The organism is Priestia sp. SB1 (genome assembly GCF_038898415.1).
In genome coordinates this window covers 1-56,562 of sequence record NZ_JBBJSS010000009.1, presented here as the reverse complement: position 1 = coordinate 56,562, position 56,562 = coordinate 1, and the positions used below count along the sequence as shown (strand labels likewise).

General features: G+C 34.4%; 66 protein-coding genes and 4 pseudogenes (1 of these 70 only partly in view). 26 read left to right on the top strand and 44 right to left on the bottom strand.

The window, feature by feature from the left end; genetic code table 11:
- Window positions 1-25 carry the end of an aspartyl-phosphate phosphatase Spo0E family protein gene (locus WKH56_RS28095; protein ID WP_016763750.1) on the top strand. Its footprint begins 131 nt before the window's first position, so 25 of the gene's 156 nt are visible here — the last part of the coding sequence; its start codon lies off the left edge, out of view; it ends in the stop codon at window positions 23-25.
- A gap of 136 nt (window positions 26-161) precedes the next feature.
- Here the strand turns inward: WKH56_RS28095 and WKH56_RS28090 are convergent, their stop codons facing one another.
- The 11 genes from WKH56_RS28090 to WKH56_RS28040 form a co-directional block, all read right to left on the bottom strand.
- The gene (locus WKH56_RS28090; RefSeq protein WP_260505847.1) at window positions 162-1,106 is read right to left on the bottom strand and encodes an extracellular catalytic domain type 1 short-chain-length polyhydroxyalkanoate depolymerase; all 945 of its coding nucleotides are present in this window, start codon (window positions 1,104-1,106) and stop codon (window positions 162-164) included.
- A 436-nt stretch (window positions 1,107-1,542) separates the two neighbouring features.
- Window positions 1,543-2,889, bottom strand: a complete 1,347-nt coding sequence (locus WKH56_RS28085; protein ID WP_275211206.1) for an MFS transporter — start codon at window positions 2,887-2,889, stop codon at window positions 1,543-1,545.
- A gap of 576 nt (window positions 2,890-3,465) precedes the next feature.
- A complete protein-coding gene (locus tag WKH56_RS28080) occupies window positions 3,466-3,876 on the bottom strand; it encodes a GNAT family N-acetyltransferase (protein ID WP_275211207.1) in 411 nt (136 codons plus the stop codon).
- 87 nt (window positions 3,877-3,963) lie between these two features.
- Entirely contained in the window at window positions 3,964-4,248 is a 285-nt protein-coding gene (locus tag WKH56_RS28075; protein WP_028413748.1) for a DUF5316 family protein, read from the bottom strand.
- A gap of 165 nt (window positions 4,249-4,413) precedes the next feature.
- A complete protein-coding gene (ybaK, locus tag WKH56_RS28070; protein WP_048021514.1) occupies window positions 4,414-4,896 on the bottom strand; it encodes a Cys-tRNA(Pro) deacylase in 483 nt (160 codons plus the stop codon).
- 96 nt (window positions 4,897-4,992) lie between these two features.
- Window positions 4,993-6,018, bottom strand: coding sequence for a hypothetical protein (locus WKH56_RS28065; protein WP_275211209.1), 1,026 nt, complete (start codon window positions 6,016-6,018; stop codon window positions 4,993-4,995).
- A 229-nt stretch (window positions 6,019-6,247) separates the two neighbouring features.
- On the bottom strand, window positions 6,248-7,237 hold the full coding sequence (locus WKH56_RS28060; protein WP_063247213.1) for an ABC transporter ATP-binding protein: 990 nt from the start codon (window positions 7,235-7,237) through the stop codon (window positions 6,248-6,250).
- A complete protein-coding gene (locus WKH56_RS28055; protein ID WP_048021416.1) occupies window positions 7,230-8,228 on the bottom strand; it encodes an ABC transporter ATP-binding protein in 999 nt (332 codons plus the stop codon). The genes WKH56_RS28060 and WKH56_RS28055 overlap by 8 nt, the downstream gene beginning before the upstream one ends.
- Window positions 8,225-9,133, bottom strand: coding sequence for an ABC transporter permease (locus tag WKH56_RS28050; RefSeq protein WP_034264721.1), 909 nt, complete (start codon window positions 9,131-9,133; stop codon window positions 8,225-8,227). The genes WKH56_RS28055 and WKH56_RS28050 overlap by 4 nt, the downstream gene beginning before the upstream one ends.
- A 9-nt stretch (window positions 9,134-9,142) precedes the next feature.
- Window positions 9,143-10,096, bottom strand: coding sequence for an ABC transporter permease (locus WKH56_RS28045; RefSeq protein WP_028413754.1), 954 nt, complete (start codon window positions 10,094-10,096; stop codon window positions 9,143-9,145).
- Window positions 10,097-10,155: 59 nt separating this feature from the next.
- Entirely contained in the window at window positions 10,156-11,694 is a 1,539-nt protein-coding gene (locus WKH56_RS28040; RefSeq protein WP_098112789.1) for an ABC transporter substrate-binding protein, read from the bottom strand.
- Window positions 11,695-11,985: 291 nt separating this feature from the next.
- Here WKH56_RS28040 and WKH56_RS28035 point away from each other — a divergent pair, with 291 nt between their 5' ends.
- Window positions 11,986-12,732 carry a gamma-glutamyl-gamma-aminobutyrate hydrolase family protein gene (locus WKH56_RS28035; RefSeq protein WP_048021418.1) on the top strand — a complete coding sequence of 249 codons (747 nt, stop codon included), beginning with the start codon at window positions 11,986-11,988 and terminating at the stop codon, window positions 12,730-12,732.
- 140 nt (window positions 12,733-12,872) lie between these two features.
- Here the strand turns inward: WKH56_RS28035 and ppsA are convergent, their stop codons facing one another.
- The 3 genes from ppsA to WKH56_RS28020 form a co-directional block, all read right to left on the bottom strand.
- A complete protein-coding gene (gene ppsA / locus WKH56_RS28030; RefSeq protein ID WP_048021420.1) occupies window positions 12,873-15,479 on the bottom strand; it encodes a phosphoenolpyruvate synthase in 2,607 nt (868 codons plus the stop codon).
- Window positions 15,480-15,848: 369 nt separating this feature from the next.
- Window positions 15,849-16,232 (bottom strand): hypothetical protein, encoded by a 384-nt coding sequence (locus WKH56_RS28025; protein WP_033578688.1) that lies wholly within the window; start codon window positions 16,230-16,232, stop codon window positions 15,849-15,851.
- Window positions 16,233-16,522: 290 nt separating this feature from the next.
- On the bottom strand, window positions 16,523-19,525 hold the full coding sequence (locus WKH56_RS28020; protein ID WP_034264730.1) for a DEAD/DEAH box helicase: 3,003 nt from the start codon (window positions 19,523-19,525) through the stop codon (window positions 16,523-16,525).
- A gap of 386 nt (window positions 19,526-19,911) precedes the next feature.
- Here WKH56_RS28020 and WKH56_RS28015 point away from each other — a divergent pair, with 386 nt between their 5' ends.
- The 3 genes from WKH56_RS28015 to WKH56_RS28005 are packed head-to-tail and all read left to right on the top strand — an operon-like array spanning window position 19,912 to window position 20,525.
- The gene (locus WKH56_RS28015; RefSeq protein WP_196299115.1) at window positions 19,912-20,088 is read left to right on the top strand and encodes a hypothetical protein; all 177 of its coding nucleotides are present in this window, start codon (window positions 19,912-19,914) and stop codon (window positions 20,086-20,088) included.
- Between the two features lie 52 nt (window positions 20,089-20,140).
- The gene (locus WKH56_RS28010) at window positions 20,141-20,341 is read left to right on the top strand and encodes a hypothetical protein (protein ID WP_034264733.1); all 201 of its coding nucleotides are present in this window, start codon (window positions 20,141-20,143) and stop codon (window positions 20,339-20,341) included.
- Window positions 20,334-20,525, top strand: a complete 192-nt coding sequence (locus tag WKH56_RS28005; protein ID WP_342837117.1) for a hypothetical protein — start codon at window positions 20,334-20,336, stop codon at window positions 20,523-20,525. The genes WKH56_RS28010 and WKH56_RS28005 overlap by 8 nt, the downstream gene beginning before the upstream one ends.
- Window positions 20,526-20,564: 39 nt before the next feature.
- Here WKH56_RS28005 and WKH56_RS28000 read toward each other — a convergent pair whose 3' ends face one another.
- The 8 genes from WKH56_RS28000 to WKH56_RS27965 form a co-directional block, all read right to left on the bottom strand.
- Complete coding sequence (locus WKH56_RS28000) at window positions 20,565-21,008, bottom strand: hypothetical protein (RefSeq protein WP_221833557.1); 444 nt, start codon at window positions 21,006-21,008, stop codon at window positions 20,565-20,567.
- 90 nt (window positions 21,009-21,098) lie between these two features.
- On the bottom strand, window positions 21,099-21,533 hold the full coding sequence (locus WKH56_RS27995; RefSeq protein WP_063247206.1) for a hypothetical protein: 435 nt from the start codon (window positions 21,531-21,533) through the stop codon (window positions 21,099-21,101).
- A complete protein-coding gene (locus WKH56_RS27990; RefSeq protein ID WP_063247205.1) occupies window positions 21,520-22,029 on the bottom strand; it encodes a hypothetical protein in 510 nt (169 codons plus the stop codon). Before WKH56_RS27990 ends, WKH56_RS27995 begins: the two co-directional genes overlap by 14 nt.
- A 77-nt stretch (window positions 22,030-22,106) precedes the next feature.
- Window positions 22,107-22,439 (bottom strand): hypothetical protein, encoded by a 333-nt coding sequence (locus tag WKH56_RS27985; protein ID WP_063247204.1) that lies wholly within the window; start codon window positions 22,437-22,439, stop codon window positions 22,107-22,109.
- Window positions 22,440-22,572: 133 nt separating this feature from the next.
- Window positions 22,573-22,950, bottom strand: coding sequence for a hypothetical protein (locus WKH56_RS27980; protein ID WP_063247203.1), 378 nt, complete (start codon window positions 22,948-22,950; stop codon window positions 22,573-22,575).
- Between the two features lie 13 nt (window positions 22,951-22,963).
- Window positions 22,964-23,170 (bottom strand): SMI1/KNR4 family protein, encoded by a 207-nt coding sequence (locus tag WKH56_RS27975; protein ID WP_231099194.1) that lies wholly within the window; start codon window positions 23,168-23,170, stop codon window positions 22,964-22,966.
- A 252-nt stretch (window positions 23,171-23,422) separates the two neighbouring features.
- A complete protein-coding gene (locus WKH56_RS27970; protein ID WP_028413760.1) occupies window positions 23,423-23,755 on the bottom strand; it encodes a YolD-like family protein in 333 nt (110 codons plus the stop codon).
- 14 nt (window positions 23,756-23,769) lie between these two features.
- A complete protein-coding gene (locus tag WKH56_RS27965; RefSeq protein WP_275211221.1) occupies window positions 23,770-25,035 on the bottom strand; it encodes a Y-family DNA polymerase in 1,266 nt (421 codons plus the stop codon).
- Window positions 25,036-25,231: 196 nt separating this feature from the next.
- On the opposite strand from WKH56_RS27965, the gene WKH56_RS27960 reads away from it, so the two are divergent.
- The 4 genes from WKH56_RS27960 (at window position 25,232) to WKH56_RS27945 (ending at window position 27,493) form a co-directional block, all read left to right on the top strand.
- Window positions 25,232-25,792 (top strand): hypothetical protein, encoded by a 561-nt coding sequence (locus tag WKH56_RS27960; RefSeq protein WP_028413762.1) that lies wholly within the window; start codon window positions 25,232-25,234, stop codon window positions 25,790-25,792.
- 35 nt (window positions 25,793-25,827) lie between these two features.
- Entirely contained in the window at window positions 25,828-26,397 is a 570-nt protein-coding gene (locus tag WKH56_RS27955; protein ID WP_310884362.1) for a hypothetical protein, read from the top strand.
- Between the two features lie 266 nt (window positions 26,398-26,663).
- The gene (locus tag WKH56_RS27950) at window positions 26,664-27,221 is read left to right on the top strand and encodes a DUF3916 domain-containing protein (protein ID WP_310884361.1); all 558 of its coding nucleotides are present in this window, start codon (window positions 26,664-26,666) and stop codon (window positions 27,219-27,221) included.
- Between the two features lie 47 nt (window positions 27,222-27,268).
- A complete protein-coding gene (locus tag WKH56_RS27945) occupies window positions 27,269-27,493 on the top strand; it encodes a hypothetical protein (protein WP_028413765.1) in 225 nt (74 codons plus the stop codon).
- 434 nt (window positions 27,494-27,927) lie between these two features.
- On the opposite strand, the gene WKH56_RS27940 is transcribed toward WKH56_RS27945, so the two are convergent.
- The 5 genes and pseudogenes from WKH56_RS27940 to WKH56_RS27920 all read right to left on the bottom strand — a co-directional run bounded on the left by WKH56_RS27940 (window position 27,928) and on the right by WKH56_RS27920 (window position 30,468).
- Window positions 27,928-28,359, bottom strand: a complete 432-nt coding sequence (locus WKH56_RS27940; protein ID WP_208732450.1) for a WapI family immunity protein — start codon at window positions 28,357-28,359, stop codon at window positions 27,928-27,930.
- Window positions 28,360-28,743: 384 nt separating this feature from the next.
- Window positions 28,744-29,268 (bottom strand): DUF2695 domain-containing protein, encoded by a 525-nt coding sequence (locus WKH56_RS27935; protein WP_310884360.1) that lies wholly within the window; start codon window positions 29,266-29,268, stop codon window positions 28,744-28,746.
- A gap of 16 nt (window positions 29,269-29,284) precedes the next feature.
- Complete coding sequence (locus WKH56_RS27930) at window positions 29,285-29,560, bottom strand: cytoplasmic protein (RefSeq protein WP_244303208.1); 276 nt, start codon at window positions 29,558-29,560, stop codon at window positions 29,285-29,287.
- 135 nt (window positions 29,561-29,695) lie between these two features.
- A pseudogene (locus WKH56_RS27925) lies at window positions 29,696-30,052 on the bottom strand (barstar family protein); the annotation flags it as partial.
- 77 nt (window positions 30,053-30,129) lie between these two features.
- On the bottom strand, window positions 30,130-30,468 hold the full coding sequence (locus WKH56_RS27920) for an Imm8 family immunity protein (protein ID WP_034264762.1): 339 nt from the start codon (window positions 30,466-30,468) through the stop codon (window positions 30,130-30,132).
- A 353-nt stretch (window positions 30,469-30,821) separates the two neighbouring features.
- Here WKH56_RS27920 and WKH56_RS27915 point away from each other — a divergent pair, with 353 nt between their 5' ends.
- Window positions 30,822-31,502, top strand: coding sequence for a hypothetical protein (locus WKH56_RS27915; protein WP_310884359.1), 681 nt, complete (start codon window positions 30,822-30,824; stop codon window positions 31,500-31,502).
- A gap of 91 nt (window positions 31,503-31,593) precedes the next feature.
- Here the strand turns inward: WKH56_RS27915 and WKH56_RS27910 are convergent, their stop codons facing one another.
- The 4 genes from WKH56_RS27910 to WKH56_RS27895 form a co-directional block, all read right to left on the bottom strand.
- Window positions 31,594-32,010 (bottom strand): hypothetical protein, encoded by a 417-nt coding sequence (locus tag WKH56_RS27910; protein WP_310884358.1) that lies wholly within the window; start codon window positions 32,008-32,010, stop codon window positions 31,594-31,596.
- A gap of 86 nt (window positions 32,011-32,096) precedes the next feature.
- A complete protein-coding gene (locus WKH56_RS27905) occupies window positions 32,097-32,630 on the bottom strand; it encodes a hypothetical protein (RefSeq protein WP_310884357.1) in 534 nt (177 codons plus the stop codon).
- A gap of 56 nt (window positions 32,631-32,686) precedes the next feature.
- Window positions 32,687-33,268: a hypothetical protein gene (locus WKH56_RS27900; protein WP_310884356.1), complete on the bottom strand. Its 582-nt coding sequence runs from the start codon at window positions 33,266-33,268 to the stop codon at window positions 32,687-32,689.
- Between the two features lie 72 nt (window positions 33,269-33,340).
- Window positions 33,341-33,817: a hypothetical protein gene (locus WKH56_RS27895; RefSeq protein WP_310884355.1), complete on the bottom strand. Its 477-nt coding sequence runs from the start codon at window positions 33,815-33,817 to the stop codon at window positions 33,341-33,343.
- A 210-nt stretch (window positions 33,818-34,027) separates the two neighbouring features.
- Between WKH56_RS27895 and WKH56_RS27890 the strand changes: the two genes are divergently transcribed.
- On the top strand, window positions 34,028-34,699 hold the full coding sequence (locus tag WKH56_RS27890; protein ID WP_310884354.1) for a hypothetical protein: 672 nt from the start codon (window positions 34,028-34,030) through the stop codon (window positions 34,697-34,699).
- A 105-nt stretch (window positions 34,700-34,804) separates the two neighbouring features.
- Here WKH56_RS27890 and WKH56_RS27885 read toward each other — a convergent pair whose 3' ends face one another.
- A complete protein-coding gene (locus tag WKH56_RS27885) occupies window positions 34,805-35,230 on the bottom strand; it encodes a hypothetical protein (protein ID WP_310884353.1) in 426 nt (141 codons plus the stop codon).
- Between the two features lie 280 nt (window positions 35,231-35,510).
- On the opposite strand from WKH56_RS27885, the gene WKH56_RS27880 reads away from it, so the two are divergent.
- From WKH56_RS27880 to WKH56_RS27860, 5 genes are all read left to right on the top strand, one after another.
- Window positions 35,511-36,182 (top strand): DUF3885 domain-containing protein, encoded by a 672-nt coding sequence (locus tag WKH56_RS27880; protein ID WP_310884352.1) that lies wholly within the window; start codon window positions 35,511-35,513, stop codon window positions 36,180-36,182.
- A gap of 96 nt (window positions 36,183-36,278) precedes the next feature.
- Window positions 36,279-36,584, top strand: a complete 306-nt coding sequence (locus WKH56_RS27875; protein WP_310884351.1) for a hypothetical protein — start codon at window positions 36,279-36,281, stop codon at window positions 36,582-36,584.
- A 20-nt stretch (window positions 36,585-36,604) separates the two neighbouring features.
- Window positions 36,605-37,162, top strand: coding sequence for a hypothetical protein (locus tag WKH56_RS27870; RefSeq protein WP_310884350.1), 558 nt, complete (start codon window positions 36,605-36,607; stop codon window positions 37,160-37,162).
- A 20-nt stretch (window positions 37,163-37,182) separates the two neighbouring features.
- On the top strand, window positions 37,183-37,779 hold the full coding sequence (locus tag WKH56_RS27865) for a hypothetical protein (protein WP_310884349.1): 597 nt from the start codon (window positions 37,183-37,185) through the stop codon (window positions 37,777-37,779).
- A 175-nt stretch (window positions 37,780-37,954) separates the two neighbouring features.
- On the top strand, window positions 37,955-38,329 hold the full coding sequence (locus WKH56_RS27860; protein WP_310884348.1) for a DUF5412 family protein: 375 nt from the start codon (window positions 37,955-37,957) through the stop codon (window positions 38,327-38,329).
- 672 nt (window positions 38,330-39,001) lie between these two features.
- Here the strand turns inward: WKH56_RS27860 and WKH56_RS27855 are convergent.
- The 4 genes and pseudogenes from WKH56_RS27855 to WKH56_RS27840 all read right to left on the bottom strand — a co-directional run.
- Window positions 39,002-39,424, bottom strand: a pseudogene (locus WKH56_RS27855) (DUF7832 domain-containing protein); the annotation flags it as partial.
- 277 nt (window positions 39,425-39,701) lie between these two features.
- Window positions 39,702-40,265, bottom strand: coding sequence for an SMI1/KNR4 family protein (locus tag WKH56_RS27850; RefSeq protein WP_310884347.1), 564 nt, complete (start codon window positions 40,263-40,265; stop codon window positions 39,702-39,704).
- A gap of 34 nt (window positions 40,266-40,299) precedes the next feature.
- Window positions 40,300-40,731 (bottom strand): hypothetical protein, encoded by a 432-nt coding sequence (locus WKH56_RS27845; protein WP_099000562.1) that lies wholly within the window; start codon window positions 40,729-40,731, stop codon window positions 40,300-40,302.
- 554 nt (window positions 40,732-41,285) lie between these two features.
- Window positions 41,286-41,669, bottom strand: a complete 384-nt coding sequence (locus WKH56_RS27840; RefSeq protein WP_171776374.1) for a bleomycin resistance protein — start codon at window positions 41,667-41,669, stop codon at window positions 41,286-41,288.
- Between the two features lie 486 nt (window positions 41,670-42,155).
- Here WKH56_RS27840 and WKH56_RS27835 point away from each other — a divergent pair, with 486 nt between their 5' ends.
- From WKH56_RS27835 to WKH56_RS27810, 5 genes and pseudogenes are all read left to right on the top strand, one after another.
- Complete coding sequence (locus WKH56_RS27835; RefSeq protein ID WP_153252400.1) at window positions 42,156-42,356, top strand: hypothetical protein; 201 nt, start codon at window positions 42,156-42,158, stop codon at window positions 42,354-42,356.
- 19 nt (window positions 42,357-42,375) lie between these two features.
- Window positions 42,376-44,006, top strand: a pseudogene (gene ltrA, locus WKH56_RS27825) (group II intron reverse transcriptase/maturase).
- 225 nt (window positions 44,007-44,231) lie between these two features.
- A complete protein-coding gene (locus tag WKH56_RS27820; RefSeq protein WP_088567814.1) occupies window positions 44,232-44,519 on the top strand; it encodes an ArsR/SmtB family transcription factor in 288 nt (95 codons plus the stop codon).
- A 69-nt stretch (window positions 44,520-44,588) separates the two neighbouring features.
- Window positions 44,589-45,779 carry an MFS transporter gene (locus WKH56_RS27815; protein WP_310884344.1) on the top strand — a complete coding sequence of 397 codons (1,191 nt, stop codon included), beginning with the start codon at window positions 44,589-44,591 and terminating at the stop codon, window positions 45,777-45,779.
- A 162-nt stretch (window positions 45,780-45,941) separates the two neighbouring features.
- A complete protein-coding gene (locus WKH56_RS27810) occupies window positions 45,942-46,406 on the top strand; it encodes a CDI toxin immunity protein (protein ID WP_310884343.1) in 465 nt (154 codons plus the stop codon).
- A gap of 176 nt (window positions 46,407-46,582) precedes the next feature.
- On the opposite strand, the gene WKH56_RS27805 is transcribed toward WKH56_RS27810, so the two are convergent.
- The 7 genes and pseudogenes from WKH56_RS27805 to WKH56_RS27780 form a co-directional block, all read right to left on the bottom strand.
- The gene (locus tag WKH56_RS27805; RefSeq protein WP_063247050.1) at window positions 46,583-48,049 is read right to left on the bottom strand and encodes a serine hydrolase; all 1,467 of its coding nucleotides are present in this window, start codon (window positions 48,047-48,049) and stop codon (window positions 46,583-46,585) included.
- 85 nt (window positions 48,050-48,134) lie between these two features.
- A pseudogene (locus WKH56_RS35185) lies at window positions 48,135-48,382 on the bottom strand (fibronectin-binding protein).
- Window positions 48,383-48,461: 79 nt separating this feature from the next.
- A complete protein-coding gene (locus WKH56_RS27800; RefSeq protein WP_063247049.1) occupies window positions 48,462-49,673 on the bottom strand; it encodes a macrolide family glycosyltransferase in 1,212 nt (403 codons plus the stop codon).
- Between the two features lie 218 nt (window positions 49,674-49,891).
- Window positions 49,892-50,308 (bottom strand): carboxymuconolactone decarboxylase family protein, encoded by a 417-nt coding sequence (locus WKH56_RS27795; protein WP_063247048.1) that lies wholly within the window; start codon window positions 50,306-50,308, stop codon window positions 49,892-49,894.
- Between the two features lie 227 nt (window positions 50,309-50,535).
- Window positions 50,536-50,826 carry a DUF2087 domain-containing protein gene (locus WKH56_RS27790; protein ID WP_063247047.1) on the bottom strand — a complete coding sequence of 97 codons (291 nt, stop codon included), beginning with the start codon at window positions 50,824-50,826 and terminating at the stop codon, window positions 50,536-50,538.
- 33 nt (window positions 50,827-50,859) lie between these two features.
- Entirely contained in the window at window positions 50,860-51,645 is a 786-nt protein-coding gene (locus WKH56_RS27785; protein ID WP_310884342.1) for a tyrosine-protein phosphatase, read from the bottom strand.
- A 46-nt stretch (window positions 51,646-51,691) separates the two neighbouring features.
- Complete coding sequence (locus tag WKH56_RS27780; RefSeq protein WP_063247045.1) at window positions 51,692-52,516, bottom strand: alpha/beta fold hydrolase; 825 nt, start codon at window positions 52,514-52,516, stop codon at window positions 51,692-51,694.
- A 178-nt stretch (window positions 52,517-52,694) separates the two neighbouring features.
- Here WKH56_RS27780 and WKH56_RS27775 point away from each other — a divergent pair, with 178 nt between their 5' ends.
- From WKH56_RS27775 to WKH56_RS27760, 4 genes are all read left to right on the top strand, one after another.
- A complete protein-coding gene (locus WKH56_RS27775) occupies window positions 52,695-53,285 on the top strand; it encodes a TetR/AcrR family transcriptional regulator (RefSeq protein WP_063247044.1) in 591 nt (196 codons plus the stop codon).
- A gap of 242 nt (window positions 53,286-53,527) precedes the next feature.
- Window positions 53,528-54,010, top strand: a complete 483-nt coding sequence (locus WKH56_RS27770; protein ID WP_063247043.1) for a hypothetical protein — start codon at window positions 53,528-53,530, stop codon at window positions 54,008-54,010.
- Between the two features lie 161 nt (window positions 54,011-54,171).
- On the top strand, window positions 54,172-54,540 hold the full coding sequence (locus tag WKH56_RS27765; protein ID WP_063247042.1) for a hypothetical protein: 369 nt from the start codon (window positions 54,172-54,174) through the stop codon (window positions 54,538-54,540).
- A gap of 79 nt (window positions 54,541-54,619) precedes the next feature.
- A complete protein-coding gene (locus WKH56_RS27760; protein WP_063247041.1) occupies window positions 54,620-54,856 on the top strand; it encodes a hypothetical protein in 237 nt (78 codons plus the stop codon).
- A gap of 201 nt (window positions 54,857-55,057) precedes the next feature.
- Here the strand turns inward: WKH56_RS27760 and WKH56_RS27755 are convergent, their stop codons facing one another.
- Window positions 55,058-55,891 (bottom strand): STAS domain-containing protein, encoded by an 834-nt coding sequence (locus tag WKH56_RS27755; protein ID WP_063247040.1) that lies wholly within the window; start codon window positions 55,889-55,891, stop codon window positions 55,058-55,060.
- 299 nt (window positions 55,892-56,190) lie between these two features.
- Between WKH56_RS27755 and WKH56_RS27750 the strand changes: the two genes are divergently transcribed.
- A complete protein-coding gene (locus WKH56_RS27750; protein WP_063247039.1) occupies window positions 56,191-56,385 on the top strand; it encodes a hypothetical protein in 195 nt (64 codons plus the stop codon).
- Window positions 56,386-56,562 lie beyond the last annotated feature (177 nt).

The window sequence follows — 56,562 nt, the reverse complement described above, 5'->3', positions numbered from 1 at the left end:
AAATCGGTTTGAAGCTACTTGTTAAGAAATGCTGGTTGATAACAGAAAAAGGATCTTTCGATAAGATCCTTTTTTTGCTGTTGGTCGACAATTATTTGTTTCAAAAAAATGAAGGCTGATGTTATTTAGTAGTACATCTTGATCGCTCGTTCATATTCTATTTAAACATTCTGTGCTTCAAAAAAATTCCACATCATTTTTGAAGCATTAGGACCTTTTGAATCAGTATCTGATCCATTGTCATTTCCACCTGACCATGCATGCCCCATATCCTCTACCATAATTTTTTTCATCCAGATTTTATTTTCTGCATCTACGTAGTCATAAGTTATGTAACTATAATGATTTTCGTTTTCCCTTGAAGTGTAAGAAGCAGCATTTTCATGTAGGTCGATACCGAAATACTTATATGTATAAATCCACTGCTGAATTAGTGTAGACGCATTAATTGGATTAACTGTTGTATCTGATTGGCCATGAAACGTAATGATGGGAACAGGCCGTGCGTAAGATCCCATTTTCTTATAAGCTTCATCACCGTCAAATTCAGGATTTAGAGATCCATATAGCATAACTTCTCCGGCTGTTATGAGGTCTACAGCATACGCATTACTGCCTGCTGAATGAATGCCTACCGCTTTAAATATATCAGGATAAGCAATAGCCATCACATTCGCCATAAAGCCTCCAGCTGACATGCCAGCAAGGTATATATTAGTAGAATCAATCGCATACTTAGTGGTTATGTGATCAATCATATCTTTTATTATGTCTGGCTCTCCATTACCGCGAAACTGGTTATACTCATAAAACCAATTCCAGCACCCGTTGGAATTAGCAAAGTAATTCATTTGGGGATAGAGAACAATAAAACCTTTTTCTTCCGCTAGCTTATTCATTTCCGTACCCGCAGCAAAATCATCTGCGTCTTGTTGACACCCATGAAGCATAACGATTAATGGTACTTTACTTAACCCAGTATATGTACTTGGAACATATACCTTGTAGGTAAAGTAATCATCATAATTATACTCTTTCCAAATAGGGCGAAAGAACGCACTCTGTAATTCTATTAAAAAAGTTGAAGCGCTTAAAACTGGATTCATAAAAAAGGAACATAAAGTATTCACGAAGTTTACCCTCTCTCTATTTCTGATGTATATACTCTCTATTTCGTTATATCACAAAATAATCCTTTTATTATGTATCTTATCTTTCATATATGTCTTTCATTATTTTTCTCTTCACTCTTTAGTGGTACAAATTCATAGAGTAAGTTACGCTCTGCGTTGGGTAACAACTTTGGTTAATTTTATTAAACTTACTATAACGACTATCCAATTGGGAAAATTTTAAAGGGAGTGTTCAAAATGCCGAAAATAAAGCCTAGTTTTAAACATTACTGGAATGAGATCATACAAGGACTTATTATCACTAAATAATATACGAAAATCCTATTATAGAATTAAGGGTATAAAAAAAGACTGGCTATAAAAAGCCCGTCTTTTTTATGTTACCAAACGATTATTTATTTAACCAAAATTAAAAGCTGATATTATTTGGCGGGACGTTGTCATCTTTGTCATCTGTCTTCAGCTCAGATTCTATATATGAATCTTTAGAGGATTCTCCCATACGCCAATAAACAAGAAAGCTGATGGCAATACACCCTGCTACATAGAAGAAGAAAATTGATTCATGGCCAATACTTTTTAGCCATAGTGCGATAAATTCTGCTGTCCCTCCAAATATGGCAACTGTAAGTCCGTACGGTAATCCTACACCAAGAGCTCGAATCTCCGTTGGGAAAAGCTCAGCTTTTACAATTGCGTTAATAGATGTATAACCGGTTACAATGATAAGTCCAACTGTCATTAATAGAAAGGCCATGACTGGGTTATGTGCTTGTTTCATAAAAAGAAACAGCGGTACAGTCAGCAATGTTCCCAAAATACCAAAGCTCATTAACAGAGGTCTGCGTCCAATTTTATCAGATAGCATCCCTGCTATTGGCTGAATGACAACAAATACAAGCAGCGCACAGAAGTTAATCCAGCTTACGACCCCTTTATCCAGCCCTACACTGTTTACCATGAATTTTTGTAGATACGTTGTATACGTATAAAATGCAACCGTTCCTCCTAATGTTAAACCAATAACGGTCAACACTGCTTTAGGGTGCTTCATAAGTGCTTTAATAGTCCCTGCATTTTCACGGCTTTCAGAGTCCATTTTAGAAAATTGCTCTGACTCATCCATCGTACGTCGCAGCCATAAAACGCTTAGCGCTCCGATAGCTCCAATAACAAAAGGAATACGCCAGCCCCATGAAATCATATCTGCTTCACTAAGAACGTTTTGCAGAATAATTTGAACACCTAATGCTACCAGCTGACCAGCAACAAGCGTTACATACTGAAAGCTTGAATAAAATCCTCTTCGCCCGCTGCTTGCCATTTCAGAAAGATAAGTTGCAGACGTTCCGTATTCTCCCCCTAAGGAAATTCCTTGAAGCAAACGTGCGAGTACTAGAATAATAGGAGATAATAACCCTATTGTGCCATAGCTAGGGGTACAAGCGATAATCAAAGAACCGCTCGCCATGATGGTAATAGATAAGGTAAGCGCAGCACGGCGACCATATCGATCGGCATAGCGTCCCATTAGCAGACTACCGATTGGACGCATTAAGAAACCAACAGCGAAGATTGCGGCTGTGTTAAGCAGCTGACTTGTTGGATCGCCTTCCGGGAAAAATTGCGATGAAAAATAGACGGCAAAAGCAGAGTAAACGTACCAATCGTACCATTCAATTAAATTTCCAATAGACCCCTTAAAAATATTACTTGTAACACGCCTGTTGTTTGCAGCTTCACTGGTATGAGCCATGAGTGATCCCTCTTTTCTTTGAGTGTTTAATGTTGGTTCTCCTGTAACATGAAGTAGTAAATAATTTACCAGTAAATCTTTTTAAACAGCTAGATTGTATTGCTTTCTATAAAACCTATTCGACCAATCACTTATATAATGAGAGCGCTTAAAAAAGGTTGAATAATCCATTCAATATCATTTATAGGTAACAAAATAAGGGTTTTAAAAGCGGCTGCTGTCTATTATATATGTAGTGTTAACCCTCCCTTCTATTTATATATTGTACTATTGATTTATTAGAAAATATAATATTTTCTAATTATTAATACAAAAATTTTACAATGTTCGGCTTTCTAATTTATATGACAAACAGAAAAAAAGCCATGTTCTTTAAGTGAGAACATGGCTAAGAAAATACTCTTTTCAACTTGTGAGTGTAAGCTGCTTACATTGACATAATATGTAGAATAAACATAACTTGTACTGAGCTCTAACCTAAATTTAAGATAATTATTGAATTTTAATCTTATCCCTTATTATATATACAGCCATAGATGCTCTATAATTTTGTTACATCGGCGACCTTAATTTATCTCATTGAACTTTAAATTCACACAAAAAGCGTTCCACTCCGAGATATTTTTCACCTAAACTTGTTATTTGGAAGCCAAAATTAGAATAAAAGTTTACTGCCTCTTTATCTGTCTCAGCAAAAATAGAATATATATCATAGTTCTTACAAAGAAAGCGAATCATGCTGCTTCCTATTCCTTTCCCTCTCTCTTTTGGTAAAACAGCTATATGTTTTACAACAGCTTCCTTGGCGTTAAGAAATTCAACTCCTATACAGCTAACTGTGTCTCCATTTACTTCAATACTATATAATTTCCGACTTGGCAAACAAGTGTATTTTTTATACTCTCCATCAACCTTCTCTTCTAAAGTTGCATAAGATAACAGCTTTTTTATTGTCGGGTTCACCATAGTTGAAGTGATTTCTTTCATCCTAGCACCTCTTTTCGCTATTATCTTATGAATAATTAGTTTGTTTTTAAGGACCTTGCGGGTTGCTCTTACATGTCGAAGAATAAACTATACAAAGTAATGAATGAGAAGAAATACCCCGAGAACTGGAGCGGCAGCTAACATAAGGTTTATAGAATTTGTTATTCTCCACTTCTTGTCTGCTTTTGATTCTGTGGAAAGGTTAGCTCTCATTCGATCACCGCTTACAGCTGCTCCAGATATGATAAGAGCTAGCCCCACTAATATAATGAAAGCGGTGAAAAGTACTGTTTCTGAATTTACGTTAGCTATTGTACATGCTACTAAAAGAATAAAAGATAAAATGAACCCACCAATAATTGATTTAATCATTTCTGTCTTCCTCCTAGTTTTTTTATAAAACCCCCATGCATTATCTATATAATATCATTTTTTCTATATTTTTACTTTTATTTTTCGTTATTCCAACAGTAATTAAAGCAACTAAAAAAGCGAAACGCTTATGTCTAAGTGCGTTTCGCTCAAGGGAACTACATTTCAACTATCTTTTGTGATGTCTGCCGGACGTATACGAATTACTTTTGATAAGTCACTTAGTGGTAACTGTATCTGATGACCTACACGCCCGCCTGAAAAGTAAATCGTTTCACAGTCTTCTGCTGTAGAGTCAATGAAGGTTATGAACTGCTTTTTCATTCCGATAGGAGAACACCCGCCGTGAACATATCCTGTAAGTGGCAACAGCTCTCTTTGAGGAATCATTTCTAAGGACTTTTCACCAGCTGCTTTTGCCGCTTTCTTTAAGTCAAGCTCCTTTTCAACTGGTACCATGAAGACATAATGTTCTTTTGATTTCCCTACGGTCACAAGTGTCTTGAAGACTTTAGCAAGATCCTCTCCGAGCGAAGTAGCTACCTGTACCCCACTCAGATTTTTAGTTTCATAAGAATAATAATTGTACTCAATTTTTTTCTGATCTAAAATTCGCATTACGTTTGTTTTATCTGCTTTTTTACCCATAATTATCACCGATACCATCATAACACGTTTTGTTTTCATATCTCCATATATTAGGATGGATAGGTTAGTAAGGGGTCTTTTGTTTATAAAGATATTTTAGTTACTTTCTTTTAAATCAGCATATGCATCAGCTACTTCTCCAGTTTGCGGATTTACTGTATAAAAACCATAAAAAGCTTCGTGTTCAGTGGAATCGGCTGTTGCCTCTTGATATTGATAGACACGTATTGAATAATTTCCTTCTGGAGTATCCCCGTCATATACATAATACATATTATCCATTGATAAACTCAAAAATTCTTTTACACGCTGTTCTGCTTCTTCATGTGTCAACAGATTTTGTGATTTCCCTGATGGAATTTCTTTTTTACTTGATTTTTCGCTCTTTTCTTGGTCTTGCTTCTCTTGTTCGGCATCTTCTGAAGTTGTATTGTTATCGGTGTTCTCTTCTTGTGACACTATATCACCTTTTTGATATTTCCCATCATAATAAACGCCTACTCCACCACCAGAACTAGTGCAGCTCGGCTGAATTTTAACTTCTATATAACTTGTATAGTTAGTCATCGTAATCATACAACCACCGTCTATATCATCCGTTATTTGAGTAGCGACATTTCCTTTAATCTTTGCAATTCCTTCCACATCCCCTGCACTCACAATTCCTGTACTAACATCTTCTGGGTTGTCAAAATGATTTGCGTTTAATTTGAACTTAAACGTGTCGCCTTTTAAATTAGTAATATCTATTCCAGCGGGGTCTGTATCAATATTTCTGCTCCACGTGCTACCCCAGTCAACTTGACTAGACGCTGATTCAGTTTTATCTGCTGCTTGCGTAGAATCTTCTTTCTGTTTATCCCCTGGTTTTGAGGAGTCTTTCTCTTTTTCTGTGACTTTATTTGTTTTTTTATCCGACTCTTCTGTAGCATTGTCTTGAGGCTCTTTTTTCTTGATTGCTTCGTTACTTTCTTCTTTTGCTTCTACGTTTTTCTTTGTTGCGTTCTCCTTGGTTTCTTGAGTGCTTGTAGCGGCTTCCTTTTCATCTGAAAAACTACACCCGGTTAAGCTACCTACACATAACAGTAGTGAAATTCCCAAAACAAAAGATCCCTTTTTCATCTAAAAACCCCTTTTTATGTATATTTATAGAACTATATTACCATTAAAATATTCGTTTTTATATAAAAATGAATCTAATATGCTAAATAATGACTTTTCACTACCCTTGGAACCCGATGTTTTCAAAGAAAAAAGCCACTAGATGTACTAGTGACTTTTTCATTTCTATTCATTCAATTATGCTGCTGCATCAATATGTTTGTTTTCTCTATCGCTACAGATTTTCACCTTAACTATATAGATGACATTTTACTTTATGCTTGCTATCAATCACTGTATCTTCAGGTGTTTCTTTCATGCAGCGGTCAAATGCGAACGGGCATCTTTTATGAAACGCACAGCCTGAAGGTGGATTAAGAGGAGAAGGAATTTCACCTTTAACCTCGATTTTTTCGCGTTTTTCATGTTCATGAATCGCCGGAACAGAGGATAAAAGAAGTTTTGTATAAGGATGACGAGGATTTGAAAAAATCTCATCTGTTGTCCCTTCTTCTACTAATCTGCCTAAATACATTACGCCAACGCGGTCTGCAATATGCCTTACAACGCTTAAATCGTGGGAGATAAAGAGATATGAAAGCTTCATTTCTCTTTGCAAACTGCGCAGCAAGTTTAAGATTTGTGCTTGAATAGATACGTCCAGTGCTGAAACCGGCTCATCACAAATGATAAGCTTCGGGTTTAAAATCAACGAACGCGCAATCCCTATGCGCTGACGCTGGCCGCCTGAAAATTCGTGCGGATAGCGGTTGTAATCTTCTTCATTAAACCCAAGCTTTTTTAATAATTCAATGACAAGCTGCTTTCGTTCGCTTTTGGCGCCTACATTATGAATTGTTAATGTTTCTTGAATGGAAGCCCCAATTTTTTTCCTTGGGTTAAGGGAAGTATGCGGATCTTGGAAAATCATTTGCAAATCTTTACGAATCGTCCGTAAGCGTGATGCTTTAGATTCGAAAATACTTTCTCCATTAAATTGTGCTTCCCCGCCCGTTGGTTCTACTAACTTTAAAAGCGTGCGCCCCGCTGTACTTTTCCCGCACCCAGATTCACCTACTAATCCGTACGTCTCGCCTTCATAAATATCAAAAGATAAATCTTGAACCGCTTTAATTTGGCCTTTTGCTTTTCCTAAAGCTGAACGAACCGGATAGTATTTTTGCAGGTTGCGAACTTCAAGCAAGGGCTTGGCGCTTTGCTGCTTTGCTTCACTAGACATACGCAACCTCTCCTTCTTGAATTTTTTCATAGTGCCAGCATCGAACGCGATGCGTATCATCGGCATGCTCTAAAACAGGTACTTCTTTATGGCATTTTTCCGTTGCAAACGGGCATCTTGGTGCAAAACGACAGCCGTCTGGCACGTTTGAAAGCGGCGGAACCGTTCCTGGAATGGACGAAAGCTCTTGTGTTCTGTCGCCATCTAAGTGAGGAACCGACTTAATTAAGCCCATTGTATAAGGATGAAGCGGTTTTGAAAACAGCGTTTTAACGTCCGTTTCTTCCATCACTTGTCCTAAATACATCACGGCTACTTTTGTACAAATATTAGCGACAACGCCTAAGTCATGGGTGATGAACAGCACGCCCATGTTGAGCTTGTCTTTTAAATCCATCATAAGGTCAAGGATTTGCGCTTGAATGGTTACATCTAAAGCCGTTGTTGGCTCGTCGGCAATAAGAAGCTTCGGCTCACAGGCTAAAGCCATCGCAATCATAATGCGCTGCCTCATTCCTCCCGAGATTTCATGCGGATACTCTTTTGCTCGCTGTTCTGGAGACGGAATGCCAGTTAGTCTCAAAAGCTCTACGACTTTCTTTTGCGCTTCTTTTTTAGAGACTTTTTGATGCAGACGAGTCACTTCAGCAATTTGTTTTCCAATTGGCATAACGGGATTTAATGACGACATGGGATCCTGGAAAATCATTGAGATTTCGTTTCCTCTTAGCTTTTGAATTTGTTTTGAAGACATGTCTAATAAGTTTTTTCCTTCAAACAAAATCTTACCATCGTAGCTTGTTAGGTCTTCATCTAATAACTGAAGAATAGATTCGGACGTTACGCTTTTTCCAGATCCGGATTCACCGACAATGCCCAATACTTCTCCTTTATTTAATTGAAGAGATACATTGTCAACAGCCGTTACTTCTCCGCTATACGTTGTAAAAGTTACTTGTAAGTCTTCTAATTTTAAAAGGGCGTTACTCAACGTTTTTTCCTCCTTTTCTTCAGCATTACGTTTTTCGGATTTAACCAATCGCGCAGACCGTCACCAAATAAATTAAGGCCAAGTACAATTAAAATGATAAATACACCCGGAAACACGGTCATCCACCACGCGTTGTAAATCGCAAGCTTTCCGTCATACAGCATATTTCCTAAGCTTGGTGTTGGCGCAGGAATTCCGGCTCCTAAAAAGCTTAGCGAAGCCTCTGTTAAAATCGTCACGGCGAACACGTATGTTACTTGAACGATTAAAGGCGATAAGACGTTTGGTGCCATATGAAAACAAATGATTCGAAGTGAGCTTGCTCCTTGAGCTTTTAGCGCTTCAATAAATGTTTTTTCTTTTACAACAAGCGCAGCTGAACGAACAATTCTCGCAATCGAAGGAATAAATACAAGGCTCAGTGCGATAATAACATTGCTTGTTTTAGGTCCTAAAGCAGACATGATGGCAATTGCTAGTAAAATAGACGGGAAAGCAAACAAGCCGTCACAAATTCTCATTAAAATATAATCAAGAATTTTATAATAAGAAGATAAAAGTCCAACGATTAAACCAAGTACAGTAGCAATAATCGTTACTGCGGCTCCAATCATTAACGATATTCTGACGCCGTACATTGTCCGACTAAATACATCTCGCCCAAAGTTATCCGTTCCAAACCAGTGCGTGCTTGACGGCGGTGCTAATCGATTTGCAGGGTCGATTTGTAAACTGCCAAAAGGAGAAATGAGCGGAGCAAAAACAGCAATCAAAATAGATAATAAAATAAGTATCGCTCCTCTTACTAGCAAACGATTTGAGAAGAAACGCGCTGCCGCTGGGTTTCTTTTTTTCTTTGAAGTTACTGAAATGGTCTCTGTATTTTGTTGTGCGTTCACATTCATCACCCTCCTTTAATCATGATAAGAATTGCGTACACGCGGATCAATCACGGCATACAGCAAATCAACAACTAAATTGATGACCACGTAAGCAACCGTAATTAAAAGTACAGCTCCTTGAATAAGCGCGTAATCTCGGCGTTCAATTGATGAAACAATCAGCTGACCTAATCCCGGGATGTTAAATAATGATTCTGTTACTGCCGCTCCGGTCACAAGTCCCGCAAATGATTCTCCGATAACTGTTAAAATCGGTAAAAAACTCACGCGCAGCGTATGCTTAAGCATAATTGTGCGTTCATTTAATCCTTTTGCTTTTGCCGTTTTAACAAAGTTTTCAGAAATGGTATCGAGTAAAGATGAACGCGTCATACGCGTAATTAATGCAGCTTGAATCGCTCCAAGCGTAATCGTTGGTAAAACTAAATACTTTAAGTATTCAAATAATCCGGCATTTAACGGAACGTATCCTGAAACAGGGAAAATTCGAAGCTGTACAGCAAAAAGCAAAATAAGGAATGAACCGAGAAGAAAGCTAGGAATAGAGATACCTAAAAGGCTGGCTCCCATAATGCTTTCATCACGAATCGTTCCTTTATGTTTAGCTGCATATATACCAAATAGTAAAGCAAACACCACGCCAAAAATTTGCGCAAGTATAGCTAGAGAAACCGTAGGACCTACGTTATCCCAAATTGCCCCGAGCACAGGTTTATTTAAAAAGTAGGAATAACCAAAATCTCCGTGAAAGATGTTTGATAGCCAGATAAAGTATTGATTGACAACAGGCTCATCCAATCCCATTTCTTTGCTTAGCGCTGCAATTTGTTCCGGACTTGCGCCTTGTCCTAAAATGATTGCTGCGGGACTCCCAGGCGTTAAGCGCGTAATTAAGAACACAACAATAGATACAATGAATAAAACAGGAATTAGTGCAAAAAGTCTCTTAAGTGTATAAGCTCCCATCGTAAACTCCTTTCTAAAACAGAGAGCATAAGCCCTCTGTTTATTAGAATAATAAGATATTATTTTGTTAAACTCATATTGTAGAAAATTGGACCTAAATTATACTCATAGCCTTTTGCATTGTTAGAAACGGCATTGATGTTCACTTTATGACCAATAAGCGTGAATGGAAGCTCGTCCCATACGTATTGCTGGATGGCATCAATGTCACCGCGAGCTTCTTTAACAGAAGGAGCAGCTTTAATTTTGTTTAAGTAGTCCATTGATTTTTCAACTGATGTACCTTTTGTCGTCCAGAATCCTTGGAAGATGGTAGAACGAGCATTCCAGTCAACAGGATAGATGTCCCATTGGTTTGTATCACTCATTTTATCGCTGAATGTCGCCCAGTCGTATACTTCTAATTTTACATTCATACCAATGTCTTTTAATTCTTGTTGAACCACAACAGCTGTATTGTATTGATCTTGGTAATCGCGAGACGCCATTAAGCGAATTTCTTCTCCGTTATAACCAGATTTCTTCAAATATTCTTTTGCTTTTTTCTTATCATGCTGGTTATATTCTTCTTTTCCAGCTGTACTGTAGTAGTTTGGATACTCTTTGTTCACAATGGATGAAGAAAGCTTGTAATAATCTGAGCTTCCGTAAGAACTGTCTAAGATATCTTTTGAGTTAAGAGCTGCGTTAACTGCTTTTCGCGCATTGATGTCTTTAAAGACGCCTTTATCTGCGTTGTAGAAAAGTCCCATAAATCCGCCTGGTGATGTTTCTACTTTTGCATTTTGACTGCCTTCAACTTGTTTGGCATTATCGCTTGATACAGATAGCGCAACGTCAAATTGTCCGGTTGTAATACCAGAAATCCTAGTTGACTCATCGCTTACGAAACTAATCTTAATTTCATCGACGTGAGGAGTTTTCTTAACTTCGCGGCCTTTCGAAGAATAATCTTTAAATTTTTCTAATAAAAGATATTGATTTTTCTTCCACTCTTTTACTTTATATGGACCTGTTCCTATGTAGTCTTTGATCCCTTCATCAGATGCATTGTCAACCACTTCTTTTGGTAAAATAGCTGCTGCGGGGATTGGATCAGCTAATAAAGATAGCGTGTTAACATTTGGTGATGGTAAATGAAGCTCTACCGTATAATCACCGGTTTTTGTCATTTCAGCACCAGAGAAGTTTGTTTTCCCAAGGGATGATAGCTTAATCCAGCGGTTAATAGAAGCGACAACGTCATCTGCAGTCATTTCTTTACCGTTATGGAATTTAACCCCTTTTCTTAATTGGAACGTGTATGTTTTTTTATCATCGCTAATATCTACTTTAGACGCTAAGTCAGGCTTAGGATTTCCTTTGTCGTCTAAAATCATTAACCCTTCATAGATACTGCGCGTTGCATCTTTCACATCTGAGTCCCCAGTGATTTGAGCATCTAGCGTTGCTGGCTCACTTTGAGACGCGACGTTTAGCGTTCCGCCTTCTTTTCCTTCTTTTTCACTTGAAGTATTTTTACTTGCGTTACCACTGCAGCCTGCTACCATGAGGACAATGGTTAAAAGAGAGATGAAAAGTAAATAAGTCCTTTTCACTAAAATCACTCCTATTTCCTTGTATAAAATTTTAATCCGACTATAATAAGAAGAATAGTAGGAATGTGAACAATTGTAGCACTACCTTCTACCTTTGGCAATTAGTATTTTTGACACACAGAGGCTATTATACCATTTTCTATTAAATAAATATGGTATATATGTATGATAGTTGAATAAAAGAACCATTTATTTCTTATAAAGCAAGCGATTGAAAACACTCTATCAACGCAGTAAAAAAGAGAAAACATCTTAAGAAATGGTAATTTAACAAAAAAGGAGAAAACAACAGTGGGATTTTTAATTGGTATATCAGGAAGCATTATTGTGGATCAAGGAGGACGCTTTCCAGGCTATAAGCGAGCGTATGTGAATAACGACTATATCGAATCAACAGCGCTCAGCGGCGGAGTTCCTTTTATCTTGCCAGTACTAGAAGATGAAGAAATGATTAAAGCGCAGGCAGAAAGTATAGACGGGTTGATTTTATCAGGTGGACAAGACGTCAATCCCCTTTTATACGGTGAAGAACCTACAACAAAAACAGGTTCACCTTTTTTAGCACGAGATCAGTCTGAACATCTATTGTTAAAGCATGTGATTGATCAAGGAAAGCCCGTATTAGCGATTTGCCGCGGTTTACAAATTTTAAACGTTGCTTACGGCGGCACGCTTTATCAAGACATGTCAGACATTAAAGAGTCATTTATCAAACATGATCAATACAACAATACAAGCGACCCTTCTCATTCCATCATGATTAAAGACGGAACACACCTACATGACCTTTACGGTAATCAAGCTCTTATTAATTCGTTTCACCATCAAGCGATTAAAGACGTAGCGCCAGGCTTTGAAGTTTCCGCATGGGCAAAAGACGGAGTCATTGAAGCCATTGAAAAACAAGGAAATCAATTTGTAGTCGGCGTCCAGTGGCATCCAGAAATGATGGCAAAAGAACATATTTCAATGCTGAACTTGTTTAAACTGTTTATGGAGCATGTGCAGCAGACAGCTACGAAAAAAGTCAGCATTTGACGTTTCAATCTACTTTGTTACCAATATAAAAAAGGCAGGCCATTGTGGCCTGCCTTTTTGTATGAACTGAAGATGCGCAAAGAAATCTAGACAAATCTTCATCTATTAATTAGATAAAATAGTGCAAGTATTTTTGGCTTTTACAGTATTTCAATATACCCTTCTGTTCCATGTACGCGAATTCGCTGACCGTCTTTTATTAGCCGAGTAGCATTCTCTACTCCAACAACCGCTGGCAATCCGTATTCGCGGGCAATGACTGCGCCGTGAGTCATCAATCCCCCAACTTCCGTAACAAGCCCCTTTATTCCTACGAATAACGGGGTCCAGCTAGGGTCAGTAAAGGAAGTGACTAATATATCTCCATCTGATAGATTAGCTTTTTCCATGTTTAAAATGACGCGCGCGCGCCCTTCTATCACTCCGGAAGAAACCGGTAAACCTACAATTGCTTGGGGCGGGAGGTTTTCTCGTTTGTACGCACCTGTAATAATTTCACCCTGAGACGTAATCACACGCGGAGGTGTTAGCTTTTCATATAATTTGTACTCTTCTTTTCGTTTACTGATGATTTGGTAATCTAGTTTACGTGTGCGTACAACTCCTTGAAGTTCTTCAAACGTCAAATAGTATATATCTTCTGATTCATCAATAACGCGGGCTTTTACTAGCAGAGCGGCTTCTTTCAGGAGAGCCTGCTTATAAACAAAATAACGGTTAATCATCCCGTATTTGGGATATTCACGATAACCGATAAAATTTCGGAGGAGATCAATTCTTTCTTTTGTTTCTTTTGCTTTTTGTTCGCCATCGGGCAATTGCTTTAATCGACTTAATAGCTCTTTCTCTTTTTTAAAGGCTTCCTGCAAACCTTTTTCAAATTTTTGTTTGCTGGCGTTAGCCTCAAAGTTTTTGATATTACCAAGAATCACAGGGATAAGTGCAGCTGGCTTTTCGCTCCACCGAGTTTTCGTAATATCAATTTCGCCGGGACATCGCATTCCGTATTTGCTGAGATAATCATAGATAGCGTCTTTGGTTTCCTGTCCACCTTCTAACTTAACCAGTTTCTCCAAAAAGTTATCATCTTTTACATGTTTTAAATAATGAATGACTTCTGGATAAGGACGAATTACATCTGCGACATCCAATAGCGCCAGACCCATTTCTGAAGTAATATTGTTTGGTACAGATTGAGAAAGCGCGTCTGCTGCGTTTTTTTTACCTAACCATGTCTCCATTTTTTCATTAATCCATGATGAAGCATCCATAGCGGCCATAAACACAGCTGTACTTTGTGGATCAAATAAAATCTTCTTTAATATCCCGATATCTTCTGAAATAAAATCGACTAATTCCGGCCCTGACTTCGTTTGGATGGTTTGCTTCAGCTCTTCTATTGATGCTTGATTCTTCTTGATCAAGTCAGAAACGATCGTCAAGTCGTTTTCGATTTGTACCTTAGGCTTCGTAGGCGGCACGCTTTTATTGCTTTTACCGGAACTTTGATCATTAGATAAAGATTTTATGAAATCTCCTCGCTCTATTATGCTTGTAAGTGCGTCTTTCATGAGCGGATCATGCTGTCCCATGGCACCTAACATCATTTTTCTGCTGTCAGGTGAAGCCAGCATAGGGGTGACATCAACAAACAACCTTCCACCGGCTGTACGCATCGGTGCATTAGTCGTTAACAGAAAAAAAGACAATCCCAGTGGTTTCATGGCATCGGTCATCATTTGTTGGTGTCCAACAGATACATACACGTGATTTTCTTGATCAGCTGCTTCTGGAATTGGATATAAAGTAGTGATTGGACGACTTTGGATAATATAAAATGTATCATCAGCCAAGCACCACTCGATATCTTGAGGACAATCAAAATAAGCTTCAAGCTGTCTTCCAACGCGTTCTAATTGTAAAATTTGAGAGTCAGTGAGCGCTTGCGTTTTTTGCAGATCAAAATGAACTTCCTTGGTTTCTGTTCCACCTTCTTTTAATCCGTAGATAGCTACCTTTTTAGCTGCTATTTTTTTATCAACGATTTCTCCTTCTTGTACTTTATAGCAATCGGCAGATACGAAACCAGACACCAGCGCTTCTCCAAGTCCAAATCCTGCATCAATTGATAACAGCTTTCGGTTAGAAGTAATTGGGTCAGCGGTAAATAAAATACCTGAAGCCTGCGGGAAAACCATTCGTTGAACAATAACCGATGCGTGCACTTGACTATGGTCAAATCCATTTTTTATACGGTAGGTTACCGCGCGATTTGTAAACAGGGAAGCCCAGCATTTGCTAATGTGCTCAAGGATGGCTTCTTTGCCTCTGATATTTAAATAGGTGTCATGCTGACCAGCAAAAGAAGCATGTGGCAGATCTTCAGCTGTCGCACTTGAACGAACTGCATAAGCATGCTCTTCCCCAAACTGAGAGAGAGAATGAATAACTGCTTTTACAACGTCAGAAGGAATTTTTATTTCCATAATGGTTTGGCGAATTTTTTCGCTGATTTCACCAATTTGATCTCGATCATCAGCATTTAGAATCGTCAGCTGGTTCAGTAACGCTCGAAATGTTTCATTTTGTTCAAGAGCTTTTTGATACCCGGCCGCTGTCACACAAAATCCTTCCGGTACTTGTATTCCTTGAATTTTTGATAACGCGCCTAAATTTAAAGCTTTTCCTCCAACAAGTGAAAGCTGTGTATCTTTTATTTCTTGAAAGCTAAGAACTAAAGAGTTCATTCAACATCTCTCCTAACCGGTAATGTTTTATTGATTTTACCAGCAGTAAATGAGAATAAACAGTCTATATCGGCATTTTTTTATGTGGTATAATTAAAGTAGGAAGAGAAATACATACCTTTTTGTTTGCGGTTACATATTTAAAAGTTGTAATAAATAGCTTACCTAATTGATTCGTATCCTGTTTAAAGCAGGTAAGTATATGCCTAATAACGCTTCTATTCTTCCCTCCTCGTTTGACTGCAAGAGAATTTTTTTCAATGTTTTTAATCGCTTTATCTTCTCATACAGAATGAATTTCTTTTTACCCCTTCTTTCAGCTAGTCATCTGAAGAGTTTGGCCCATCAAATGACTAACTCTTTTTTTTGCTATTTTGAAACCATAGCGTTACGAATGTATCTCTTCGCTCGCTTTCTAGCAACTGTATAAACAATCATCTGCAGTACAAGCGCCGCAAGGCTTATGAGTACGATTTGCTCAACCGAAGTAACAGGCGAAAAGTATTTTTCCCATTTTGGATCAGGAAGTCTTAACGCGTTATAAAAATATGAAGTACTAAAAGAAACGATATTTCCTAAAATAAGTGACAAATCTGCTCTAATCAGCCCGCTTAGATAAGATAGTACGACTGTAACCATGGCCATGATTATATAGTTTATTTTTGAATCATCTTCAAAATCTTTTCGTATAGATAGATAAACATATGGAATGCAATAAATGGTAAAAATTATAAAAGGAAGTATTCTTCTCATATAGCAATCTCTCCAATATTTAGGATTCGACATAGTTCTCTATTATTATAAATTATTAGAGAGAGTTTTTTCCAGTTTTTTGCACATGGAGAGTGTGGAAGTACCTATACATAAAATGATTGTTTTTAGAATTGTTCCTTAAGGCAAAGTAAAAAAGCACTCACAGGAGTGCTTTTTTAAAGTATATTTACTTAAAATAATATATTTGTTTTAATTGAACATTCTCTGTTTACTAGAGAATATTGCGTTTTTATATACTACTGCTGCGCTCATAGGTTTTTAAAACAGTATCATAGATTGATATGGCTAACTTGTTCTACAACCTCTAAGTGCTTTGCAAATTCCTTATAATTTCTCTTAGCACTTAAACGTTTAAAATCACCTACTAAATAAAATTCAAGTTTAGCACGTGATACCGCTACATTCAGTAGATTTGGTTTTGAACAAGACCAGTCCGCTGCAGTGTCTGATTGTTTATCTGTTCCGACAACAAAATATACAATATCTGCTTCTTTCCCTTGAAAAGTATGAACTGTCCCAACAGAATTTACAATCCACCTATTTAGCTTGCGCTCATCCATATGCACCCATTCTTCTTTCAACTTAGATTTTAATAACTTAGTAATTTCTGTTTTCACTTTCGTAAAAGGTGTAATAATAAAAACACTTGGGAACTCGGCCTTTTTCTCTGATTCCTGAAGGCGCTGAAAGTGTTGTTTGATTTTTTCTAAGACGAATTGACCTTGTTCCTTTACATAATGTTTGTTTATGGCTCCACCATGACAGTCGTACCAAACACCAGCGCTTTGATCAGAATCCATAGCTAAAACCATTTTATTGTCATATGCAATTTCATTTGAAATAGAAAACATGGGATTGGCGCAGCGACGGTGAACCCAAAGTGGTATCCCAATTCGCTTACTATCGCCAGTATACGTTCCTATAGGATTTGCTAAGTCTGCTAGTCCCTGTACCGAAGCTTCTGGACCGATATATTGCTCGCCTATTTTAAAGCGCCTGCGGATATCGTTTAAAATGGTATCGTCCAAAGTAACAACGGGCTCAATTTGAATAGGATCCCCTACAATTATTGAACGTTTAGAACGCCATAATGCACCTGCAGCTTGCTGTGGAGAAGCTTGTCCAGCTTCATCGATGAATAAATAAGAGATAAAATCTTTTTTAATTCCTTTGTACATTTGAGAAAAGCTGGCAAATGTTGTACTGATGATTGGCGTTATAAGATGTATTACATCCCACATGTTTTCAGTTTCGCGAATACCTTCACTTGTATTTAAGTCAACTTCGCTACGATTAGCAAAAAGCTGAAGAGGGCGCTCTAAAGCTTGTTTATTGTAGATAAGAAAAAGCTTGTGAAGCTGTAAGGCCTTTATAAACAACAATCCCCGTTTGAAATTTAATGAGTCTGTCTGCCAAATAATATCCTTTTGACGTTTTTCATATGCTTCATCAGTTTGTGCCCAATGTGCATCAGTGGAAAGCTCTAATCTTTCTTTTTTAAAGGACTGCTGTAACATTAAAAAATGCTGTTTTTTCTGTTTAAGAGAATTCAATTCCGCTTCTAAGGTTTTAAGCCTTGATAAGCTTTGATCTTTTAATGCTCTTAAATCTTTTACATCTTGTTTAAGGTTCTTTGTTTGAATATCTTCTTTATTAAATAACCTTGTCAGAAAATTAGGCTTTGGTAGCTTTTTTAGTTCTTCTTCTTTTACTTCTATATCAGCATATATAGTACCAAGGGGATGTTTTATTTCCTGTATCATTTTTGTATACTTACATATCTCCAAGTCTATGTCTTCTACAACGTCCGGGCTCTGTTTTAATATCTCAATGTATTCATGTAAAACTTGTTTGTCATGCTCGATTTCTTTATATAAATTTGTAAACTCTTTTACTGCATCCAACCAAGATGAAGGAGCTAGATTTTGTACTTCTTTATCTAGTAAGTTTATAATCGTATCAACTTTTAGGACATCTGCTGCTTGGGTTTGATTGCTTTTCTTTCCGAGTGCTACCGATATTGGTGCAAAAATAATGTCTTCTGATTTCTGGGCTTCATAAGGCCCAAGAACTAATTGTTTTGAGAGTTCTTCAAAAAATGCTAGTTCTTTAATCTCCGCTAGATAGCTGTTGTCATTTTGGTTTTTAACTTTCAAATTTAATTCTTCTAATTTTGGTAAGTCTTTAGAAATATTTTCAACCGCTCCATTGTTACTTGAAGCAATGACCATTTTAAATTTTGTTAATGGCTCCTTTAAAAAAAGTTGATTTCCCTCAAATGCTTGCTTAGGATCAGAAAACTTCGCCATTTCAGTAGCACGATTAACGATAATTTGTGCAAAAATATCCTTTAATAATGTTGTTTTCCCTGTTCCTGGGGGCCCGTTCACTGAATTTATTCTTTCGTTTTCATTAAGAACTTGGTTTACAGCTACTTGCTGCATTAATGATAAACGATATTCATTTGTTGAAGGCCATCGCCCAGCGGGCAAGTTTTTTGGATCAAGAGCATTCTCAATGGCAGCACGATTTTCGTTAATATTAAGAGCTAATTTGCAACCTTCTAAAAAGTTTTTCAACGTTTCATTTGGTGTGTCACCTAAAATAAGTTCTAAATCGTTCATGTAGAAACTTGTGAAGTTTTTGGATTCTAAGGAGTCCTCTTTCTTTAAAATAGAAATTTCAATATAATTCTCTGCATATTGAACTGATCGTTTTGCAAAACGATGAAATATTTCATCGTATTTTGTTAGAAGCTGAAGAATTGCTGATTCACTCACTCCATCTGTAAATACAGAATTAGCCAACTCCTCCCATTCCTTCGTCATTAATACGTATTGTTCTGAAAACTGTCCAATGTTATAACCTCCGTTCTTCACCATTTCTGTTGTAATTAAGTGAAGCGGTGGAATAAACAGCGACTCTTCAATATATTGACCGTTTTCATCCAATGAAAAAGTTAAACTAAAATTTTTATTCCACTTAGCATTAATAATTTCATCTGTAATTCCAAAGTGCTGTCTTAGAAATTTAACAAGATCGTTTTGTACGTAACAATCTAGATAGTATGTAAAAACTAGACTATCTTTTGCTGGGTTAGTTAACTCTACTTCTTTCCATAACTCTTCTTTTATGTTTACTTTGCGAACCCGTGGTTGATCAAATGTTTTCATACGCTTCCCTAATTTAATACCAGGGACTGGAGGAACAACTCCAGGGCTTAAATTTTCAGCAAAATGCCATGCCTTTAATATATTTTGTGTATTTGTCATATTATCAACCCTCTTTATTGTAAAGAATTTGCACGTTCAGCTTACAACGAATAACATATAATTAATTAAATGTCTTCTAGCTGTTGTATTTAGATGTTCACTTGCTAAAGTTATCTATAAAGGTTCATGTGTTAATACAAACTATTTTCATGAAGTATAATTATGGAGATGTATACTAATAATCTACCTTTTTCCACCATAATTGTAAATGAAAGAAGGGTTTTAGCTAATAAAGATTAAGTCTATGGATATCATTTTTGTAGTGTAAATACAGGTAAAAAAAGAATTTGCACATATCGTAAATTTATAAAGCCTCTAAAAATAATTTATCGCATTCTTTTTGAAAATTTACCTTAGGTTACTGTTGAAGATGAAAGGTTGGTAATATGTCAGAGAATGAAAAAACTATAGAAAAAGCTATAAACAATACAAAAGCAAGTTTTGCGGTAGAAGGCTTATACCTTTCTGATTCGGAAGAAAGACTCATTCAAAAAAAGATAACCGGTCAATTTTCAGATGAAGAATTTTTAAGTGAGGTAAAGAAATTAAATAAACTAGAGTAAATTCATAAGATGTATATTTCTTAGAAAAACCGTTAACAGGAGTGGTGCTTATATGCCAAGTCGCGAACAAAAATTAAAAAAGTTTTCTATCGAAGAGTTACGGGCAAAATTAAGCGAAGAGCTTAAGAAAAACCCGCCACGTAAAATCGAGAGTGATAAAGATGGCACAATTATATTAGATCCAAACAACCCTCAGGATTGTGAATGGTACGATAACGATGATGCTTATGGCGGATATAAAACTGATGACTAATTATATTATCTTTTTTTCATGGTTTTTAGTCTTATTTCTTCTATGGATTACCGTCTCATTCTTTGGAGGTGAAAACGCCCAGCGGTGGTCTATGTATCGTTTGAATTCTCATAAATATGGTCCGTGGGCTTTAGAGTTTTCTCTTCTGCTTTTGCTTGTAGCTTTCCTATCCTTAATGTTTTGAAAATGGATTTTAAGGCGATAGCTAGGTTATAAAAAAACGTTAATCTAATTCTTCAGCCAGGACCCAAGGGCCTTCTATCTCAAAATTCAGTTGAAGTACGGGTCTGGCAAATCCGCCAGGGACAAATTCCAAATTTTTAGAAAAGCCAATATGTAAATTATTACTTATTTGGATTGCATCATCTGAATTTATAATTTCAAGAGGTGTTTGAAGAGATACCTTACCTACAAGATGATAACAGCCAATATAGAAGTGTAGCCCATTTTCTTGAGGATCAAAATGTGATAAGTGATTACATTGAGAAGGATTAATACCTAGTTGGTAAAAAAGCTGAAGCTCTATCTCTGATCGTGACTTCATAGCTTCATAGAAGTTTAGACAATATAGACAATCGCACAAATCCCACTTCTTCAAATACTGTTTTTTTGTTTCTTCAACATCAATTTCTAAAATCCAATTATTAATCTTTATAGTTTGATACATAGTCTTCACTTCCCATACTTAGGCTATTTAGAAGTTACCTTCAGCTACAGAATTCTTTAGCTTAATTTATAAGCTGATTAGAAAGATAAATTATAACGAATTAGCAAAAGCATCTAATAATTCTTCACCTTTAGTTTCTGCTTCTGTCTCATCAAATTCTTTCTCTTCTATCCATTGTTGGTAATGAACAATCTCGTGAGCCATACTGCGGAGTATAGCCCAAAGAGCATCAATTTCTCCCCTTTCCGATACTAATTCTTCATAGTCACCAGTAGCAATTCGTATATAAGGTTCTATCGCTTTATCATATGGTGCAAAGAAAGTAGCGCTTACTAGCTCTTTAGAATATTTATTTTTAATTTGATAATCCTTTTTTAAATACACAACAACTCTTACAGGAAATTCTATCGTTGAACGTAACCAGACTGCAAAGTTTAAGCAAGACTGTCTAACTGCTGGTTCTACACCTTTCTGACATCTAACCCTCAATCCTGATCGAGGACATTGTACCCTAGCTCTTCTCATTTAATTTCACCTTTAGTTTCTTAATGGCTCTTAATACTTCACTCCTGTTTTTAGCAAGCTTCATCCACTTTGGAAGTCGACTCTCGACACTTAAATAATAGGGATGTGATTCCCTGAGTTCAGCTTCTATATAGTTTTCGATATAATTTAAATGTTCTAGGTTTAATCCCCATAAGGTGTTTCCACTGCATTCGATTTGTAAGTAGAGCGGAAGTTGAAAATACCAATCACAGGGGTCTCCAATTAAGATTACTTCATAATTAGCTTTAGGTTCATACGAGACTCTTGCTTTTCCATAACCGTTCGCTTTTATAACTTTGTCTTTTGTTGCTCCGCAAGCAGTACAAACAAACCTTCTTCTGACGTTAGCGACATAGGGACTCGGATTATCTAAAGCTATGACGCTTGCACAAGAAGCACAATGTGGACAAACGACTAGAAACTCATCCCCTAACTCTATAAGTGTTTTATTTTTATTTAGAACTGTTTTTTTCAAGACGTTTCCCCTTTGAATTTATTCATTCATATTATCGAAGCGATGAAACCACAACATAGATTTCATTTAATTCTACATTAATCACCAGCTGCAAATACTAATTTATTTAGCTTCAGTGCTTCTAAGCAAAGACCCTTTAATGCTTCAGCAAATGTTTTCGTTTTCAGATTTATTTCCGTTGGCTGTCGACAGGTAGTCTTTAACGCTTCACATACCTTTATTAATTGATTGATTTCTTGTACAGAAAACAACTTGTCACCATATTGATCTAACCCTGTCAACAATTCAAATGAATCCCTGAATTCTCTTGCTAATAGATAGTCGTGTACTCTTTCCTCAAATTTTACACATTTAGTAGAAGAAGCAGCTTCTTTCTTATTATTAACGATATAGAAATCGATTCCTACCATAAGGACCTGCCTTTCTCTACATTCTTTCTAAGTTTAATAGGTACTAAAAAAAGAGGACAGCTAGGTAGATATTAAACTACTATCTGTCCTCTTCTGACCGTACTCTTATCAAAATCGTTTAACGAAGCCATAATTAAGTAACATCTTCTACAAACTCTTTTAGAGAATCATACATTTCTAAAGCGTCCCATTCACCCATACCATGTTCAGCTGTGAAAACTGGATAATCTTCATTCGCTATATCAATAAAAAGCGGGTCACCGCCGATTTCTTCATCATACCCTATGACAAACCAGCTTTCTTGCCAATCTCCTTCTTGATTCCCTATAAGGGAATTGGCTTCTAGATCTTCTCTATAGCCTAATTGTCCATCTAAAAACTCGCTTTTAAGATAGATATAATAAGGAGTAGAAAGAATTTCTCCCACTTCATCTTCAAATTCTACTTTCACCGACGTACCTGGAAGTGCTTTAAGAATTTTATAGATTTTCTCTATATCCGGCTTTATCATTTGCTTCTCCCCTTTAATGATCTGTATGATTTATCGTGGCCATTACCCATTCTTCTAAGCTGTCTGCTATTACTTCGCGCTGTTCCCAATCGTGCCAAAAGGTGATAATTTGGCCGACTTTTCCTCCTTCAGCCGGATCCAAGTCTATACAAATATCATCTCCTCCCCCATTCGTGGCAATCGAAATCCAACGCGGGTTCCACCACAATTCTTTTTTCACTGGTCCAACAGGTTCTACTTCTGGAAAATCTTCAAATTCTCCTCCGTCTAAAAGCTCTTTTAAGGTTTTGGGGGAAGGTTAGTCCCACCTTTTGTTCAACCGCTGTTCAAATTCATGCCAAAACTGCTTCATTTTAAAGGCCTCCTTATATAACATTACTAAATGAATCTATGAAAATAATCCTGTACTTTTTAAGCTTACACTAATTATGTATGGAAATCTTATGTAAATAAACTGTTTTATTATTTTCTACTACATGAAACGAACATCAATTAGCTCGCTTAACCTCATTTTGTTTGTTTGCTTACATCCTTCATCTATAAAAACAAAGACACCTCCTAGAGAATCAACAAATTGAATAATTCCTGTTTCCGTTATACACTGCCCATGCTTGTAATACGTCAGGTACACTTTTTTATGTGTATGAAGCGCTTCAATCAAAGTGAAATTAATCTGTTCCATTTGATCTTCTGTTAAAAAAGGTTGTGGTATTTCTGCTTGTTTTTTTATAATTTCCTGTAATCCTTTGTATTGCTCTGGCATAGTGGCGAACGGTCGCCATTTTTTCATTCCTCTGTTCTGCATAGCAGCTTCCTCCTTTATGCTTTATGACCTCCTAGAAGGCCGTTTCGATAACGAGCCGTTGAATGATCGAGATAGCTTGAGGCCCGTAGAACGCTATTCTTTCCATAACGAAGACGAATGTCATCGATCGTTTTTGCAAGTGCATAGGCTTTTTCCCGCTGATTAATATCCTCAAATAAGCTCATTTGTTCTTCTTCTTGAATGCGTGTGTTCGCCAAGGAAATCCCAATGGAACGAATCGGCATTCCGCTATCATGTGTATGTAAGATGGTTAAACAATACGGAAAGATATCTTGGCTTAAATTCGAAGCTCTCCTCATTTTCTTTTGTCTTGAGAAGCCTCCACCTGTTCGTTTGCTGTAACCAATGGATAAATGAACAGTCTGAGCCACTACTTGATGCATGCGTAAACGAAAACATACATCGTCTAATAGCTCCAACAGCAATAACTCCACTTCTTTTCGGTTTGTATAATCATGGAATAGAATCTGACTTTTTCCAAATGAACGAGAGCTAGGAATGTACACATCAGAAATGCGACTGTAATCAATCCCATTCGCGTGTTGATGCAACTCTTCACCCAGAATGCCAAATTCTTTTTGTAACATCTCCTTTGAAGAAAGAGCGAGTTCTTTGATGGTGTGAATGCCTAACCGTTGTAAGCGTCTTTCCGTAGCAGACGAAATTCCCCAGAAATCCTTCATCGGATGAATGGACCACAGTTTAAAGGGAATATCCTCATATCGCCAATACGCAACTCCTGTTGGGCTATTCTTAGCCTCATGATCTAAGCTCACTTTTGCCAGTAAGAGATTGGGACCGATGCCTGCGGTAGCTGTCAGCCGTGTCTTACGGTAAATCTCGTTGATGATTTTATGAGCTAATTCTTCTGGTGTTTTAGCGAATAAATGCAACGAAGCTGTCGCATCAATAAACAACTCATCAATGCTGTACGCATGAAAATCTTCAGGAGCCACATACTGTAACACCAAACTAGAAATATAGTTCGAAGCTTTGATATACCTCTCCATAGATGGATTCACGACATGGATATCTTTTCTTTTAGGAATGTCGAAAAGACGACTTCCTGTTTTGATTCCTTTTTTCTTTAATAAAGGTGTGGCAGCTAACACAACCGATCCAGACCGTTTGATATCTCCTACCACCGCAAGCTTTGTTTTCAGCGGATCTAACCCCCGTATGACAGAAGAAACTGAAGCAAAAAATGCTTTCATGTCGATGCATATAATGACTCTGTTTGGTAGCTGGGCATAATCCATTGAAAGAACTCCTTAGATAAAGAACGTTTGTTCTCTATTATATGCGAACAAACGTTCTTTATTCAATGGAAATTCTAAATTTTTCCCGATTATTGCTATCACTTGCATAGAATTTATTGTTACATTAACAGAAGTAACTACTACATAACGTAATAGTAAGAGTTCAAAAAGACTAAACCCTAAAGGGGGATAAATGTTGAAAAAAGAATATTTTGTGCAATATTCAGACCAAAGTATAATTGATAGTTTTGACTTTCCAGAAGATAAATTTGTATCTATTACTGTAGGGATTAGGGACATTAATCATGATCTAATCATCTCTTTAGTTCGAAAAATGTTTGGTTTACCTGTTTTTTTTGTTTTAGACTCAATGCTCTCTGGACATGGAAAAGAAACATTGATTAAAAATAAAATTCCTTTTTATGAGCATTCATTAGATGGTGCTATTATTAAAGTTGATTCTGAAGAAAAATTGAGCCATGTTAGTGGATTAGCAGAAGAATTAGTTAATAATGGGCTGAGTATATTCATTTTCTACGGAGAAGGTATTGTAGAGCAGGATTTAATTCCTTCGAGACAATGGAATAAACCTATAGAATTTAAAAATGTCGATATAGATAAAGTCGATACATTTGTGGATGTGGAAGAGGTTGGATTTACGATATTCAGTAAGAGTGATCTATTTAACTCACCTGGAAAAGTCCAAAATTATATACCTCGTAGCTACTCACTTGATATTAATAGCAGCGATATTTAACATTTCTAAATTAAAAGGAGGAGGGTTCGTAGTCAATGAAGTATAAAAATAATAAGAGTATACTAAAAATGTTAGCTATCATCCTTCTTCCTATAGATCTATTCTTTTATCTTTTAGCACTAAAGAGCCTATACGTTTTCTCTTCAAAGGTTTCGATATATTTTCTGATATTTGTTCTACACTTTATCTATTTATACATAGTCCTTATAACCGTTAGCAAAACAAAAGAGTCTAAAGTTTTTTGGGGAGTAATTGGGCCGTTTTTTATTGTACCTATAGCAATCGTTGGGTGGTTCACGTTCTTTTATACTAATAAAGTTGACTATTATGATCTAAGTTCCCCTAAGAATACCCAAAAACTTATTATTGGTTATTCTAATTGGAGTCTTGGAGAAACTAATCATTACTATAATTTTTATAAACAAACGGAATTCCCTTTGGTGAAAAAACGAATAAATCAAGAACCTCTTCATGTTATGACACGAAATACGGATATGAGCGATTTAAATGTTTTAGGAGCTCATGATGCACAATGGGGAAATGAACAAACAGTAACTTTTACATCTCCATATCTAAATAAGAAAGTAACCTTGAATTTAAAGTAAGTACTTTTTTCTACTTAAACAACAGAGTTGAGAAAAAGCCTGTATCTAAGGAGATCCAGGCTTTTTATTTTCTAGTTTAGTTACCATAAGTTTGATTATCGGAACCAAAAAACTTTTTTTGGATTTTAAGGTGCATATTCACTAAAAAAATATGTGAATATGCAAAAATTAATATAAAATTAAGTCTGTCTAGGTAATGTTATAGACAGAGTTTATAAATTTAACATGGAAACTGAGAAAAAGATTAATTGGAGGAAAATCAATACATGAATCAATGGAACCAGAATTGTTATTCAAAAAAGAAAGTAAGAGGCTTAGGAAGAAGGCTTCGTACTTTTTCAAAATATCTTAATGAACAAATTGATTCTCTACCTGTACAGAATAATAAAGATCCAAATTATAAAGGATATACCTCTCTTCATATTCCTTTTAGTATGTTTTTTACCCATTCAAAGAATGTTCCAATTAACGTAAAAAGATATTTTGTACAGAAGATTGTTAATAAAATACAATATCTTCTTGACATACGAACGGAAACGCAAAAGGAATATCGCATATTTTGTAGCTTTAATTCATCCGATTTGGACGATTCTGTTATCCTAATTTTATTTACTAAAAAAGGGATGGATAGCTTCTATGAAGGTTTTTTTAGTACAGAGATAGATGAAGCACCTTTTATACGTTTACACCAAACCCAAAATCTTGAAAATAAGTGGAAGATAAACATACCTGAAGGATTAAGCGTTAAAGGCTATAAACCGATTGGTGCTGAATATGAATATGAGAACTGCGACGAAATATGGTTTATCGGAAGGTTAAGTTAAATTATAAAAAGCATAGAAAATAAATACACTATAATACATAAAAGCAGGTGGAAAGGATTTTCATACCTATATTAGTTTTATTAATTGGTTTGTATCTATTAATCTCAGGAATTTTAATAGTTGTAAAAGATAAAAACACAAAAGGAAAGACTAAGAAAACTTTAGCTTTTTTAGCAGTAGCATCGGATATAGTAACGGATCCGGTCTCTTCTTCAGGGTTCCGTATTATGCTTGGTGCTGTTTTATTAGTAGCTGGATTGGTTCTATTATAAAAAATATCTATTGGAAACTAATTATATTTTAAAAAGGTTCATACCTATAATAGGTATGAATTTTTTTATTATTTACATAGCACCCTCATTTTGGCACTATAAATTTCATTTTTACGTTTACTCTGTAAAGATCTCTCTTATTCTGCAAAAAAACGTTCGTAAAAGTTATTGAATTCAAGTGCACGTTCGCAATTTGTTTTTTGACTTAAACGAACAATAAAAATGATAGATTTATTACATAAAAGAAAAGTCCGTAAATGTATACCTTTACGAACTTTTGCTTTTTATAGGATAGCCGAAAGCTGTGTTATCATTGATCTCTTTAAAACAATTTATTGTATATACACTCTTAGTTAATGTAGGAAAGATTGTGAGAAATAAAAACACCAAGGTACTTTACCCTACCTTGGATTTCCTTTTTTTTATTAATTATCTCAGCTAATATCCCTATATTGACTCAAAAATGTTTTTAATTCATTTAACGTAGCTAAGATAAAGCTTTGATCACTTTCTATTTCAAACTGCAGTACGTTCTCCAAATAAGGCTTCTCTCTATAATAACCGTGGATAACGACTTGACCTAGATTATTAAATTCAAATTCTATTTGAAGAGACGTTTCGTAGTTTATAAAAGTGGCTGTGCCTTGAAGGGTATTATAGCATTTGTTTAATGCTTGATAAAATTCATACATATCGTTTGTAGTGAACCACAATTCTCCTAATACATAGTAATTCCCAGTCTTTATTTCAACCGTTCCTTCAATATCATAACCTCCGAAATGACTTTTTTTATTGGAAAACTCATATTTCTTTTCTGACTTAATTTGAATAAAGCCCTGTTTACCTTCAATTTTAATTTGATTCATTATTGCATCTCTTTTCTGATAGTACTTATATCTTTATTAAGATAATTGAATACCATGTTTTATTTTCTCAATCCATTCTTGAATTTGTCTATTGTCGTAGAAATATATATCGGGTTCAATCTCTAAATCGATGCCTAATAAGAAAATAAAGTATTCATGTAATTGATTCTCATTTAAGGAAAGATTACTTCTATTATCTAGATTTTGAACCCATTTTTAGGCCCATATATTAAATTGCTCTCTAGATATCTCTCCTTTGAGAACATCTTCTAGCTTATTTATCAAATCTTTGTTTGTTGGCTGACTTTCAAACATTCGTTTCACCTTTTCGAAATAGATATTTATTAAAGTTAGTAAAATAAAGACTTTCAGTAGTACTTTAACCTAATCGATCACATTCATAAGAACTTCACAATCACAAAAACCACCATGGTTTTGTAAGGCCTTTACTAACTTAGACTTTTTGCTTCTTAACACGTTTATATCCAACCACTCTCTGGTATAAATTAATGTATGATTACAACCATATGATTCTAATTTTTCTTGTAGGTATATTTCTAACGATTTTAATTGCTCTGATGTTATTCCAAGCTCTTTCCATTGGTTTCCGTATTCTTTTAGCATAGCTAATCTTTTTAATAACTTTTTATCTTTTTCGTCAAGAGATAGGGCATTCTGAAGTGCCGTTAAGGCCTCGTTATAATTTAATAGATATTCTTCAGCCTCCGATAGCAATTGCCAAGCTAAAGCATTGGTAGGGTGCTGTTTAACATAATTCTTTAAACCTTTTCTTGCTACTAAAAGATGAGGAATGGCCTTTTTTGAGGGAGCTCTTCTTTGATAAGACCCTTGCATAGCTAATTTTTGTCCTGTGATTAATTCAATCCGTAAATCCAATAAACTATCCATCTACGTACCCCCTTGTTTAAAACCAATATGCCTTCATTCCCCTTAAGAATTCTTGGGTAATGGGGAATCCAGAACTGTAACCTATTACAGAATCAATCCCGCAGTAAGGACAGATAGCTGTATCATCGTCAGTGTCAATCCATTCTTCAATTTCCATCGAATCAAACATTTTCAAACAGTAAAAACAGCCGCATATTTGATCTTGTACTAAATTCTCCTTATTATTCTTACAAAATTGATGTGCTCTTTGGAAATTCTGTAATGCTTTATCCTGCTTTTCTAGTTGAAAGATATTTACCAGCTTTATTCCTGCATTAACAAGTCTTTTTTGAAATATCTCCTTATGTATATCACTACATTGAAAAATAATATGAAAAGGAGTTGGTTCCGTAGGAAAAGAATCATAATATCTACCTTCCGTCCATTCTTGAATAGTATTTTTAAAAATATCGATTAAAATTTCAAAGGTTTTCTTCTTCCCTTTAAAAATGAGATGTGCGTCCATAATGAATAAGATGTATTTATCTGCAGGAAGCCAATCTAGATCATTTAAACATTCGTCAAAAGCAGCCCAATTTTCTCCAAAATAATCTGGGAATTGAAGCGCAGCAGCCCATTCATCCATTAGACCTGTGATATTCCTACACTTTTTTCCCCTAATTACTTTGAATTCTGTCTTATTTAATTCCCTAGCTTGAACCTGTAAGTTAGATAATGATGTTGTATCTCCTACAGCTATATGAAAATAAGGAGCCCCTAACTTAATTAATTGATCTAAATTCATTCTCTGCCTCCTTTGAATATATATGTAAAATAATCCTGTTAACTTAACCTTAGTCTTCGTAAAAGGAATCCCAAACTTTACGATTCATACTCTCTAATAGCGTATCGACTAACTGCAAGTAAGCATTCTTCCCAACTTTGTCTGCTGCAATGTAGGAGTAATTTCTTAAGTCGATCTTCTACAGCCTTAATATTAAAATCATTCATAATAAATAAGCCTCTGCCTGTTTCGATTTCTTGGTCTTTTAGCATTGAACTTAGTCTACAGGGGCTCGTAACATATATTGAAAATACTTCTATTGGGCTTTTATGTCCTTTTATTCCAATGTCAGCTTCTAATTTGACGTAAAAATCGTTATGATTCTCTCCCCATTCATCATCTATAATTGTTAAATCATATAAATGTAGTGCCAGCAATATCTATCATTCTCCCTTCTATACCAAGTAATCTAGTACTTATTCAAAATCATCAGGACACCAAATGGCGATATTATCGCCTGGGGTTGCTACTAAAAGCCAATTACAACTACCTCCTGCAAAATACTTCCCTATTTTTACAGGTTTTTTCAAGATTCATTATAGATAATTCCTTTAGAACAAAAATTTGTTTATAAGTAGAATAACAACAAATGTTAAATGTGTATATCCTATATAGATTTAGCTGCTATAATCACGATTCTCAGTAGTATTTCTAAAATTAAGGTTTAAAATAGTAGTTAAGCTAAGTAACATTCTAGTCGTATTCATAAACAAGAAGGGATACCATTTAAATGTTTAATATTCATATTATAGATTGGGCAAAAAAAAGGCCTAAAAAACATTACAACAACTTACATGAACTTAGAATTTTTGAATTGATTTTCTGTAAAAAATTAAAGGAAATCGGCTTTAAAATAGATGAAATAAATAGTATTACTGTCTATTGCTTAGCCAATCCTAATAAGGAAGTGTCATACTCAGAGGAGATGGCTATCCGAGATATTGAAGTATTTCTTCCAGATGACTATATGTTATTTATAGAGTTAGAGTCTATTGAAGAAAAATACGAAGCATTTTGTCACATTGTTAGGAGTTATATCGTCCCGTGCTTAGAAAATTACTCTTCATTTTCCTTAACAACTATAGAGAAATATGTAGAAGAGTCTTTAGAAGAAATAGTTAAACAAAATTATGAGGCTGTTTTTTTAGTTGCAAAAACGCCTAAAAAAAGCCCTAATCGAAAGCTTTTGGCAATGTTAAAGGGAATCCACAGGTGTTCAGGCTTTCAATTATGGTGCGAGGTTTATGATGAAAAAGGATTAAGAATAATTAATCAACTATTAGTAGAAGAAGTCGGAAATGAGGTTGTGTACGCTAGGTTCTTAGGGAGTTTGAAATGGGAAAGCAATCAATTAATTACTATTAAATCAAAAACAAGCAGTTGGACAAAGGAAATCCATATCTCTTCATAAAGTATATAATCTTATTATTAACACAATGGGTCCTTATAACAATTAGCAAAAAGAGAGGGGTTCTAAAAAAAATCCTTCTCTTTTTGAATAACTATCTAAAGTATTCGTTATCAATAATTGGTGATTCCTTAACACCTAAAACTTCGATACTGTTACAATAAAAATCGATATCTTGATCCTCTACATCACGTACTTGAAATCTAATATTTTCCCAACCTCTATCACGAAGATCTATTATCTCTAATATAGATAACTGTAAAGCTCCCCCACTCGCGTATAGTTTGAAATTTCCTACGCTATAAAAATTCATACTAACTTCCTGAAAGGTATGAGCACCTTTAGTTTTTAAAAGAAAGACTATATGTAAATTAGTTTTGTTCTCTTCATCAAACAATAAACTGTTTCTATACTCTGTAAAGTACCTTACTTCTATAATATATTTTATATCTAAAAAAGAAAAATCTGGTGAAAGACTAGTTAGCAAATGAAAGTTTTTTATTTTTAACATTTTAATAATCCCCTATTCAATATAACTTTTCTACAGCTTCCATATATAATGAGTTATTTGTGTTGCCATGGTGGATTTCTCACTAGCTACTCTTTAATTCGCATGATTGGATCTTGATCGTGAAATCCTACACATAAAGGAACATCAACTTTTATGTTTTTTACAGCTTTCGCAAAAGCTACAAGCGTTCTTACAATTAAAAATAGCGTTATAATCTTTGCTTTTTCCGTAGCATCAAAACCGTTCTCTTGATAAATCTGAGCAAACTCTTTGTTACTATGCCCTTCAATTTCGTCTATCCAATCACTAGCCCAGTCATCATCTTCTTCAATGAGACTACTGTATCCATCGCAAATAAAAAATGTACTTTCCCAACCATTATCCATATCATATTCAAAATAAATGGCTCTTGCAGTCTGTTCATTTACTATATGCACAGCTTCTTGAAGGCTACTCTTTACTTGCATTTGAAAAGTATCTAAATTTATATTATGAATCCGTTCTGCTTCATTACCTTCCACTTGAGTAGAGCATAATTCATAATACTTAGCTTCTATTTCTTCGTATGATTTCTCAAACAATTCTGCTTGTAGTTCTTCCAAGCAATCAAAGATATTCATTACGTTTCTTCCTTTCCATAAATACCATCTAGATAATAAAAGTTAATGATTGATACTTACTGTCCAGGTAATTTTCTACGTTTTTTTTGTGTATATATAGAATCTGATCTTGAAGACAGTACCTGTACTAACGCACATTCATATAATTCTTTTAATATATCGCTCTCCGCATAAACCTTCATATATTCAATACCGTTAGAGGCTGAAAAGCAAAGGCCGACTAGTTTTTCTTTCGTAACTACATCTTTACAAAATCTAATAGCTGCAGCACTTTCTCCTGAATTAGGATTTTCCCAAATACTAGGATCATAACAGGAAGTGAAAATGTTTAGCTTCTTAAGCTTTTCTGACTCTAGAAAGATTAGAATTGAACCTCTCTGCCATCCTGTTGCATTCCAAAATTGTTCATATCCTTTGATGACTTCCTTTTTTAAATCTAGTTTGTACTTGTTACGAGTAAAAGAAAGTATATCGGTACACTGTTGAAATAATTCTGTATCTTTTTTAAGACCATACACATAGCATTCTTTGGCACACAAGAGCAGTGGACGGAGAATCAACTCATGTGCTGGAAGTGCTTCATTTTCTTCATAATCGTAGTATCCATTTGGGATTAATCTAACAAAAAAATGATTCAAAAAAGCGCCACCTTTCAACAAAAAATCAATTATTTTAATGGAACAAATATTGACTATAAAATCAGCGCTTGTTCATTCAGATATATCTCTAATATCAAATTCAAATACGGATTTTTTCTCCTCTTTAGACATGCCAGTAAAGAATTTTTTATGTACTCTTAATTTTTTTGTTTTTGTAGGGAATATCGTTTCTAACCATGTGGCCCCCATAGGAGTATGCTCTGGCTTAGCATTTATCTTTTCGAGAAATTCTTCATATTCTTTTAAAATTTCCTCATTTATGAGTGAAATGTCTATTTTTCTGCTTTCATAATCAAGCCTAGCAAGATCTTCTGCTGTAACATATCCTTCAATGGTTTTTACAACTCCAAATTCCGAAGGCATACGTTTACTATTTAAAGAAACGAAGAAATAAAGATAATTTGGTAAACGAAAAAGCCCCTTTTTTGTATCTTTCTTATTAGCAAGATAAAGCCAATCTCCACGGCTAGCATAACAATTTAAATCTTTATTATTGAACCCCACTAACATTTTCTTGTACTTCTTCATAATAGTAACTCCCTCATACAATAATTAACTTAATTATATATTCTAAGTTGTGAATGGTGTATAAATTTATAATATAGTCGGGCAGGCAGCGCTCGTTAGAGTACCCACTTGCCTGACCTAAGTGAAAATCTATATCTTATAGAACTTATTAAACATAATTTATATTGGGTTATAATAAAGTTACCAATTATATAAAAGTGAGGACTTATCATGATAAATGAACCTTATGGACAGCATTGGAAGGGTCATAAAGGCTTTAGAGCTATTGAAGGTAGTGGTGTTTATAATCATCGTTTCGGAGGACAAGAATGGAATGTACCAAAATGTCAGTTATGTGGCGAAGATTTACATCAGATTTTATGTTTTGATCTAAAGGATGATAGATTAAGTAAACTAAGAACTTCTAAACTTGAGGAATTACCTTTAATATCATGCTTAAATTGTTCTACTGTATGGGAGCCTCAATTATTTCAATTAAATCCAACAACAAAAAATATTACTGTTTTAAGCCAAAATGATAAGGAAAAATGGATTCAAGACGAAGAAGATAAAATACCTGTTCCTCTTCCTTATACGAAATTCAAACTTATTAATATGTTAGGAGAAGATATACCAGTCAATGAAGACGCCTACTATGATGCATTTGACTTATTTGGTCAGGAGTATATATGTAGAGTGTTGGGAGCGCCTCTATACGTGGAAAATCCAAATGATATAAGCTGTCCAACCTGTAACCATGACATGCAATATGTTTCCAGTATCACTCATGATTTTGAAGTAGATCTTGTATCCGTGGTGGACCTTTTCTTGGGAGAAATGATTATCTATTTTTATTTTTGTAAGGAATGTTTAACCCTAAAAACCGAGGTACAAGGTACATAATAACTTCGTTAACCATAAAAGCCCTTAAAGGGCTTTTGGTACTTTTATTGATAAAAAATATTATGGTAACTAAAATGTCTACTTTTACCGACGATGTATTCTTTATCATTTGAATGTAAAGACTTTTTCTACGCTTAAATTATTGTCTCTATACAAGGAAAATTGGTATTTTCCTGCAGGGAGTTTCCCTGGACTAATTGTAAATTCATAACCCGAAGTGGCTTCGCCGTTAGGAATAGTTTCTTCCATTAATAGATTGCTCTTGTCTTTGACATTAGCTAATGTTAGTACAAACGTTTTATTTTGTTTTTCTTTTCCCGAATTGTCTTTAAAATATGTAGAGACAATTATCTTCTTTTTTCGATTCACTTTATTTCGTGGATCAATAATTTGTTGAGATTCATCATTTGTTTTATACCCTATTTCTATATTATCTCTTTTAATTTCTCCATCTTCTTTGAGTACAAAAAAGAAAAAAGCAATAGAAATTAATAGAACAAATAAAATCAAAAACCTTTTACCTTTTAACATATAAAGTACCTACTTTGTTATATTATAGTAGATTTATACCATAATAACGTTTTATTCACAATAGTATATACAAAGGAGCTTTTTCGAGATATTAGAGCACCTAAGTCCGGAAATTTATATTTTTACGGACTTTTTATGATAGATAATCTTAAGCATTAATTATGTATCATATCTTCGATGAATTAATCTGAAAAACAAAATTTTCCATTATGCTAACGAGGTAGTTTAGTACAATAGAAATATCACTAAATAATGAGTGAAAGAATGGAGTTAATGATTTATGGAGTTAAAGGAATACTTTAATATCAATTTTCCAGGTCTTATTTTGAAGCCTAGTCTTTATCATCAATGGTCTATAGGTATTCACTTTGAATTAGGAAATGAAATTTATCAATTTAAAAGTGAAAAGGACCAGGTAAATCTTAATCGATTCGAACAGGTATACAGTCAAGCTTTATCTATATTTAACGATTTATTTTCACTACATGACGAAATAATTCTTGTTACAAATGTTTATCAGTACAAAACTTCTAAAAGCAGAGGACAGCGAATAAAGGTCTACGATCGCTATATAAAAGAGAAAGACTTAAAATTTCGTTTGAAACAGGAAACTTTACCTTATGTATTTGCTGAGGAAGAAGATGCTGATGAGTATAGCACCTCCCAATTCTATTTACGCTGTCGTAAACAAGATATTAAATACACTTTATTAATTAAAGCTGCATGCAATGAGGATTTCCCCTTGAAGCCTAAATTAGGTAAAACGGCAGGTTCGTACTATCCAGATTTATTTTTCGTGAATGTAACTAAAAATCTTATCTTTTTTATCTACGACGATAGAGGCTGTGAAGTTATCGCGAGAGATAAAGAGTCTATACGCTCAACTTATGAAAAGTACTATCACTTAGTCGATGAAAATTATCGAACAGAGATTAATCGACTTTTTAAATAAAGGATTCTTGAGCTAAATGTGATTAATTAGATGAAAAGTATTCATAAAGCATAATTATTTTAGATAGATAAATTAATTAGAAAGTGAGGGAAGTACATGGGACTTGATATTGAGATGTACGGTAAAGAAGATCGGTATCTTGATTTTAAAGAAATTGAGGAGTCATTACATGATGCTCTATTTCACACAAATAATAACTGGAGAAGTTATTTGTATTTGAGAAAAATTAGAGATTACTATTTGACTAACGTAGAATTTAATCGAGACGAAATTGATAAATTTATAAAGGATTTAGAGAACATAAAAATATTTATCCCTGGAGATTATCATCCAGCATTGGGCGAATTAATAAAAACATTGAGTAATCATGCAATCCAAAAAATATCTATATTAGGGGACTAAAAGAAAATTGGAGGTAATCTATGAAAAACTGGGAACTGAAAGATACCGATCAGTTGGAAAAAGAATCTGATTGGAACGCAGCAAGGGATAAGTTATATCATAATTGGAAAGAAAATCCCCAAAACTTAAAGGTTTTTCTCAAACTTAGCTTTTTGTGTTGGTATTTAGTTGTAGAATGGGGCGTAGAAAACACGAGTAAAGTACAAGAAAGTGATTATGATGACTATGAAGAATTGCTGCAGGAACTTTATCATTATGGAATCATCCATTTTAAAGAAGATGCATTTTTTAATGCTGTTTTTGGTTTTATGATTGAGTTGTTTCCAGAATACTTTGGAGAAGATTATGATAAAACGAAAGAGTTCGGTGACTCACTGATTAATAAATCCTTCAATTTGAACAAAGAAGATCCATTTATAGAGCTTATTTACCTTTCCGGACGAACCCCATCCAGAAATCCGGCTTATAGTAACGCAGTAGAAAAGCATTTTACCACTGTTAAGAATATGCTTAAAGGGACGGGTGTTTTTCAAGAATATTTTAGCTACATGTTGCTACCTAATGGAAATCAACTTTAGCATCTAATCGAGGAGAAATTATGAAACCAAAAGACTTACTTAATTTGTATATTAAAACTGATCTCCTTCCTCTCTTAGAGCCTTTAGGCTTTAAATATGCCAAAAGCACACCTAAATTCTCTAGAAAGACAGGGCATTTCAATTTAAGTTTATCTTTTTGTATTAGTCAGTATAGCTCCCAAGATGAATGCATTTTTTGGACTATGTGGGATGTATCGTCAAATGAATATGGGAAATGGTATGAGCAAACTTGGGGTACACAGTTAGCTAATAATGTAGTTGTTGCCAGCACAGATTGGAATATTCCTAACTGGTTAGAAGGTAATGAAGAGCACTTTACACTTTACAATAAAAAGTCAGATAAAAAAGAGTTTAGTAAATTTGTTCAAAATGTAATAAATATAGGTATTCCTCATTATGAACAGATTATAGATTGGAATACAGCAGCTGAGATGGCTTTGAATGAGGAAGATGTATTTTATGAAAGAGTATGTGATTTTTATCTAATGGCTAATGAGAAAAAGAAAGCGAAAGATGTTCTTACATATGGTGTCGAACGAGCCACTGATGAAAATTATGAAGATTTAAAGCAAAGAATGGACAAGTATTTTAAATGAAATTGAGATTAGAGAAAAGGAATGCCCATCACAGAGTGTTCCTTTTTTTGTATCAATAACGCACATTATGTTAACTACAGATGTATATTATATTCATGATTTTTTAACTCAATTTTGATATATAATCAGATAGAAACAAATTTATAATTTAGTTCATCTGAATAGAGGTTAGAAATTGAAAAAACGTTATATAGTATGTTTGGCTGCATTAAGCGCTCTTCTAGTTATAGGATTTGTTTGGTGGTTTCTTTTTGCTCCTAGTTATCTACAATTTGCTCCAAAGGGAGAATATATTTCTCAAAGTACATCTCCTAAGGGTGATTACATAATAAAGATTTATCGTTCAAGTGGTGGAGCGACTACACCTTTTGCTATTAGAGGAGAAGTGACTTATACAAAGAAAGTTTTTAATAAAAGGAAAAATATCTATTGGAATTATCCTCAAGAAATCGCCAAAGTTAAATGGGTAAATAACAAAACAGTTAATATTAGTGGCCATATATTAAACGTTAAAAAAGATACATTTAATGCTAATGATGCAGATAATTAAATTCTATTCTTAAACAATATTATGGTAGCTAAAAATGTATAAGTTTACGAACATATAATTTTTCATTTTTTAGAATGTGATTATGGATATTAAAAAGAAGCCACTACAGTAGTTTGGCTTCTTTTCACGTGTACAATGAAGTTAGTTACTATTTTCGTCAGACCATTTGTCTTCACTATCGATCCATTTGTTCTTATTTAAATCAAAAGACTCTATATCATCATGAAAGTCTAGATAAACAGGCAGCTTTATTCTATTATCGCCAGCTTTATTCCAACAAGAAATAAACCAGTTTGAAATCAATTCTTTCTCAGCAGCAGATATTTCTTCTTCATTTTGTTCATAAAAATCCCAAAACTCATCTGAATGCTCGTCGGCTAGCTCATAGTATTCAAACTCTTCAAGTAGCTCATAACTACCTGAAAAAATGGCACGATTGTTTCCTTCATAGAAAACTTCATTCGCTTCATTGTCCATAGAAAACATCCTAATAGACAAATCAAATGGCTGAATGAAGATTTCAAAGTTCAGTAAGTCAATGTCCTTATAATAATGAAAAGTATGTACTTTTTCGATATTGTTAATTAACTTATCTTCATTTTGTTCAAGTGTTTTCTTTAATGAACCAATATATGAATCAACCGTAAATAACTTATCACCTTTATTTTCTTCCTTTGTATGCTTCCAAGTATCAAAACGCTCATTAATCTTTGTATTAATAGCCTCATAATTATTCCACGTATCTTCTACCTCATAAAGGGATTTTATATGAGGAAATATAGCTTCATAATCATCTAAATAAGTACCTTTATCGAAATCAAAGTAATCTGTTGTAAAGGCCTTTCCTTCCGCATTCAGCATATCGCTGGCAAAGACGCCATCCCATTCCATATATATTTCAGTTCCGGTCATGTTCTTTTGTTTAAACTCTATAATTTCTTGCGCAGCCTCTTCTTCAAATTCTTTGCTATATAAGTTTTCTTCAATAATCCAACCGAGATACATTCCAGTATGAACGAATGCCTGCTTTTCACTCAAGTTACTCGGGAAATCTCCTTCATAATGCCATTTAGCTTTATCATAGACGGTTGTCATGGCCTCTTCCTCTCTCTCTATATCTTCTATTAAGGTAGTTTCTTCTTGTTCACGACTACTTTTTTTATTTAATGAGTCTTCGCAGCCTTGCAGGAACAAAATAATAAACACAAAAAATGGAATGCACTTTAATTTATACAAAATTCCCTCCATGAATTACATTAAAAGTAAATGATATACCACATTATATACTGTAAAGGTTAAACAATATATATTTAACCAATGAAAATAGGATTATAGTAAAAAATGTAGTTTCTAAAAAGCTTGTTTAGCTTAATCATTCTTTGCGGCTATAACTACTTTTTAATTGTTTTGGATCTAGGGAGGGGACACGAAATAATTGCTTTAGAAAATCATCGAAAGTATCTGCTATTTTGATATACTCCCATTCTGTAGTATCGTGTGTTGAAGCTGAGAAGTTTTCTGCGATATACATAACAGTAGGGTCTTGTGATCTATTACGATAATCCAACACGACCCAATAGTGAAAATCCGTCCACAAAACCACAAATTCACCGGTGAGTTTGACTTCTTCTAATAGTTCTTTGGAAGATAAGATGCTTATATCTTCCTTTTCAAAGTGTATAGGATCAATATCGCTAATCCTTGCTCTTTGCCCGTAAGGAATACTTTCTGTATCTCCATCAGGTAACATAAAGTATGGGTAGTTTAATCCCCCACCATTTCTTATTTTCAGTAAATCCAATAATGAACTAGGTAACTTAACACCTAAAATAACTTCAGCTTGCTTTATGATTTCATCATTTATCGGATAATCTATACGCTTATATTCACTATCATCGCTCCAAAAACTATCTCCCTGATAAAATTCTTTTTTCAAAACTTCACCTTCTTCAATCTAATGTCTATAAACTTCATACTTTTACTTCTGATAAACTTTCAAGACTATCTGTAATCCCCTTAATTAATCCTTCTAGTTTATATACAAAATCATCAATTTGGTTTAATTCAGTAATAAGATAAAAATTCACGCGTGTTTTATCTGGAATATCTAGCTTATTATCAAGTACAAACTCGACTCCGATATGTCCTTGATTGTTAAAATGAAAGAATCTAACTTGTACATATTGAGCAGCACTTTCATTATCTTCCCCTTGGATCCATTGATACTCTTTTCGTTTTAAGTTTGAAAATAAAATTAGATTATCTTTCAACTCTTTGAGATCTTCAATAGTGGTGTAAAAATGAGTATTTACTTTACAATAGGGAGAAGTGACAACCATATTTAATTCAAGAAAGTTTTCATCTTCCCAAACTTTCTTTAATTTAACTCTATACTCAGACATTAAGTATCTCCTTTATTTTTAACTATTTTTCATTTAACTTATTACTTCACTATCAGCTCTGATCTCCTAAAATAACAAACTGACTACAACTTGCTTTGGCCCACTTAACAAACAAAGTGTCGAATACCAATATAAAAAATATTACATAATTATACTCTATAGGTAACTTAACTTCTATCTAAAAAGCAAAATAAAAAGCAACCTCATTCCGAGGTCATTGGAGTGAGGTTGCTTTGTTTTATGAATCACAATTATAAAGTACCAAAATATAACCGTAAGTAAATAGTAGCACATTTTATACATAAGGACTATATTTCCCCGTACGAGCATATGTATAAATGTACGGTTTTTTATACATAGTAGCTTCAATCACCTCAAGAGGAAAAGCTTTCATATCAAGGATGTATAAAAAGCTGCATAAAGAAGAAACAAGGCCTCATCGAGAACCCTACTCCCATAAGGGTTCTTTTTTGTGGTGTGTTCCGGAAAGAGTGATTATGTAAACTGATTTTGTATATGGTATTCATAGACTGAAGTCGTGTTATGATGCGTGTTTAACATGGTTGAGAAAACCGTAGTAAATAACCATCAGGATCTTGAACGATAAATTCTTTTTGAACAAAACCACTATAGTTATTTAGCATAAGCTCTCTAAAAAGTGTAATCTTGTGTCTCTTTAAGTTTTTTAAGATACTTTCTATATTTTCTACTTCAATTTGAAAATTGATTCCTCGTCCATACGGATATTCAAGTTCCCCAGTTTGCCAATGACCATTACATTCTTCAATCATTATTTGAGCGCCATTGAGTGAAATAAATGCGAATTTTTCTTCTACACGTTCATATACAAGCTGAAATTCAAGAATTTCTAAATAAAATTCTTTTGATTTGTTTATATCTTTTACTGATAGTTCTGGTATTAGTTTATTAAATTCCATATACTTTCCCCTTTATACATAATGCTGCTTTTATGTTAATGATACATCATATATAGATTAGATCCTGGTTTTTTAAAAATAAGGTACCTAGAATCTGGATTATGGTGCGACAAGAAGTTGCTTTCTCACAGCGTAGCTAGCGCTACTCATCTAGACGCAAAGATGGTCTCCATCCGAAACGGCATGCTTGGTAACGAGTCTGTCGGTTGCATGAGGAAATGCGGAAACAGAGGACAAATGTATGGTCCAGAACACTGCTAGGAGAAGATAGGTATGGTAAACGAAAGTGAAGGTTTGTAAGCTTCGTCAAGGTTAGCTCAAGATAATGCATAAGTCTCGCTTGAGTCTTGGTAAGAGGAAAAGTAGAATCATAATGCTACTCTGATGCGTCCCGCATCTTACCCGGAGTAAAGAACCTGCCTTCCCCTATTGCATCTGTAGAAAGTGGAACTTGGTAAGCCCTATGTCATCTGCGTAAGCAGTAGGATGACTGCAAAGTCAAACAATGTGGCAGAGGGTATGGGATATGAGAAAAAGCGAAAGCCGTTATCTCGAAAGAGAACAGGAAAGCAGGAATACTGTATAACTGGACGGATACTGTTGTCTTTATGGACAATGACAGGCTCGAAAGAGCGCCCACTTCTCATTGGTCTTCAACACGAAAATAAATTTGTGGCTATCTTCTAATGAAAAGGAGCGTGCTGTTATGAATACCTCTCTACGAGCGTCGGCGCACGTCTCGCATAAAGATTGGTACTCTATTGATTGGAGTATTATACAAAAATATGTAATGAAGTTACGACAAAGAATTTATCGTGCCGAACAACAAAAACAACGAAGAAAAGTAAGGAAACTTCAACGTTTACTCCTCCGGAGTAAAGCAGTAGAGTAACACAACAAAACAACGGTAAGCGTACACCTGGTGTAGATGGCTACATGGCCTCAAAACCAAGCGAACGTATAAAATTTTATCACCAGCTAGTGAAATACAATGTCTTTCGACATCGCCCAAAGCCAGCCAAACGAACATTTATCCCTAAGAAAAACGGAAAGCTAAGACCTTTGGGCATTCCCACAATGCGAGATCGAGTCTATCAAAACGTAGTAAAAAACGCACTCGAACCTCAATGGGAGGTTAAGTTTGAGCCTACTTCCTACGGTTTTCGTCCTAAACGAAGCACACATGATGCGATAAGCAACCTTTTTAATAAGCTTAACACCAACAGCAAGAAAAAGTGGGTGTTTGAGGGAGACTTTCTAGGATGCTTTGACCATCTTAATCATAAGTGGATAATGAAACAGACGTCTATGTTCCCAGGAAACACTCTCATTAAAAGGTGGCTTGAAATGGGATACGTAGAACATGACATGCTTCATACGACAACAGAAGGAACCCCTCAAGGTGGTTTGGTGTCTCCCCTTCTAGCTAATATCGCCTTATGCGGTATGGAAGAAGAAATTGGTATTGTCTATAAAAAGACATACAAACCAAATGGAGGGTACGTAATCGACCCAAAATGTAAGATAGGACGCGTTCTCTATGCAGATGACTTTGTCATCGTAACAGAAACAAAGGAACAGGCTGAAAGCATGTATGGGAAACTCACTCCGTACTTACAAAAGCGAGGAATTAATCTTAGCCAAGAGAAAACGAGAGTTACACACATTGAGGACGGGTTTGATTTTCTAGGCTTTTCGCTGCGTCAATACAAGGCAGGACAAGGAAAGAAGTTATTTATCAAACCTAGTAAAGACAGTATTCAAAAAGCTAAAAACAAGATAAAAGATACGTTCACAATGATGAGAGGACGACCAGTAAAAGAAATTATACGTGTCTTAAACCCTATTATTAGAGGTTACGGGCAGTATTGGAAACATGTCGTATCCAAACAGACGTTTAGCTATATGGACAATTATATTTTCTCTAAATTAGTCAAACACCTTAAACATTTACACCAAAAAAAGTCGTGGAAATGGATTACAAAGCGTTATTTTAGGAAACCCTACCACGGTGGAAATAATAGATGGATTCTTACATGTCCACTTACTAACATTCAATTGTTAAAAATGTCCTGGATTAAGATAGAACGACATGTCATGGTAGCCTATAAAAATAGCCCAGATAATCCTAGTCTAAAAGAATATTGGGAAAAGCGAGACCGTAAGGTCTTTAATAGTGAAAATACATTTGATAGGATGAAACTCGCAAGAAAACAAGGATATCGTTGTGCAATGTGTAAGCAGACTCTACAAAATGGAGAGAAAGTTGCAGTACGAAACCTAGAGGTTTCTACAGGTAAATTGGCTAAATTAGTACATGTACCATGTATTAAATAAGTTGTTCGGATAAAAAGAAGGCTTGAGCCGTATGACGGGAAATCTGTCACGTACGGTTCTTAGGGGGGCGGGCGCTCGTGAGAGTGCCTGCCTACCCGACGTAACTAGAGAGATATAATTTTATAAACCTTTCTTGCTTGTCTAACAACAAAAAAGAGTATGGAATAAAGATAAAAATGTTAAAATTTCCTTGATTTTCAATTTTTGTTATAATATCATAGTTTCATGGATTTAAAACTATTGGACGATCAAATGAGAGTACAAATTTTTAAAGCTTTATCAGACGAGTCACGAATTGCTATTGTTAGGACCTTATATCAAAGTGGAAGAGAGTTAAGTTGTGGAGAGGTAGGTGAAAGGTGCAATATTTTAAAAACAACAGCTTCGTACCATTTTAAAACTTTGAGAGAGGCTAAATTAACTACTGTGAGGAAAGACGCAAGGACTAAATATGTAAAATTAAATTTAGAAACATTTGAAAAGTATATACCTAATTTCTTGGAAACTCTTTAGGAGAGTTTTCAACTTTTATTTTGTTCGATAGTTTTAAAGTTTTAAAACTATCGAAATGGAGGATTTTATATGAATAAAATAATAACTATATTTTTCTTTGTCATGTTCGTCATTGGTACAGATACGTTCTTAATATCACCTTTGTTACCTACGCTTTCTAATTTATATAATGTGTCGATAGACATTTCTGGCTGGATGGTAAGTGCATATGCGTTGGGATATGCTATCTTTGCGTTTGTAGCTGGTCCTATCTCTGATAATTTGAATCGAAAGAAGGTTATGTTGTGCGGACTTATTGCATTTACTATTTCAACATTCCTTTGTGGTATAGCTTCAAGCTTTTGGATGATGTGTGGAATACGACTGATTGCAGGAATAAGCGCAGCATTTGTTACTCCGCAAGTATGGGCATCTATCCCACTCCTGGTAAAACCGGAAAAAATAATAAAAAGTATGGGGATAGCTACAGCAGGTTTAGCAATGTCTCAAGCATTTGGTTTACCTATTGGTAGTTACCTTGCTTCTTTCTCATGGAGTACCCCTTTCTTTGTACTATCTGGATGTTCATTCGTTCTTATCTTGTTGATATTAATATTAATGCCATCTATTGAAAATAGACAAAATATTCAGAACGAGAAATCTATTGTTCAACGTTATAAGTTTTTGTTCTCAAATCCTAAAGCTTCTAAATTATTTCTAGCATATCTTCTATTCCAAACAGGGAATTTTGCATCATTTAATTTTCTAGGTACATGGTTAAATGATGACTATAATTTTAATGTTACACAAATAGGGATAGCAATGCTTATACTAGGCATTGGTAACTTCTGTGGAAGTTTTTTCGGTAGTGGATATGTTTCCAAACTTGGTAATGCATTTACGCTTTTTGGTGGGGTAATCCTAATGGCAGTTTTGTACTTTAGCTTACCTTTTTATCATAATATTGTCTTTGTAGAGATTACTTTTTTTCTAACGTTCTTTATAGCTGGAGTTTTATTTCCTTTAATGATGAGTTTATTACAATCTCTTTCCACAAATGCAAGAGGAACTATCGCTGCGTTATCAAATTCTGCCATGTACATAGGTGCTACCCTAAGTGCTTGTATTGCCGGCTTTCTATATCATCACTTTGGTGATTTTACTTCTGTTACTACATTTACAGCAATTATGTTTATTTTTTCTCTTCTTGTATATAAAACAAGTGGAATATTAACTCCCACTAAAGTTAGCGCTACAGTCAGCCAAAAAGTAGTAAAGTAAAAGATTAAATTTGTAATTTCTCAGTGTTGTATTGAGAAATTACAAATTTAAGTTATACATATACTACCGGTAATACCTGTTATGGTAACTAGAGTCTTATCTCATACTAACCATTTCTTGATCCCCAAATAAGACAAAAAATATGTAGAAAGGTATTGTACGATGAAAAAACAAGACCGACAAAAAAGATTAGAGTTTCTATTGGCAAAGAGAAAAGAATTAGAAAAAAGAGAGAACAAAGAACTTCTTTTTTCAGAATGTGTAAATGCTTTAGGTAAAGGTGTTACTATATATTCCCACGAAAAAAGTGAAGAAAGGTATTGCTCGTTTCAAAAAGAGGTTCCATTTACATTTTACGGAAGGATAGAATGGGACAAATTTAATAAATACTGTGCAATCACTTATTTAGAAGATGTAAAAAGCTTAATAAATGATGATGACCTTGAGATATATTGGAGCACAGACAATTTTCCTGTACTAAAGACGAAGCTTGAGAACGTCTTAAGTGTATATGATGATGTCATAGCTGTAGGTAGCGATACCTTTCTTTATGTAGAAAATAAATACGTAATAGAAATTTATCATGACGGAGAAATTAGAATAGGTTCTTTAGACAATTTCCGATAACATGTTTTATGTTAACTATCTACTAAAGCAGGAATTTCTGAAAAATCATTTTGAATACTACTATTTAGTGCTATATCCATATAAAAAAGTAAAAAGAAAGTATTGAGCTGGATTTACAACCCGACTCATACTTTCTTTTCATTAAAACTGATATATCGTAAGTTTTATATTTAATTTTATGAATTTCTATCTACAATTCTACTAAACACAATCGGTTTTGTACTCAACATGGGTGGTAAATGCATTTTAAACTGTGATAACTTTCCTTCTATGTCCATCTCATAGGCAATTAATACATTCATTTCTGTATGAGAAAGATTCCACTTCGTTTTGTACGTGTTGTAATGATGATGCTTCATCTCTACATCAACTGATTCCCATTTTAAATATAACATATCATTTTGTTTATACACTTCCATTTTCCCGTATGCAGGATGCTCAAATATCCCTGTATACTCTTCTACTGCATGTGTAAAGGTTGTCTCTTTTACTTGTGGGAGAGGCTTATCTAATTCTTTCATCATTTCTTTAAATTTAGCTGTATCCTCTATAGCTCTTTTATGCCAGTCAATTGCATCTAGTTCCAGAAGCTCATCATAAATTTGATTCGCAAGATAAGATGGTAATAACGTTGTTCCAGTGTTTGTTAATATAACAAGTCCCATATTTTCCTCTGGTATAAAAGATACGAGTGCTGAAAATCCGTCAATATTCCCACCGTGATGGATTACCTTATAACCGCGATATGCACTAATAAACCAGCCAAGTCCATAACAATTTAGTGTTGTTTCTGATAGAGATAAAAGTGGTTCATCTGGAATTGGAATATGCGGTTGATACATCTGCTGTAACATATCCGGTGTAATAAGCTCATGTTCGCCCACTTTTCCTTGATTTAAATGAAATAGGATCCATTTAGCCATATCTTCTATATTTGAGTTTATGCATCCCGCAGCGCCAACTGTATCGATGTTACGAAATGGGACTTTGACTATATCTTCATTTTTTTCAATATATGGAAGTGAGTAATCATCTTTTTCTTGTGAAGTAGTAACCGAGAAATTTGTATCTTCCATCTGAAGAGGTTGCAGAATATGTTCGGTTACATACTGTTCCCATGTTTGATTTGTGATTTCTTCTACCATATAGCTGATGGTTGCATACATTAAATTATTATATAAAAAGCTTGTACGAAATGGTGCATCTAGCTCCAAATATTGAATTTTTTCCGCAATGTCTTTTCGTGTTAATGAAGAGCCATACCATAGTAGTTCATGACGACTAACACCAGAACGATGAGAGGACAAATCACGAGCTGTAGTTTGTGAGCTTACCAGAGGATCATGGAGTGAAAAAGTAGGAATATAAGTTTGAACAGATTTATCCCAATTAAACTTTTGTTGCTGGGCAAGTAAACTTAGAGAAAGTGTACCAAATGCTTTTGTAGATGAACCAATTGCGAACAGTGTATTTGGTGTAACAGGTTTTTTATTTTCAATGTCACGATATCCAAATCCCTCAGAAAGAATAATTTCTCCATCTTTTATGATTGCGACTGCTGCCCCTGGTACATTTAGATCTTTCATCATTTCCTTTGTATAATCACGTAGGCAACCTGTAAGAGAGGATTTCATTTTTTGCATAAGACTTTGTCTCCTTTACCATTTTTTTCTACAAGTAGGTTATTTCGAGATAAAGAAGAGAAAGACCTTGTTGTTAACAAAGATGTCATATTTTTTTAACCGTTTTTTCTGTTACTTCTTTAAATGGAATAACATAAGGTCTTAATTTTAACAAAAAACGCTCCGCGTCGAGCTTCTCCTTTATTTCAATAAAGGGATTTAATAAATCCATTTGTTGCTTATCAATATCTGGAAAAAATTTAGGATTTTGTCTTGTGAACTATACCTTAGTGCATTAAGAACTGCTTCATCATTAACTGAAGCATGTCCATTAACCAAATTTTGAGTTTGCATTTCGATAAAATTAAATTGATAACTTTTAATAAATGGTTCCACTTTTAGCCCCTCTACTTTAAATTAATGTCATGTGAAATCAAATGGGTCTATGTTTATTCATGTCCTCTTTAAATTTTAAAATAGTCTCCACTGCCCGTTTATATCCACCGGCTTCTCGTAAAGACTTTCCAACTCTTTTACTATTCTCTTTAAACGAAGGGTTTAATAATACTTGTTCGGTCGTATTTCGTAATGTAAGAGCATCTAGTTCATGGCGATTGAGTTGTAACCCAGCTCCTAATTCTTCAATTCTTTTAGCCACTATCGGCTGATCGCCCATAACAGGGATAACAACGAGAGGAACACCAAAATAAAGCCCTTCACTGGAACTATTCATTCCTCCATGGGTAATGAACATATCTGCTTGTTTTAAAATTTCTAATTGGTTTACATAAGCCTGGACTATAAAATTAGAAGGAACATTATTAAATTGTTCCAGATATGTCTGCCTTCCTACTGCTAAAACCACAGTATATGGACTATCCCTAAATGCTTCAAAACATGCTGTATATAACTCAGGCTGATGGTTAAATACCGTTCCCATGGAGATGAAAATGAGTTTCTTATCCCGATTTGTCTCCAAACGAATGCTTTCTGTATCATGTCGTTTTGCAATAGATGGACCAACAAAAACAAAGGACTCATCAAATTTTTCAGCATCAGGTTGGTAGAGCGTTGAGGTATATACAAGGGTGAGATCTCCGGGACATGTCATCAGATTCTTATTATTAGTAAGAATCACACCATATTGGTCCCTCCATTTTGTTGTAATCTCTTCAATCTCTTGATGTTTGGGGGAGTTTTTATCTATTTCTCCTCTGATGTTCATAAGGGTAGAAAAAATCTCGTCATTAATGGCAAATGTCGTACAAGAAGAAATTTTAGGGAGCTCTAAAAAGTCTGCAATAATCCATCCTGCAGCAAAGTTATTATCATAAATTACGTAGTCATACTCCTCATCCTTTATTTCATTTAAAATATTCTCTATAACCTTGTCCATGGACCTTCCCATATGTAACAACATTTCAAGAGGATCTATTTTCTTCTCCACCCTTTTGGTTGTATGGGAAGGATCCAGGAAATTTTCATAGGGACGAAATAAAGCACCTGTTTTTTCTATTTTGCCTTTATATTCTTCCACACAGTAATAAACTACTTCTTCCCCTTGCTTTACTAACTCTTCTACTAGTGCAATTGTAGGGTTAACATGACCTTCTCCAGGAAAATTAAAAAATAGAACTCTTCCCATTTAACTGCCTCCCTCTTTAAAAGGTACTTACTTTCTTCACATTTGTTGTAAATTTTAATAAGGATTATGTTATTTTATCTTATTTAAAACATGCCTTCCCCCTTAGTGTACGAACAGAATTACATTTATTAAATAGATAAAATAAATATGAAATAAACTCTACATGTTTTTACTCTTTATTACACCTTGAGGAAATCTTCACCTACCAAACGACATAGTTAGTCCTTAGTTGGTTTCAAAGATAACATAGCTCCAAAGTATTGCGAAGCTGTAGTAAAGCTGATAAATGCACACAACTCACTAATTTCACGATCCGTTAGGACTTCCTTTAACACGTGAAAAAAAGATTCGTTTATTTCCCCTCTTTGTTTTAAAAAAACTTCTGCAAAACCTACCGCAAGAGATGTTTTTTCATCAAATTCATCTGGATTAGGCTTTCCTTTGGCTTTACAATATTCGCACCCATTTTTTTGAGCTAATGTTCGTCTAACTTGCTCTTTCAAAGAAGCCGATAAACTGTTATCCCCTCCCAAAACGTCTCCTAGATTGTTCCAAGCGTTCATTACATTGGTATTATGACCTAATAGTTGCTGAAAAGGTGTACTTCCATTACTTGATAAAGAAATATTTGTCATCTTATTAATCCTCCCTCATTATTTTTCATCCTTTATTCTAAAAGTTCTCGATTCCTTTGAGAATTTAGTTCAAAACAAATAACAGTAAAATAAGATGCAAATAGAACTCAAGATTCGTTTTTTCATTACAAATGTAATGTAAAGAACTTGTATATATCTAAGAATCTCCCTTTATTAGGTCAGTTAACATATTAGACTAGTTAATACATTGTTTAACATTAGAATATTTAGGTGTTTACTACCCAATATTTTGTCCCCTCTTTATTTCTATTTAGCAACTTGTAATCTATCAAGTATCTTCTTATCATGACAAAGTCTTCAAATACATCTTTTAATATCTCGTTTACTTCCTTTTCCGTATAATACGTATTCTTTTGAAATTTTCGTGAGATGTATAGTAAAATGACGACTCTTTTTTTCTCTTTTTTAGGTATTTGGATTAAGCGTTCCTCTTTAAAATATATATTTAATACTTTTTTTATTTCCTCTTCACTTATTTGATATTTATCAATATACATGGCAATGCTCCTATATGTTAATATGGTTACTTTCTATTCAATTAATAATTGTTTAAGCTTGTCTAAATTACTTTGAGGAATATCACAGGCCACCCGAAGGTAAGTTTCAATGCTGCCGTATTCCTCTATAATTTTTGTATAGACCTCTTCTAAGTAATCACGTTGAACTTCTAACATGGGTTTTATACGTTCTGAAGAAACTTGAAACAAACTCATCCATCGAATAAAAGTTTCGACTTTCTTCATACGAGTAGCAATTAACTGATTAGATACTAGGTAGTCGTTTATAACAGACTCATATGGTACACCCACAAGTAATTGAATAATCGCTGATACAAAGCCAGTACGATCCTTTCCTCCTGTGCAATGAATAAGGGCAGGAATATTAGTTTCGTTTGAAAGAAAGATGAGAATTTCACGAATTTCCTTATGACAGCCAAATGCCATATGTTCATACATTTCTTTCATTATTTTTTCGAAATCAATAGTATTAGACTTACTAACGAGAAATTTAAAGAACTCAAGGTGGGTAAATTCTCGACTTTTATCATGAATTGATATATTTAATAACTGAATTCCTTTTCCTGTCTGGATACGACTGACCTTTGATTTTTGTTCATTAAGCGTTCTTAGATCACAAATGGCTTTTATATTTAACTTGTAGAAAGTTTCCATATCTTTTTTAGATAACCTAGATAACTCTTCTGATCGAAATAAGATACCAGCTTTCATTTTACGACCGTCACTAGTTGTGAAGCCTCCAATATCACGAAAATTATATAATCCTTCAAATTCAAATATTTTTTCTGAAGTTTTCATTATCATTTCTCCATTATTATTTATTAGGGTTTCCATACGTTTTTCATTATTGAAAGGACGTTATAAAAGGTTTAACTATAGCTAACACTTCATCTTTATCTTCCAAGTGGAGAGTATGGCCAGCATTTTTCACCTTTTTATGTTGTAAATTAGGTGACATCTTCAATGCTTTCTGTGCTTCTTTATCGCTTATTACTCCTCCTAGCTTAGGGTTACCTTGTAAAAGCAACATCGGACATTGAATTCTAGGGAGTAGATCCTCTACTTTATATCCTGCATATGTGTCTTCAAAACGATCAATCATTGCTGTCAATACATCTGGATCCATATATGTTAAATTTGTCATCATTTCATTAATCAGACCTTCTCTTGCGTTTGAGGATTTAAAATCGGTCTCCTTTACCGTTTTAGTTTCAATCCCGTCCATGTGATAATACTGAATCCTATCTTTCCATTTTGTTAACTCGTTGGATCCTTTTTTTAAAACTTCTCTAGTTAAAGGTGCATCACCGATAATTAATCCTTTTACAAGTAGAGGATGCTTAGCTGCTATCATAAGAGCAATCATTCCGCCAAGTGAATGACCGAATATAAGCGCCGGCTTAGTAATACATTTTTCAAGAAAAGCAGTCATGTCTTCAACATAGTCCCTTAATCTATAATTCTGATTTGTTCTTCCAGATAGCCCATGCCCTCGTAAATCTACTGCATAGACGTGGGCTACCTTTCCTAAATCAGAAATTATAGTCTCGAAAGTGTTCCACCTAGCAGTTCCTCCATGAATTAGTAAAAGAGGCATGTTAGATGAACTGAGGTTTGTTTCAACATAACTTAAACGAACGTTTCCAAAATCGACAATCTTCTCCTTCATTTCCCCACTCCTATACTTATTTTAATATGACTAAAATAGAACTTATAGTCATATAAATTCTAAAAAAATATACTTTGTTCCTTATTTACTTTTATTCACATGAAGATTAAGATAAGTATAAACACATTGTGACTAAATGTCCATAAAAAGTCATAAAATTCCTAAAAGGAGATTTACCATGCCTAAATTTACAAAACAAGAAAAAGAACATATTCATCATTCTCTTATGGAAAAAGGGAGAGAGATTTTTATCCAGTATGGACTGGCTAAAACAACTATTGACGACATTGTACAGGCATGCGGCATTGCTAAAGGCTCATTTTACAAGTTTTTTCAATCTAAAGAAGAGCTTTATTTTGAAATTCTAAAAAATGAGGAGGAAGTACGAGAGACTGTTCTCAATGAACTATTTCGTGAAAATCTTCCCCCAAAAGAGTTACTTGCTTCGTTTTTTCATACATCTTTTAAGTTTGTTGAAGACAACCCCTTTCTTCAACGTGTTTTCCAAAGTGATGAGCATGAAAGACTTACAAGAAAGTTACCTGAACAGATGGCAGAGTTCTCTCGGATACATACTCAAAGAGGCATCAATGCTGTCAAAATTCTAATGGAGCATGGAGTCTTACCTAAAGAGAATCCTGAATTAACTGTAGGAGTTATCCAAGCAATTATGATGATAAGATTGCACAAAGATGAAATAGGTACAGATCTTTTTCCTAAAGTAATGGATAAAATAGTTGATTATATAGCTACAGGATTAGTGAAATAAAGTCTTATCGCTAGAGAAATCAGTAAAGAATTCTTATTCGAGATTATATATACTAAGCTCAGTACACTTTTTTCATTATGACTAAACTACTCTAGACATTGTGAAACTTCTATTTGGAAATCTTTATACCTCTATGTATAAGGGTTTTTTATTACCTAGAAGGCACATTATGGTAACTAGATTTGTATGGATAAGGTTATAATTGATTTTAAACAAAAATCTTATATATAGAGTTGATGAGAATGAATAAGGAAACACGTAAACAAAGAATAGAGGAACTTAAAAGAAAGAATCTAAAAAAACAATTGGAAGAAAAATTCAAATGCCTTTGTGCTTCTATAACTAATTTTGAATTCCTTACATCTAAGGAAATTGAATTGAGGTTTCAAAATGTTTTTTCTAATGATCAAGAGCCCCAAATTCGATTCAAACATAATTTAGATAGAATTATGAAGGAAATGTCCTTTTTACAAGAAGAATTCGGCGCATATAGAAATGAATATATATTGCTAGATCAGAAGGAAATACTTCCTTCTTACCGATTGAAATTAAGATTTGAAGACTTTTGGAATAATTTAAATCTAATAGCTGACTTTTTAAATTTTGAAGACGAGTCTTCACTCTTTTTCTTTACCTTACTAGGCCATAAAAAGAATTTCGGAATCTTTATTTATGAAGATGAGTATGGATTAGATCATATTTTATTTTGGGATGAAAACTTTTGACTTCCTAGAAGCCATATTAGGGTAACTAACTTTGTATGAAGTATACATAAGGTAATTGAAGAGTATTAAAGTATATGAAAAAATAATTGAAGGATTTTTATTTTTTCATACTATGTAAAAGAATCTATTTAAATAGATAGTTTCAACCAAGGAGGAAACAAATGCGAGATTGTCCCCAAGAATTAGACTTTATTTCATTATTTGAATGTATTCCACTTAAAAAGGACCAAGATGAGAGCTTTTTGTACGGTGAGTCCACTTTTCTCTTTACTAGCGAAATGAACAGGTTTGAAGTGAAAATCTCACCATTCTATAATTCTTTCTCGCTTTCAGTAAAGGATTTAGAAGATGATGAGATCTTATACTACAGTCTCGAATCGGTTACAAAGATTGAGATCATGAATGATAATAAAGAAAGCAAAGCAATTCGATTATTTATAGATCAAGGAATTGACCGTTTTATAATGATTATGGATTTAGTGTTTAGACCCAAATTTAAAGTTGTGTTAAAAGAGATTTTAGATTCCTAGAACGCACATTATATGAACTATATCTATGTATTGGATGCATGAGATAATAAAGGAAAATAGTTTAAAAGGAAAGATGTAGATGCTTAACAAAAGGTTTTCAATTGAAAAAGCTCAGTATTCAAACGAGAGAGAAAAAGACTATAAAGAATATTGTTCAGAAATCGTGTTTAAATTTGGGGATACCTTATCAGTCGAAGATAATTCAGTATATTTGTTAAAAGATAAAGGGGAAATAAAATTAATTCAACCATTGCGTTCTAAGACATTTTGGTATGAAACATGGCTAAACCTAAAAGATTTTTATGGTTTGGAGTAATTAGGCATATTGAAGAGAAAATCTTATAGACAACCCTTTTTTTATTTCTGATAATACGTTTTATGTTAACTACAGAAAACGCAAAAAACTACCTTTAAGTACCTAAAGGCTGGTTTGTCGCACGACTTTATCCAATGACACCTGATGGTATCTTATATAGTGTGCTTAGTGTATCTGGCTTTTATACTTAATATAAATAATTTATCCTACTGATGGGATAAAAGAATTTGTATAAGAAACAGCTTGATGTAAGCTAGCAAACGTTTTAATGTGATCAATTGTTATTCCTAAATTGACCATAGTCTGGGCAATCTCTGAACGAATACCACTTAAAACCACACTTACCCCTATTAGTTGTAATCCTGCAATGACTTTAAAGAGCTGATCTGCGACCATCGTATCTATAATAGGTACAGCCGATAAATCAATAATGAGCCATTTTAACTTGTACTCGCTCCCTTTAGATAATGCATTTTCCATCAGTATCTGAGCTCTTTGAGTATCTAAATCCCCTACTAGAGGAAGAATACCTGTTTCTTTTGTCATTTGGACGATAGGTACGGATAACTCATCAATTGCATATTGAGCATGTTTTATTTGTTTTGTGTAATCTTGTAAGTATGATCTACTGACCCACTGGACAGCATCATCTACGATGGTATTAAAATGTGAAATGATTTCATAGAACATGGTAACAGAGAATCTTTTATCGTTTGCTTCGTCTTTAATAATCTCTCCAATAATATCTCTGTAGTAGCTAATTTCATCTAAAGCTAGGTCTAAAGGAAGTCCGCGATTAACAAGTAGATTAGATAAAGTCTCTCCCCATCCCTTAATCATATCAGCAGCAATGTCTTTCTCTACAAGAATAGAGTCAGCATAAATAGTCAGAAGGTCGAGTCGAAAGGTGGTTAATTCTGTATAAACATCATGAAGAACAGCCAGGTTTTGTTTTTTTCTTTCAGCAAGCTCTTCTTTACGTTGTATAATCGCATCTCTAATGGGATGTAGTTGCTCAATAGTTATAAGTTGCATGTTAGATGGCTCCCTTTATCTTTTAGTTATATGGAGGAAACACTATATATTTCTCGTTAAAATAGAAAAAACCTCTAACCGTTTTACGATCAGAGGGCTCTTGTCATTATATCATACTTCGTTTGTTAATCTTTCTTCAGACCATATCATAATTTATATTTGCTAATAAGGTATTATCTATCAATAGAGCATATGATGATACCTAGAAAAATCATAATGGTAACTAGACTTGTCTATTATACATAAAGGTAATTTATTGAATAGCTGGCTTATACATTTTTAGAACGGGAGGGTATTATATGCCAATGGTATCTGCAATTTGTGATAACTGTAAAAGCCCTTTCCCTTCAGGAATATCTATAGAGGGATCAGAAATAACTCTTTTGGGAAATACTGCTGGACCATGCCCTAAATGTGGTGGTATGGGTCGTATAACTGATGGTACATTTAATTTTATAGATAACAGCATTGCTAAAAAAGGAAAAAAAGAATAATTCAGGTGTTGCAGATTGTAATGTGTTCCTGAAATCCGTTTTATTTTAATTGAAATTCAATTTAATAATAGGTCTCAAAAACAAAAGAAACTACCCCATCTGAACTGCACCCCACTTGTTAGACAAAAACTAATAATTGGAGGTGCAGTTTTTTATGTCAAAACACACACTTGAAAC

What these genes read in the sequence shown, in the direction of transcription:
- WKH56_RS27955 (WP_310884362.1), top strand. Translation starts at nt 25,828, where the DNA reads ATGAAGTATAAAAATAATAAGAGTATACTAAAAATGTTAGCTATCATC.
- WKH56_RS27775 (WP_063247044.1), top strand. Translation starts at nt 52,695, where the DNA reads ATGCCTAAATTTACAAAACAAGAAAAAGAACATATTCATCATTCTCTT.
- ppsA (WP_048021420.1), bottom strand. Translation starts at nt 15,479, where the DNA reads ATGAACTCTTTAGTTCTTAGCTTTCAAGAAATAAAAGATACACAGCTT.
- WKH56_RS28050 (WP_034264721.1), bottom strand. Translation starts at nt 9,133, where the DNA reads ATGAATGTGAACGCACAACAAAATACAGAGACCATTTCAGTAACTTCA.
- WKH56_RS27965 (WP_275211221.1), bottom strand. Translation starts at nt 25,035, where the DNA reads ATGGATTATGCCCAGCTACCAAACAGAGTCATTATATGCATCGACATG.
- WKH56_RS27835 (WP_153252400.1), top strand. Translation starts at nt 42,156, where the DNA reads ATGACTGCAAAGTCAAACAATGTGGCAGAGGGTATGGGATATGAGAAA.
- WKH56_RS27815 (WP_310884344.1), top strand. Translation starts at nt 44,589, where the DNA reads ATGAATAAAATAATAACTATATTTTTCTTTGTCATGTTCGTCATTGGT.
- WKH56_RS27760 (WP_063247041.1), top strand. Translation starts at nt 54,620, where the DNA reads ATGCTTAACAAAAGGTTTTCAATTGAAAAAGCTCAGTATTCAAACGAG.
- WKH56_RS27875 (WP_310884351.1), top strand. Translation starts at nt 36,279, where the DNA reads ATGGGACTTGATATTGAGATGTACGGTAAAGAAGATCGGTATCTTGAT.
- WKH56_RS28010 (WP_034264733.1), top strand. Translation starts at nt 20,141, where the DNA reads ATGCCAAGTCGCGAACAAAAATTAAAAAAGTTTTCTATCGAAGAGTTA.
- WKH56_RS27885 (WP_310884353.1), bottom strand. Translation starts at nt 35,230, where the DNA reads ATGTTAAAAGGTAAAAGGTTTTTGATTTTATTTGTTCTATTAATTTCT.
- WKH56_RS28075 (WP_028413748.1), bottom strand. Translation starts at nt 4,248, where the DNA reads ATGATTAAATCAATTATTGGTGGGTTCATTTTATCTTTTATTCTTTTA.
- WKH56_RS27905 (WP_310884357.1), bottom strand. Translation starts at nt 32,630, where the DNA reads ATGAATATCTTTGATTGCTTGGAAGAACTACAAGCAGAATTGTTTGAG.
- WKH56_RS28005 (WP_342837117.1), top strand. Translation starts at nt 20,334, where the DNA reads ATGACTAATTATATTATCTTTTTTTCATGGTTTTTAGTCTTATTTCTT.
- WKH56_RS27970 (WP_028413760.1), bottom strand. Translation starts at nt 23,755, where the DNA reads ATGCAGAACAGAGGAATGAAAAAATGGCGACCGTTCGCCACTATGCCA.
- WKH56_RS27785 (WP_310884342.1), bottom strand. Translation starts at nt 51,645, where the DNA reads ATGAAAACTTCAGAAAAAATATTTGAATTTGAAGGATTATATAATTTT.
- ybaK (WP_048021514.1), bottom strand. Translation starts at nt 4,896, where the DNA reads ATGGGTAAAAAAGCAGATAAAACAAACGTAATGCGAATTTTAGATCAG.
- WKH56_RS27880 (WP_310884352.1), top strand. Translation starts at nt 35,511, where the DNA reads ATGGAGTTAAAGGAATACTTTAATATCAATTTTCCAGGTCTTATTTTG.
- WKH56_RS27810 (WP_310884343.1), top strand. Translation starts at nt 45,942, where the DNA reads ATGAAAAAACAAGACCGACAAAAAAGATTAGAGTTTCTATTGGCAAAG.
- WKH56_RS27805 (WP_063247050.1), bottom strand. Translation starts at nt 48,049, where the DNA reads ATGCAAAAAATGAAATCCTCTCTTACAGGTTGCCTACGTGATTATACA.
- WKH56_RS28090 (WP_260505847.1), bottom strand. Translation starts at nt 1,106, where the DNA reads ATGAATCCAGTTTTAAGCGCTTCAACTTTTTTAATAGAATTACAGAGT.
- WKH56_RS27940 (WP_208732450.1), bottom strand. Translation starts at nt 28,359, where the DNA reads ATGAATCAAATTAAAATTGAAGGTAAACAGGGCTTTATTCAAATTAAG.
- WKH56_RS28060 (WP_063247213.1), bottom strand. Translation starts at nt 7,237, where the DNA reads ATGTCTAGTGAAGCAAAGCAGCAAAGCGCCAAGCCCTTGCTTGAAGTT.
- WKH56_RS28085 (WP_275211206.1), bottom strand. Translation starts at nt 2,889, where the DNA reads ATGGCTCATACCAGTGAAGCTGCAAACAACAGGCGTGTTACAAGTAAT.
- WKH56_RS27770 (WP_063247043.1), top strand. Translation starts at nt 53,528, where the DNA reads ATGAATAAGGAAACACGTAAACAAAGAATAGAGGAACTTAAAAGAAAG.
- WKH56_RS28045 (WP_028413754.1), bottom strand. Translation starts at nt 10,096, where the DNA reads ATGGGAGCTTATACACTTAAGAGACTTTTTGCACTAATTCCTGTTTTA.
- WKH56_RS27865 (WP_310884349.1), top strand. Translation starts at nt 37,183, where the DNA reads ATGAAACCAAAAGACTTACTTAATTTGTATATTAAAACTGATCTCCTT.
- WKH56_RS27750 (WP_063247039.1), top strand. Translation starts at nt 56,191, where the DNA reads ATGCCAATGGTATCTGCAATTTGTGATAACTGTAAAAGCCCTTTCCCT.
- WKH56_RS27755 (WP_063247040.1), bottom strand. Translation starts at nt 55,891, where the DNA reads ATGCAACTTATAACTATTGAGCAACTACATCCCATTAGAGATGCGATT.
- WKH56_RS28065 (WP_275211209.1), bottom strand. Translation starts at nt 6,018, where the DNA reads ATGAAAAAGGGATCTTTTGTTTTGGGAATTTCACTACTGTTATGTGTA.
- WKH56_RS27800 (WP_063247049.1), bottom strand. Translation starts at nt 49,673, where the DNA reads ATGGGAAGAGTTCTATTTTTTAATTTTCCTGGAGAAGGTCATGTTAAC.
- WKH56_RS27870 (WP_310884350.1), top strand. Translation starts at nt 36,605, where the DNA reads ATGAAAAACTGGGAACTGAAAGATACCGATCAGTTGGAAAAAGAATCT.
- WKH56_RS27820 (WP_088567814.1), top strand. Translation starts at nt 44,232, where the DNA reads ATGGATTTAAAACTATTGGACGATCAAATGAGAGTACAAATTTTTAAA.
- WKH56_RS27995 (WP_063247206.1), bottom strand. Translation starts at nt 21,533, where the DNA reads ATGAGAAGAGCTAGGGTACAATGTCCTCGATCAGGATTGAGGGTTAGA.
- WKH56_RS27915 (WP_310884359.1), top strand. Translation starts at nt 30,822, where the DNA reads ATGTTTAATATTCATATTATAGATTGGGCAAAAAAAAGGCCTAAAAAA.
- WKH56_RS28000 (WP_221833557.1), bottom strand. Translation starts at nt 21,008, where the DNA reads ATGTATCAAACTATAAAGATTAATAATTGGATTTTAGAAATTGATGTT.
- WKH56_RS27845 (WP_099000562.1), bottom strand. Translation starts at nt 40,731, where the DNA reads ATGTCTGAGTATAGAGTTAAATTAAAGAAAGTTTGGGAAGATGAAAAC.
- WKH56_RS27790 (WP_063247047.1), bottom strand. Translation starts at nt 50,826, where the DNA reads ATGTATATTGATAAATATCAAATAAGTGAAGAGGAAATAAAAAAAGTA.
- WKH56_RS27765 (WP_063247042.1), top strand. Translation starts at nt 54,172, where the DNA reads ATGCGAGATTGTCCCCAAGAATTAGACTTTATTTCATTATTTGAATGT.
- WKH56_RS27795 (WP_063247048.1), bottom strand. Translation starts at nt 50,308, where the DNA reads ATGACAAATATTTCTTTATCAAGTAATGGAAGTACACCTTTTCAGCAA.
- WKH56_RS27985 (WP_063247204.1), bottom strand. Translation starts at nt 22,439, where the DNA reads ATGGTAGGAATCGATTTCTATATCGTTAATAATAAGAAAGAAGCTGCT.
- WKH56_RS27840 (WP_171776374.1), bottom strand. Translation starts at nt 41,669, where the DNA reads ATGGAATTTAATAAACTAATACCAGAACTATCAGTAAAAGATATAAAC.
- WKH56_RS28020 (WP_034264730.1), bottom strand. Translation starts at nt 19,525, where the DNA reads ATGACAAATACACAAAATATATTAAAGGCATGGCATTTTGCTGAAAAT.
- WKH56_RS27895 (WP_310884355.1), bottom strand. Translation starts at nt 33,817, where the DNA reads ATGAAGAAGTACAAGAAAATGTTAGTGGGGTTCAATAATAAAGATTTA.
- WKH56_RS28025 (WP_033578688.1), bottom strand. Translation starts at nt 16,232, where the DNA reads ATGAGAAGAATACTTCCTTTTATAATTTTTACCATTTATTGCATTCCA.
- WKH56_RS27780 (WP_063247045.1), bottom strand. Translation starts at nt 52,516, where the DNA reads ATGAAGGAGAAGATTGTCGATTTTGGAAACGTTCGTTTAAGTTATGTT.
- WKH56_RS27890 (WP_310884354.1), top strand. Translation starts at nt 34,028, where the DNA reads ATGATAAATGAACCTTATGGACAGCATTGGAAGGGTCATAAAGGCTTT.
- WKH56_RS28080 (WP_275211207.1), bottom strand. Translation starts at nt 3,876, where the DNA reads ATGAAAGAAATCACTTCAACTATGGTGAACCCGACAATAAAAAAGCTG.
- WKH56_RS27935 (WP_310884360.1), bottom strand. Translation starts at nt 29,268, where the DNA reads ATGGATAGTTTATTGGATTTACGGATTGAATTAATCACAGGACAAAAA.
- WKH56_RS27980 (WP_063247203.1), bottom strand. Translation starts at nt 22,950, where the DNA reads ATGATAAAGCCGGATATAGAGAAAATCTATAAAATTCTTAAAGCACTT.
- WKH56_RS27950 (WP_310884361.1), top strand. Translation starts at nt 26,664, where the DNA reads ATGAATCAATGGAACCAGAATTGTTATTCAAAAAAGAAAGTAAGAGGC.
- WKH56_RS27910 (WP_310884358.1), bottom strand. Translation starts at nt 32,010, where the DNA reads ATGTTAAAAATAAAAAACTTTCATTTGCTAACTAGTCTTTCACCAGAT.
- WKH56_RS28015 (WP_196299115.1), top strand. Translation starts at nt 19,912, where the DNA reads ATGTCAGAGAATGAAAAAACTATAGAAAAAGCTATAAACAATACAAAA.